At 35.9% G+C, this 57671-nt stretch carries 51 protein-coding genes and 1 tRNA gene (1 of these 52 running past the window's edge); 35 read left to right on the top strand and 17 right to left on the bottom strand.

All coding sequences use genetic code 11. The annotated features are described in order from the left end of the window. Positions 1-562: 562 nt before the first annotated feature. Entirely contained in the window at positions 563-2815 is a 2253-nt protein-coding gene (gene katG, locus G9H60_RS06210) for a catalase/peroxidase HPI (protein ID WP_223143216.1), read from the bottom strand. 113 nt (positions 2816-2928) lie between these two features. On the opposite strand from katG, the gene G9H60_RS06215 reads away from it, so the two are divergent. Further along, entirely contained in the window at positions 2929-3837 is a 909-nt protein-coding gene (locus tag G9H60_RS06215; RefSeq protein WP_223143217.1) for a hydrogen peroxide-inducible genes activator, read from the top strand. A 20-nt stretch (positions 3838-3857) separates the two neighbouring features. Then, entirely contained in the window at positions 3858-4544 is a 687-nt protein-coding gene (locus tag G9H60_RS06220; protein WP_223143218.1) for an alpha/beta family hydrolase, read from the top strand. Between the two features lie 47 nt (positions 4545-4591). Here G9H60_RS06220 and G9H60_RS06225 read toward each other — a convergent pair whose 3' ends face one another. Both G9H60_RS06225 and G9H60_RS06230 read right to left on the bottom strand, forming a co-directional pair. Then, positions 4592-5695: a helix-turn-helix domain-containing protein gene (locus G9H60_RS06225; RefSeq protein WP_223143219.1), complete on the bottom strand. Its 1104-nt coding sequence runs from the start codon at positions 5693-5695 to the stop codon at positions 4592-4594. Between the two features lie 612 nt (positions 5696-6307). Beyond that, positions 6308-7402: a helix-turn-helix domain-containing protein gene (locus tag G9H60_RS06230; RefSeq protein WP_223143220.1), complete on the bottom strand. Its 1095-nt coding sequence runs from the start codon at positions 7400-7402 to the stop codon at positions 6308-6310. A gap of 733 nt (positions 7403-8135) precedes the next feature. On the opposite strand from G9H60_RS06230, the gene G9H60_RS06235 reads away from it, so the two are divergent. The 5 genes from G9H60_RS06235 to G9H60_RS06255 all read left to right on the top strand — a co-directional run bounded on the left by G9H60_RS06235 (position 8136) and on the right by G9H60_RS06255 (position 13271). Continuing rightward, positions 8136-9587: an MBOAT family O-acyltransferase gene (locus tag G9H60_RS06235; RefSeq protein WP_223143221.1), complete on the top strand. Its 1452-nt coding sequence runs from the start codon at positions 8136-8138 to the stop codon at positions 9585-9587. Next, entirely contained in the window at positions 9587-10474 is an 888-nt protein-coding gene (locus tag G9H60_RS06240; protein ID WP_223143222.1) for a hypothetical protein, read from the top strand. Before G9H60_RS06235 ends, G9H60_RS06240 begins: the two co-directional genes overlap by 1 nt. 79 nt (positions 10475-10553) lie before the next feature. After that, entirely contained in the window at positions 10554-10877 is a 324-nt protein-coding gene (locus tag G9H60_RS06245) for an ArsR/SmtB family transcription factor (protein ID WP_223143223.1), read from the top strand. A gap of 6 nt (positions 10878-10883) precedes the next feature. Beyond that, positions 10884-11384, top strand: a complete 501-nt coding sequence (locus tag G9H60_RS06250; protein ID WP_223143224.1) for an SRPBCC family protein — start codon at positions 10884-10886, stop codon at positions 11382-11384. 270 nt (positions 11385-11654) lie between these two features. Then, positions 11655-13271 (top strand): hypothetical protein, encoded by a 1617-nt coding sequence (locus tag G9H60_RS06255; protein ID WP_223143225.1) that lies wholly within the window; start codon positions 11655-11657, stop codon positions 13269-13271. A 920-nt stretch (positions 13272-14191) separates the two neighbouring features. On the opposite strand, the gene G9H60_RS13430 is transcribed toward G9H60_RS06255, so the two are convergent. From G9H60_RS13430 to G9H60_RS06265, 3 genes are read right to left on the bottom strand one after another with little or no spacing between them, the layout of a single operon-like run. Then, a complete protein-coding gene (locus G9H60_RS13430; RefSeq protein WP_262899966.1) occupies positions 14192-14398 on the bottom strand; it encodes a GDCCVxC domain-containing (seleno)protein in 207 nt (68 codons plus the stop codon). A 2-nt stretch (positions 14399-14400) separates the two neighbouring features. After that, positions 14401-15000 carry a mercuric transport protein MerTP gene (merTP, locus tag G9H60_RS06260; RefSeq protein ID WP_223143226.1) on the bottom strand — a complete coding sequence of 200 codons (600 nt, stop codon included), beginning with the start codon at positions 14998-15000 and terminating at the stop codon, positions 14401-14403. Then, complete coding sequence (locus G9H60_RS06265) at positions 14997-15371, bottom strand: ArsR/SmtB family transcription factor (RefSeq protein ID WP_223143227.1); 375 nt, start codon at positions 15369-15371, stop codon at positions 14997-14999. Before G9H60_RS06265 ends, merTP begins: the two co-directional genes overlap by 4 nt. Before the next feature lie 1025 nt (positions 15372-16396). Between G9H60_RS06265 and G9H60_RS06270 the strand changes: the two genes are divergently transcribed. The 12 genes from G9H60_RS06270 (at position 16397) to G9H60_RS06320 (ending at position 31986) form a co-directional block, all read left to right on the top strand. After that, the gene (locus G9H60_RS06270) at positions 16397-16996 is read left to right on the top strand and encodes a DUF3347 domain-containing protein (protein ID WP_109323765.1); all 600 of its coding nucleotides are present in this window, start codon (positions 16397-16399) and stop codon (positions 16994-16996) included. A gap of 20 nt (positions 16997-17016) precedes the next feature. Further along, a complete protein-coding gene (locus G9H60_RS06275; protein ID WP_238944459.1) occupies positions 17017-17556 on the top strand; it encodes a helix-turn-helix domain-containing protein in 540 nt (179 codons plus the stop codon). Positions 17557-17665: 109 nt separating this feature from the next. Continuing rightward, positions 17666-18103, top strand: coding sequence for a hypothetical protein (locus tag G9H60_RS06280; RefSeq protein ID WP_223143228.1), 438 nt, complete (start codon positions 17666-17668; stop codon positions 18101-18103). A gap of 69 nt (positions 18104-18172) precedes the next feature. Next, the gene (locus G9H60_RS06285; protein ID WP_223143229.1) at positions 18173-18886 is read left to right on the top strand and encodes a heavy-metal-associated domain-containing protein; all 714 of its coding nucleotides are present in this window, start codon (positions 18173-18175) and stop codon (positions 18884-18886) included. A gap of 2 nt (positions 18887-18888) precedes the next feature. Then, the gene (locus G9H60_RS06290; RefSeq protein WP_223143230.1) at positions 18889-21144 is read left to right on the top strand and encodes a multicopper oxidase domain-containing protein; all 2256 of its coding nucleotides are present in this window, start codon (positions 18889-18891) and stop codon (positions 21142-21144) included. 64 nt (positions 21145-21208) lie between these two features. Next, on the top strand, positions 21209-21769 hold the full coding sequence (locus G9H60_RS06295) for a DUF2911 domain-containing protein (RefSeq protein WP_109323757.1): 561 nt from the start codon (positions 21209-21211) through the stop codon (positions 21767-21769). 358 nt (positions 21770-22127) lie between these two features. Further along, positions 22128-22595 carry a carboxypeptidase-like regulatory domain-containing protein gene (locus G9H60_RS06300; RefSeq protein WP_223143231.1) on the top strand — a complete coding sequence of 156 codons (468 nt, stop codon included), beginning with the start codon at positions 22128-22130 and terminating at the stop codon, positions 22593-22595. 18 nt (positions 22596-22613) lie between these two features. Then, positions 22614-22979, top strand: a complete 366-nt coding sequence (locus G9H60_RS06305; RefSeq protein WP_223143232.1) for a hypothetical protein — start codon at positions 22614-22616, stop codon at positions 22977-22979. Between the two features lie 470 nt (positions 22980-23449). Continuing rightward, positions 23450-23767 (top strand): DUF6660 family protein, encoded by a 318-nt coding sequence (locus G9H60_RS13625; RefSeq protein ID WP_377975375.1) that lies wholly within the window; start codon positions 23450-23452, stop codon positions 23765-23767. A gap of 233 nt (positions 23768-24000) precedes the next feature. Further along, on the top strand, positions 24001-28398 hold the full coding sequence (locus G9H60_RS06310) for a CusA/CzcA family heavy metal efflux RND transporter (RefSeq protein WP_109323756.1): 4398 nt from the start codon (positions 24001-24003) through the stop codon (positions 28396-28398). Between the two features lies 1 nt (position 28399). Continuing rightward, positions 28400-29641 carry an efflux RND transporter periplasmic adaptor subunit gene (locus tag G9H60_RS06315; protein ID WP_109323755.1) on the top strand — a complete coding sequence of 414 codons (1242 nt, stop codon included), beginning with the start codon at positions 28400-28402 and terminating at the stop codon, positions 29639-29641. Between the two features lie 311 nt (positions 29642-29952). Further along, the gene (locus tag G9H60_RS06320) at positions 29953-31986 is read left to right on the top strand and encodes a heavy metal translocating P-type ATPase (RefSeq protein WP_109323750.1); all 2034 of its coding nucleotides are present in this window, start codon (positions 29953-29955) and stop codon (positions 31984-31986) included. An 18-nt stretch (positions 31987-32004) separates the two neighbouring features. Here G9H60_RS06320 and G9H60_RS06325 read toward each other — a convergent pair whose 3' ends face one another. The 3 genes from G9H60_RS06325 to G9H60_RS06335 all read right to left on the bottom strand — a co-directional run bounded on the left by G9H60_RS06325 (position 32005) and on the right by G9H60_RS06335 (position 33799). Then, positions 32005-32418, bottom strand: a complete 414-nt coding sequence (locus G9H60_RS06325; protein WP_109323737.1) for a hypothetical protein — start codon at positions 32416-32418, stop codon at positions 32005-32007. A 432-nt stretch (positions 32419-32850) separates the two neighbouring features. Further along, the gene (locus G9H60_RS06330; RefSeq protein ID WP_223143233.1) at positions 32851-33468 is read right to left on the bottom strand and encodes a recombinase family protein; all 618 of its coding nucleotides are present in this window, start codon (positions 33466-33468) and stop codon (positions 32851-32853) included. A gap of 115 nt (positions 33469-33583) precedes the next feature. Continuing rightward, on the bottom strand, positions 33584-33799 hold the full coding sequence (locus G9H60_RS06335; protein WP_223143234.1) for a hypothetical protein: 216 nt from the start codon (positions 33797-33799) through the stop codon (positions 33584-33586). 376 nt (positions 33800-34175) lie between these two features. Between G9H60_RS06335 and G9H60_RS06340 the strand changes: the two genes are divergently transcribed. From G9H60_RS06340 to G9H60_RS06370, 7 genes are all read left to right on the top strand, one after another. Continuing rightward, on the top strand, positions 34176-35444 hold the full coding sequence (locus G9H60_RS06340) for a BT4734/BF3469 family protein (protein WP_223143235.1): 1269 nt from the start codon (positions 34176-34178) through the stop codon (positions 35442-35444). A 102-nt stretch (positions 35445-35546) separates the two neighbouring features. Further along, the gene (locus G9H60_RS06345; protein WP_223143236.1) at positions 35547-36296 is read left to right on the top strand and encodes a hypothetical protein; all 750 of its coding nucleotides are present in this window, start codon (positions 35547-35549) and stop codon (positions 36294-36296) included. Positions 36297-36399: 103 nt separating this feature from the next. Then, positions 36400-37923, top strand: coding sequence for a DNA methyltransferase (locus tag G9H60_RS06350; RefSeq protein WP_223143237.1), 1524 nt, complete (start codon positions 36400-36402; stop codon positions 37921-37923). Positions 37924-37986: 63 nt separating this feature from the next. Continuing rightward, complete coding sequence (locus tag G9H60_RS06355) at positions 37987-38214, top strand: hypothetical protein (RefSeq protein WP_223143238.1); 228 nt, start codon at positions 37987-37989, stop codon at positions 38212-38214. A 77-nt stretch (positions 38215-38291) separates the two neighbouring features. After that, a complete protein-coding gene (locus G9H60_RS06360; protein WP_223143239.1) occupies positions 38292-38549 on the top strand; it encodes a hypothetical protein in 258 nt (85 codons plus the stop codon). A 149-nt stretch (positions 38550-38698) separates the two neighbouring features. Further along, on the top strand, positions 38699-39067 hold the full coding sequence (locus G9H60_RS06365; RefSeq protein WP_223143240.1) for a hypothetical protein: 369 nt from the start codon (positions 38699-38701) through the stop codon (positions 39065-39067). Positions 39068-39072: 5 nt separating this feature from the next. Continuing rightward, positions 39073-40599 carry a tyrosine-type recombinase/integrase gene (locus G9H60_RS06370; protein ID WP_223143241.1) on the top strand — a complete coding sequence of 509 codons (1527 nt, stop codon included), beginning with the start codon at positions 39073-39075 and terminating at the stop codon, positions 40597-40599. A gap of 105 nt (positions 40600-40704) precedes the next feature. On the opposite strand, the gene G9H60_RS06375 is transcribed toward G9H60_RS06370, so the two are convergent. The 3 genes from G9H60_RS06375 to G9H60_RS06385 form a co-directional block, all read right to left on the bottom strand. Beyond that, a tRNA-Arg gene (locus G9H60_RS06375) sits at positions 40705-40776 on the bottom strand. Positions 40777-40788: 12 nt separating this feature from the next. Next, complete coding sequence (locus G9H60_RS06380; protein WP_223143242.1) at positions 40789-41505, bottom strand: RluA family pseudouridine synthase; 717 nt, start codon at positions 41503-41505, stop codon at positions 40789-40791. Positions 41506-41513: 8 nt separating this feature from the next. After that, complete coding sequence (locus tag G9H60_RS06385) at positions 41514-42710, bottom strand: anhydro-N-acetylmuramic acid kinase (RefSeq protein ID WP_223143243.1); 1197 nt, start codon at positions 42708-42710, stop codon at positions 41514-41516. A 403-nt stretch (positions 42711-43113) separates the two neighbouring features. On the opposite strand from G9H60_RS06385, the gene lhgO reads away from it, so the two are divergent. The 7 genes from lhgO (at position 43114) to G9H60_RS06420 (ending at position 53020) form a co-directional block, all read left to right on the top strand. Further along, on the top strand, positions 43114-44313 hold the full coding sequence (gene lhgO, locus G9H60_RS06390; RefSeq protein WP_223143244.1) for an L-2-hydroxyglutarate oxidase: 1200 nt from the start codon (positions 43114-43116) through the stop codon (positions 44311-44313). 77 nt (positions 44314-44390) lie between these two features. Further along, the gene (locus tag G9H60_RS06395) at positions 44391-46154 is read left to right on the top strand and encodes an ABC transporter ATP-binding protein (protein WP_223143245.1); all 1764 of its coding nucleotides are present in this window, start codon (positions 44391-44393) and stop codon (positions 46152-46154) included. Between the two features lie 119 nt (positions 46155-46273). After that, a complete protein-coding gene (gene ilvD, locus G9H60_RS06400) occupies positions 46274-47950 on the top strand; it encodes a dihydroxy-acid dehydratase (protein WP_223143246.1) in 1677 nt (558 codons plus the stop codon). An 89-nt stretch (positions 47951-48039) separates the two neighbouring features. Next, a complete protein-coding gene (gene ilvB, locus G9H60_RS06405; protein ID WP_223143247.1) occupies positions 48040-49782 on the top strand; it encodes a biosynthetic-type acetolactate synthase large subunit in 1743 nt (580 codons plus the stop codon). A gap of 7 nt (positions 49783-49789) precedes the next feature. Next, entirely contained in the window at positions 49790-50323 is a 534-nt protein-coding gene (gene ilvN, locus G9H60_RS06410; protein ID WP_109323693.1) for an acetolactate synthase small subunit, read from the top strand. Between the two features lie 47 nt (positions 50324-50370). Continuing rightward, positions 50371-51414, top strand: coding sequence for a ketol-acid reductoisomerase (gene ilvC / locus G9H60_RS06415; RefSeq protein WP_223143248.1), 1044 nt, complete (start codon positions 50371-50373; stop codon positions 51412-51414). Positions 51415-51880: 466 nt separating this feature from the next. Continuing rightward, positions 51881-53020, top strand: coding sequence for a 2-isopropylmalate synthase (locus G9H60_RS06420; protein WP_109325399.1), 1140 nt, complete (start codon positions 51881-51883; stop codon positions 53018-53020). Here G9H60_RS06420 and G9H60_RS06425 read toward each other — a convergent pair. After that, the gene (locus tag G9H60_RS06425; protein WP_223143249.1) at positions 53017-54105 is read right to left on the bottom strand and encodes a mechanosensitive ion channel family protein; all 1089 of its coding nucleotides are present in this window, start codon (positions 54103-54105) and stop codon (positions 53017-53019) included. The genes G9H60_RS06420 and G9H60_RS06425 overlap by 4 nt on opposite strands. Before the next feature lie 107 nt (positions 54106-54212). On the opposite strand from G9H60_RS06425, the gene G9H60_RS06430 reads away from it, so the two are divergent. Next, positions 54213-55532, top strand: a complete 1320-nt coding sequence (locus G9H60_RS06430; RefSeq protein ID WP_223143250.1) for an outer membrane protein transport protein — start codon at positions 54213-54215, stop codon at positions 55530-55532. A gap of 12 nt (positions 55533-55544) precedes the next feature. Beyond that, positions 55545-56093 (top strand): LPS export ABC transporter periplasmic protein LptC, encoded by a 549-nt coding sequence (gene lptC, locus G9H60_RS06435; protein WP_223143251.1) that lies wholly within the window; start codon positions 55545-55547, stop codon positions 56091-56093. On the opposite strand, the gene G9H60_RS06440 is transcribed toward lptC, so the two are convergent. The 4 genes in view from G9H60_RS06440 to recN are tightly spaced (at most 13 nt apart) and all read right to left on the bottom strand, a layout consistent with a single transcriptional unit that may run on beyond the window. Beyond that, complete coding sequence (locus G9H60_RS06440) at positions 56087-56518, bottom strand: c-type cytochrome (RefSeq protein WP_223143252.1); 432 nt, start codon at positions 56516-56518, stop codon at positions 56087-56089. The genes lptC and G9H60_RS06440 overlap by 7 nt on opposite strands. Further along, positions 56519-57130, bottom strand: coding sequence for an SCO family protein (locus tag G9H60_RS06445; RefSeq protein WP_262899967.1), 612 nt, complete (start codon positions 57128-57130; stop codon positions 56519-56521). It lies immediately after the preceding gene. A gap of 1 nt (position 57131) precedes the next feature. Further along, the gene (locus tag G9H60_RS06450) at positions 57132-57527 is read right to left on the bottom strand and encodes a hypothetical protein (RefSeq protein ID WP_223143254.1); all 396 of its coding nucleotides are present in this window, start codon (positions 57525-57527) and stop codon (positions 57132-57134) included. Positions 57528-57540: 13 nt separating this feature from the next. Continuing rightward, a protein-coding gene (gene recN, locus G9H60_RS06455; RefSeq protein WP_223143255.1) for a DNA repair protein RecN crosses the window boundary here: on the bottom strand, positions 57541-57671 show its final stretch. It continues 1534 nt past the right edge of the window; only the last 131 of its 1665 coding nucleotides appear in the window; its start codon lies off the right edge, out of view — the gene reads right to left on this strand; the stop codon is at positions 57541-57543.

A 57671-nucleotide genomic window follows, 5' to 3' on the forward strand; every position in this document is an offset into this window, starting at 1 on the left:
GTAGGAATAAAGTCGTTTTAGAGACATTTAGATTTTGCTTTCGCAGAAATAGGAGTGTGCTACTGACTGATTTTCTGTCCTTGGTTTAACAAAGGTAGGGATGAAAAATTGAACAATTTACTTATGGTCTAAAATTGTGTCCAATGGTTTAAATGAAATTTAAGGATTTGAATTTTTTATTTGAAATTTTTAAAATCCCTCTAATTTAGAATTATTGGTCGTTTTTGCGCCTAACCTTGTTTTGATTCGAATCATTGAGGTTTACATTTATCAATCATGCGTTTCATTCATTTGCTTACAAATAATAGGATATTATTTAGTGGGATTCGTTTGGTAATTCGTAGCTTAAAAGGCAGATTTCGTCGCATTTTACCAAAGCTTTAACAAGTCTTAACAATAAATTGTTGTTGGGTAAGAAAATACATTGCCTTTGAAAAGTGATAATTTTCTTTTCGCTATTTCAAATTTAATGTCCGTATTTATTGGTGCAAGTATCATGGATATAAATACAAAAACCGACCCCAAAGGAGTCGGCTTTTCCATTCAACCATTTCAATAAAACCTACTTTTTATATACTAAATCAAATCGATCCAAATTCATTACTTTGGTCCATGCTTTGACAAAATCATTCACAAATTTACTTTGAGCATCTTTGGTTGCATAAACCTCTGCTAGGGCTCTTAATTCTGAATTGGATCCAAAAATCAAATCAGCACGGGTTGCTGTAGCTTTGGTAGCTCCTGTTTGACTATCTGTTCCTATGAACTCTTCTTTGGTATCGGAATTGGGTTTCCAAGTAGTACCCATTTCCAGTAAATTAACAAAGAAGTCATTGGTCAAGGCATCTTTTTTGTTGGTAAATATACCGTGCTTAGATCCATTGTAATTGGTATTCAGTGCTCTCATTCCACCGACTAAAACGGTCATTTCTGGTGCAGTTAAAGTTAAAAGCTGTGCTTTATCAATCAACAATTCCTCCGTCGAAAGGGTATAGCGTGTTTTTAAATAATTGCGGAAGCCATCTGCCATAGGTTCTAGTACTGCAAATGAGTTTACATCTGTTTGTTCCTGACTTGCATCCATTCTACCCGGTGTAAAGGGAACTTGAATAGTCTGACCCGCATTTTTAGCTGCTTTTTCGATGGCGGCATTTCCTCCAAGAATAATCAAATCAGCCAAAGAAACTTTCTTTTTTCCAGAGCTAGCATTGAAATCCTGTTGGATTTTTTCTAAAACAGCTAATACTTTTTCTAATTGCTTTGGATTATTGACTTCCCAGTTTCTCTGAGGTAACAAACGAATGCGAGCTCCATTGGCACCACCTCGACGGTCAGAACCACGGAAAGTAGATGCTGAAGCCCAGGCCGTACTCACTAATTCACTAATGGATAGACCTGAATTCAACAATTTGGTCTTTAGATTGGCGATGTCTTGTTGGTTAATCAATGGATGATTCACTGCAGGAATAGGGTCTTGCCAAATTAAGGCTTCTTTTGGAGCTTCTGGTCCTAAATAAGTGGAACTAGGTCCCATATCACGATGCGTTAGTTTGAACCATGCTTTGGCAAATGCTTTGGCAAACTCCTCTGGATTTTCTAAATATCGCTTGGAAATTTTTTCATAGGCAGGATCCATGCGTAAGGAAAGGTCAGTGGTCAACATCGTTGGCAATTGCTTTTTATTGGGATCAAATGCATCAGGAATGATGGCTTTGCCATTTTTTGCCACCCATTGATTGGCTCCAGCCGGACTTTTAGTTAATTCCCACTCATTGTTGAAAAGGATTTTTAAGAAACCAATTCCCCATTTAATTGGAGTTGATGTCCAAGTAACTTCCAAGCCTGAAGTAATGGCATCTTTTCCTTTACCTGATTGATATGTGCTTTTCCAACCCAAACCTTGTTCTTCTATTCCCGCAGCCTCTGGGTCTGCACCTACATGAGTAGAAGGACCTTTTCCATGTGTTTTTCCAAACGTATGTCCACCGGCAATCAAAGCGACAGTTTCTTCATCGTTCATTCCCATTCTGCCAAAAGTCTCTCGAATATCTTTGGCAGCAGCTACTGGATCTGGAACGCCTTTTGGACCTTCTGGATTAACATATATTAGGCCCATTTGAACAGCAGCCAATGGATTCTCTAATTTCCTATCTCCTGAATAGCGGTTTTTATCATCTAGCCATTTCTTCTCAGAACCCCAATACACATTGCTTTCTGGTTCCCATACATCTGTTCTGCCACCGGCAAATCCGAATGTCTTGAATCCCATTTGTTCTAAGGAAACATTTCCTGTTAAAACCATTAAATCTGCCCACGAAATCTTATCTCCGTATTTTTGTTTGATGGGCCATAGTAATCGACGGGCCTTATCTAAATTGGCATTGTCAGGCCAACTGTTCAATGGAGCAAATCGTTGCTGACCTGCCCGAGAACCTCCACGGCCATCACCTGTACGGTACGTTCCTGCACTATGCCATGCCATGCGGATAAATAAAGGTCCGTAATTACCGAAGTCAGCAGGCCACCATTCTTGAGATTTAGTTAATACCTCTCCGATATCCTTTTTTAAGGCAAAGTAATCCAAGTTATTGAATGCTTTGATGTAGTTGAAGTTGGGCCCCATAGGGTTCGACTTTTCAGAATTTTGACGAAGCATACTTACATTAAGCAGACTAGGCCACCAATCTTTGTTGCTAGTACCCGCTTCTTTTGGGGCTGAAGGATGCGCTCCAGCTGCACTGTGGTGCGGATTATACTCTTGCGCCTGTAATACCGTGGAAAATAATAATCCACTCAATAAGAACAGTTTTTTCATGATAAATTGATTTTGTGATTTTATTTTAATTGCTGATAATGTGAAATTAGGCTTATTGGACCGATAGAGAAAACTGAATTTTTCTATATTTGTCATAGATAAAATCTATATTTATGAATATCCATCAATTAGAATACATATTGGCAGTTGACCAATTTAAAAGTTTTAGCAAAGCTGCAGATTATTGTCATGTTACTCAGGCGACCTTGAGTGCCATGGTAAAAAAACTGGAGGAGCAATTGGACATTGTTATATTTGATAGAAAGGCTAATCCCATTGTAGTTACAGAAAATGGGAAGGAGATTTTAGTTCAAGCCCTGCAGGTTGTTGCACATGCTCAAGCCTTATTGGCATCTTCTAAATCCATTAATAGCAAAATAGAAGGACGGCTAAAATTGGGTATTATCCCCACTATCGCTAATTCATTGATGCCCATTATCCTAAAGCCGATTTTAGAGAAATACCCTCAATTGGTATTGGAAATTTATGAAGTAACCACCCATCAGATGATGAAAAATTTGCGAGAAGGCAAGTTGGATATGGGAATTTTAAGTACACCCATAGCATCGAATGACTTGGAAACGACTTTATTATATGAAGAGCCGGTGCATGTATATGGCTATCTGGACCATGGAAAAAAGACTATTAAAAAGGAAGAATTATCCAAGCAACGTATATTTTTATTACAAGAAGGACATTGTTTGCGGGATCAAATTATTCAGTGGTGCGACCTGAAAAAAAATAAGCATTTGCCTCCTAACTTATTATTTGAGTCAAATACATTTGATACCTTATTGAATTTGGTGGATGAATTTCAGGGAATGACATTACTTCCTGAATTATATTTACGAAATTTGAGTGATCAACGGAAGTTACAGGTATTAGACATGGTAGGAGGAGAAATTACTCGTGAAGTAAGTTTGTGTTTTTACCGACCATATGCTAAGTGGAATATAATAAAACAGCTTTCCGTGGACATTGCCCAATTAGTTAATCAATTTATAAAGAAGGATACTGTTTAATCTACAGGATTCAATTGGAAATGAGTTCAAGAAGTAAAAAGAAATACCTATTAGTTTTAGGTAGAGAGGCGCTAGATCGGGATAGCTCTTTATACCAAGAGGTCTTAGGTAATTTGGAATTAAATGGATTTGAAATAGTGTTTGATCCCATGGATCGAATTCGTTTTGCCTTCATGCGAAAAATAGGACCGGGTAAATTTTTAGGAAAGCATTTATTACTACCTATTTGGCGATCTTTATATGTAGTATTTGTTCAAAGGCAGCTGATTGACTTCCTATTGTTTGTTTTTAATCGAATTTCGAGTTTGGAATTTCGTACTCGGGTAGCATCAGCATACATTAGAATCCTATCAAATCATACCTCGCATTTGGTGGTTTTGGCAAGGTCTGCCGGATCCATCGTCATCAGTAGTATCGCCAATCAGATTGAAGTAGAACATATTTTTTGTTTGGGATATCCATTCAAGCATCCAGAGGAAGGAGATGCCGAATTTCGAACAGCACATTTGGCGGAGATACAAAAACCCATGGTGATTTTTCAAGGAGAAAGAGATCCATATGGTGGAAGGGAAATACTCAGCCACTATCGCTTATCCTCGCAAATACACTTGTCATTTATAGATGTAGATCACGATTTTAATTTGAATGAAAAGGATTTGTTTTTGGTGACTTCGGAAATAGAAAAAGTATTATCAAAATGTACTTGATGAAATGTATTAAACGGTAGTTTCATATAGATTATACCGTTCATAATTCAATCCGTTAAAATTTGTGCCAAATACTCTTTTGGTAGTAAACCTGTTCTTTTTTTGACGGCTGCAACGAATGAGGTTCGGGAGGAGAAACCTAAAGAATTTCCGATATATTCAATGGAATATTTATCAAAATTCGGGTCTTTGTTTTTTAAAATATCGAGGTAATTGATACGCGCATCATTTACAAATTCATTGAAATTTTTGCCAAATTCTTGATTTAATACTGGTGAAATCAAATAGCTAGGTATTTTAGTTTCTTTAGACAAATCAGCTATGGTATATCCAACTTGTAAATAAGCATGTGTGTTTTCAAAATGCTCCAGAATGGTTAGAAGGATATTTCTCCCTTGGTGAATTCCAATGAAATTTTGCTCTACTTCATTTTCTTCAACCGACTTGGCCTCTTGGATTGAACGTAGCGGTTCCTGCACTTGAATCCAACCGATCATCCCATACAATATTTTGGGTTGGGTGAATAAATAAAAACTGATTAGTAGGATTTCAGATAGAATACATAGTAAAATCAGATTTCCTACAAATGCACCAGATTGTAATAAAAGTAGGGTATTGATGAAGGCTACTATACTTCCAAAGAACAAAAACGAGATGAGAATCCACAAAAACCGATAGATATGAATATTCCGCAAGATTTGAACTTGAGGATTTAAAATCTTTTTTCTCCAGGAAAGGAGTAATTGGATGGAAGCTATTATGTATCCAAGTAAAGTGCCTAATCGAAATACAGCAGCCAAACCAGGAGGGAATAAACCTTCTGGCTCTTTCAGGTATATTTTTACATTGGATAAATTGTATTTAACGATTTGATATTGTTCTTCAGGAGAGAGAAGAAAAAATGGAATACGATTAATCATGTAAATCAACATAGGTAGAAACAAAAGATAGTCTTTCCAAGCCAGTTTATAAGATTGTTTCAGTACTGATTTTACATATAAAAAGGCAAATGGTCCTATACAAAATGGCGCCCAAGAATATATCTTAAAAAATGAAGGGTATTTTAAATATAAATTAGTGGCAGGAAGACTATTGCCAAAGGTAGTGATCACAAAACTTAAGATTAATCCTGCTAAAATTTTGGAACTCATGGAGGGGACAGTCTGCCCAAAAAGCAATATCATACTGACAATCAAACCGATTGTTGAGATGGTTAAACTAATTACTAAAAGAGTAATATCTGTCACAGTGTTTCCTAGTTCAAATGAATTCTTTCAACCTCGCTAAACTTAGCGAAAATACATGTAGAATTAGAGAACTTACCCATTTGAAACAACTTGAATTGGGTAATTGTTTTGTTTTAACTGCAATGATTGGACAAATTACTAGTCCATATATTTATGTTGAAGATTAGAGAGAGAGCGGTGTAAAATTAGCGTAATTTCAATAAATAACAGGGTTTTTAGGGGGTATTTTGTGGTTTTAATGCTACAGAATTGTTCATATTAGACGATTATGAACATTGTAAATTCATTAGATACTTAGCTAATTGGTACATTTACTATGTTTTTTATGGGTTCAAAATCCTAAGAGAGTTTTGAATCGTATGATGAAAAATTTTAGTACACAGAGATTTAAAAAATCCTTTGACCCATAGTCAGAGGATTTTTTGTTTTTGCACTCATCATAACAAGCTAAACTTGAACATATTTCCGAAGTCACTACTTCTTATCAATCGATAACGCATAGCACTATATGTATATCTATAATTGAGTCAAATATTCTTTAGGTAACAAGCCTGTTCGTTTTTTTACTGCCGCGATGAACGATGTTCTGGAGGCAAAGCCTATGGCATTTCCAATGTGTTCCAAGGAGTAATTGTCGAAATAAGGGTCATTGTTTTTCAGTACTTTCAGGTATTTGAAACGGGCATCATTAACAAACTCATTGAAATTATGCCCAAACTCCTGGTTAATGACAGTAGATATTAAATAGGAGGGGATATTGATTTCTTTGGATAGGTCAGCGATGGTGTAACCCATTTGAGTAAATGGGGAATTGGTATTAAAATGATCCAAAATAGTTAGCAGAATGTTTCTACCATGATGAACACTAATGTGGGATATGTCATCATCATTTTCTTGTACTTCTTCAGATTCTGACAATGATCTGATGGGTTCATTCATCTGAATCCAACCCGTCATGCCGTATAGGATTTTTGGTTGGGTCAATAAATAAAAACAGATTAAAAGTATTTCAATCCAAATGAAAAAAAGGATAATCCTGCTGACCGGTATATCAAATTTTAGTTGAATGAATACCCCCAATACAGACGCGATTGCGCCTAATAAAAGAAAGGAGGTGTTAATCCAATGAAAGCGATAAATGTCCTTATTGGCCTCTATTTGCACTTTTAGGTCAAAAATCTTTCTTTTCCAAATGATTAATTCAAAAATAGTTCCAAAGATAAAACCGAGTAAAAGGATAAAACGAAAGATGGGAGCCCAACCAACAGGAAGTAATCCTTCGGGTTCTAAAATATATAAGGATACATCTCGGTTTGTGCTTTGAATGAATCGGATTTTTTCTTGGTTGGAAAGCAAATAGAATGGTATTCTATTCAACATGTATAGTACCATGGGTAGGAATAAAAGCCAGTCTAATCGTGTTAATCGAATGGATTGTCGGAGTACTGTTTTTACATATAAATAGGCAAATGGCCCAATGCAGAAAGGAGCCCAAGAATAAATCTTATAGGAATTTGGGAAATTCAAATACAGATTAGTTAATGGTAAAGCATTGCCAGTAGAAGTCAATGCAAGCGATAATAACAAACCGGCTAATAGCTTAGAGTTCAAAGAAGGGACCGTTTGTCCAAAGTATAAAATCAAACTAACAATAAGCCCTATTGTAGAAATGATTAATGTGGTTAGTAAAAATGTAAAATCACTCAATTTTATTCTATTTATATGTACGTTACAATTCACCCTCATCTAATGAAGAGGAGAAGCATAAAAAGTATCTATATAAGTAGAACCAGGTTATTAAAAGAATATGTTTATACGCTTTTTATGATACCTGATATGGTATAAGCTGAATCAATTTATTAGGAATATATTCTTCACAAATGATTGAGATTGATGCAAAAATACAACTTGTTTGACTATTTCAACACTGAAGTGCAAGTAAATTGAGAAAATCTATTGTCATGTGATTGTTCAAAATCGGCCAAAATGAACGACAAGCATTTTTTGACATCAATATTGAAGGCTAATTTTGAACTCACTTTTTTAGGTCTCTAAATAGAGAGATAGTTTTTGAGATTTATTAAAGGAACAGAATAGAACACAGTGATTTGAAAATCCTTTGACCACTCGTCAGAGGATTTTTTGTTAAACAAGGAGCTATGAAGTTTTATACTTGCTGATCTAAATCGATTGATTTTTTTCAATGCATGACAATAGTAGAATTGAGATAATGCTCAAAAAATGTCTATTCGAACTCCTTTTTTTAATTAATTTGGTATAAATTCACCAATGTTCAATTTTGACATCCCCCAAAAACATATCAATCAAATTTGTTTCTGTGTAAATGCTTTTCAACTCTTTTGAATTTTTACTATTTCTTCCCCTTGTATTTACGCTCTATTGGTTTGTATTTAATAAAGCCTTACGCAATCAAAATGTATTAATATTAGTAGCTAGTTATTTCTTTTATGGCTGGTGGAGTTGGGAATTCATGCTTCTTTTAGCATTAAGTACCCTTTTAGATTACCTGTATGGATTTTATGTAGCCTCGCCGAACAAAATCAAATCTAAAATTTTTCTTTGGCTAAGTATCATCAACAACTTAGGGATTTTAGGCGTTTTTAAATATTATAATTTTTTTGCCACTCAATTTCAACAAGGTTTTGAGCGTTTGGGCCTTCATACTAACCCCGTTTTACTTCAAATAGCCCTACCCGTAGGTATCTCATTTTATACCTTTCATGGTATGTCGTATGTATTTGACATTTATCGTGGACATCAAAAGCCGGTATCTAATCTAGTGGATTATGCAGTTTTTGTATCATTTTTTCCTTTGCTGGTGGCAGGGCCTATAGAAAGAGCGAATCATTTATTGCCTCAGGTACAAAGGAAAAGAAGCTTTAATGCGACCCAAGCCATAGAAGGGTGTCGATTGATTCTTTGGGGTATGTTCAAAAAAGTGGTGATTGCAGATAGCTTGTCTTTAATCGTCAATGAGATTATTCAAAATTACCAGTCATATCATGCTTTGACCTTACTTTGTGGTGTACTGGGTTTTAGTTTTCAAATTTATGGCGACTTCAGCGGTTATTCTGATATTGCCCTTGGTACAGCCAAACTTTTCGGTTTTGAGCTGTTGAATAATTTCAAGTTTCCTTATTTTTCTCGGGATATTGCAGAGTTTTGGAGAAGATGGCATATTTCTTTGTCTTCATGGTTCAGGGATTATTTATACATTCCACTGGGCGGTTCCAAATTGGGGAAAATAAAAGCTGTAAGAAATACCTTCATCATATTCCTAGTCAGTGGATTTTGGCATGGTGCTAGTTGGAATTTTATCATTTGGGGAGGAATTCACGCCATGGGATTTTTGCCATTATTATTATTAAATCGAAACCGTCAATATGTTTCGGATGGGGTTGCCCGGGACCGTTCTTGGCCCAGTGTAAAGGAATTAATTCAAATGTTAAGCACGTTTACTTTCGTTTCTTTTGCCTGGATATTTTTTAGAATACAGCAAGTAGATGTGGCCCTAGATTATATCAAGAATATGGCAATGGATGCATTGAATCATCCTGAGCAATTCACCCAAATCCCTCATGGAATACGCATTGTGATTTATATCCTTCCACTGATAGTATTGGATTGGTGGTTTAGGAAGGATGAACGAAAGTTGAAAATTACCCATTCTAGACTGATTAATTATGGTATGTATGTGATATTAGCCACTATCACTATCATTACTTATTTGAATTTAATTCATCAACCTTCGACATTCATCTATTTCCAATTCTAATGAAGTCATTTATCTACAAAGTGTTTTTTTTAGCATTGCTGTCCATGGTTTTGGTCACGGCTTTGAAGTTGGCTAAGCCTAAAAATTACAATTCCGCCATGGTAGATAAATTGCTGTTGTTGAAGAAATATCAGCACCAAAGAAAGATTGTTTTAATTGGAGGTTCATCGGTGGGGTGGGGAATTTCTGCCAAGCAAATCGAAGATACAACTCACTTACCGACTATCAATTTAGGACTTCATGCGGGATTTGGATTGATGGATTTTCAATCATTTGTTCAATCCATGATTCAACCAGATGATATCATCATTTTTTCTCCAGAATGGATTTTTTATGAAAATCCCAATTACCATGATCCTGCTACACTTCAGGATTTATACAGTAATTCGGCGTATTTAGACCTAACGGAGAAATCGACCTATACCAAGTTTAGTAGTCTATTTTTAAGGCGAGTGATGGTATTGAATTATGTTGAATTACATCCAGAAAAAAGTCCATATCGTTATGATTGCATGAATAAAAACGGGGACATCGTGAGTCACTGTGGTCTGAAACCTACGGGCCCTGAAGATTATGTAATTTCTTTTGAACGTTTCAATTTTGAGCAATTCAAGCAAGCTTTTCCTTTTGTTACTCGACCGAATACATTCATAGTATTTCCACCTACTCAGAAAAGGATTTATGTGAAATATGTGGCCAAATTAAATCAATTACAAGCCATTTTGTCAAAGCATAACTTGCATGTGGTAAATTCTGTAGAGGAGAATGTTCATGAAAGTTCCGATTTTTTTGACCTTCAATATCACTTAACTTGTGAGGTTCGAGAAAAGAGAACGGAAACGATTATTCAATACTTGAGGGCATTTTTGAAAACAACACCAAAGTAATATTCTCAGCTTATTTTGTGAAACCAAATGATTGCACATATATTTGCAACTGAATAGTTTCATAAGCTATGTATTTAATATGAGAAGAGATATTTTTCAAGCCATTGCAGATCCCACGAGAAGGGCAATTCTCACCCTTATTGCATGGCAAGCGATGACACCTAATGCCATTGCTGAGAATTTTAATTCCTCCAGACAAGCAGTTTCCAAGCATTTGCGCATATTATCCGAATGCGAATTAATTAAGCAAGAACATCAAGGAAGGGAAATATATTATTCACTTGAAGTTGATAAAATGAAGGAAGTTGATGTTTGGCTGGCACAATTTAGAGCCATTTGGGAAAGTAAGTTTAATCAATTGGATGAATTATTGGAAAAAATGAAAACACAAGCTGAAAAATAGAACAAGATGGAGACGAACTTATTATTTGAATTTACAGTCAATAAATCAGAAAAAACAGTATTCATCACTCGGGAATTTTCAGCTGAGCTCTCTTTGGTGTGGGATGCATTTACCCGAAAGGAACTTTTAGATCAATGGGTGGCCCCCAAACCTTGGTCGGCCAAGACTAAATATATGAATTTCGAAGTAGGGGGATGCAGGTTTTACGCAATGGTCAGTCCGGAGGGATTGGAACGTTGGTCTATGCAAGAATATACTTCAATTACTCCCAAAACGAATTTTAAAATGTACAATACTTTTGCCGATGCAGAGGGAAACAAAGAATTACCTGGGTCAGCTTGGGAGTATTATTTCAGTGAGCAAGATGGCAAGACTAGAGTCCATATCATTATAGTAAACGAATCACTTGCTCGTTTTGAAAAGATGATCGAGATGGGATTTGAACTAGGCTTTAAAATGAGTATTGATAATTTGGAGCAATTGTTAGTGACTTTAACGCATAAATGATCTTATTTTATAACCTTTATTACATTAGGTTGTAGTGTTTATTTAATTCTACATTTTTGCTTACTGTAGAGTTATTAGAAATGCTTTTTTCTAAGTTTGGAATTCTAAACTCATTATTTGTCTTTCATATAAAGTTGCGATAACTCAATTTTTAATTAAAAGGAGGTATATACCTTTGTATCAAGTTTTTTGAGGTGATAAGTCTCGATTAACAATTAATAAATAGGATGGAAATCATCCCCTCCTATTGCCACTAAAATTTGATAATACATGTGTTCTATTAAAAAAATAGGAATATATAGCTTATTCCTATCACCACTAATTGTGCTAATTATTTTTTGGTACATTTTCAGTATCGATATTCCTTGGTATGATGATGTCATGGTCTTGGCATTTACTAGGAATTGGGCAATTAGAGGCTTTGATTTTTGGATAATCAAGCAGTTGTTTGCTCATTATAATGAGCATATTATAGTTATTACCAAATTGTTCTTTTGGCTAAATTTCAAATTGTCAGGTTACGTCAACCTGTCCTATTTGGTATTGCAAGGGATGATGCTTTATATAGCATTTATTTTACTTTTTATTAAATATACATCTAGTAGAGGTGTATATTTAAAACTTATGACTGTTTTTATGTTGGCAAATCTTACATATGATGAAGGATATTTGTGGGCAATGAGCAGTATTCAAAATTTTGCTTCCTTATTATTTACCTTTGTTGCCATTATCTATATGGCTAAAAGTAAAATTAGTTATAGCTTTCTTTTTCTTTGTTTGGGATTATTATCCTCCGCGCAGACGCTAGTGTTTATTCCAGTATGGGTTTTAGGAGTTCAATATAGAGGAAAGATTACTTGGAAAATTGTAGGTCTAATACTTGCTGTGTTAACTTTTTATTTTTCAGGATATCAGAAAACAGGTATTCAGCCTGATATGAATTCTATTTTAGTTTCATTTGATAAAGAAAGAATTATTTCAATTCTTACTTTTTTTACACCACCTTTTGGGAGTATCGGAAAGACTTTTACCCTCATATACTTTTGTTTTGAATGCCTGTTATTATTAATAGTGTATTACCGAATAATTATTGATTTCAAGAGCCAACAATTCACTGAACGAAAAATCATTATTGCTTCGGTATTAATTTGGTCATCGTTGATTATGTTAGTGACTGTCATTGTCCGCGTTGAAATTGAATCAAGGTATCTGATTTACCCTATTTTAAAAACAACTTGTATTTACTTGTATCTTAATGAAATGAGTCCCTCTGTTAAATTGAATAAAGTAATGTTCACTATGTCCATCTTTTTTTACCTAAGCTCTTTCTTTCCATCCATTGTAAAGGCAAAGAACACCCATTTAGCAATGGCAACCTTGAAATTTAACTTACTTAAAAACCAAGCGACATTTTATTATGGTACAGATGATGTTGACTCAAGAAAAGTTAATCCATATGTTAGTGAATTGAAAGCAACAAAGCTAGTAGAAATACCGAATCGACTAAATGGTAGAATTTTTAGCCACTTATTACTTTTCAATCAAATTTCAAATGAACAAATTAAGTCAGTTAAATTCACTAGAGAACTGAGTTCGTCTATAAGTCAAAGTTTAAGCAAGTCCAATTTAATTGTGAAAAATTTTCAGGTAGATTCAATGAGTCCTTTTATTGTATATCAAAAAGAACTAAGGACAAAAAATTGGTTTGAAACCAATTTCATTCTATTGAAATCTAGAAATAAGTCTTTGCTTTTTAATTTTAAACGCAATGTTCCATCTATTATTCAGTTTGCTCAGGACCCCCAATATATAAATCAACTTATAATTTATAAAAACATGGTACCATATGGCCAATATGATATGTATTTGCTCGGCAATTCAAATTAGTTTCATGATTTGAATAACTTCAAGTGAAACTTCTAGTTTTTTGAGTTAGTATATTTTTCAGAACTTTATTGGTCATCCATTATATGCTATTTAATAAGGAACCCATCAGGTTCCTTTCATTTAGTTCACCCTTAAGGATTCGATTCGAACGCGACCCCGGCCTTATATTAGGTACCGGAAACCAAGAATAGATTAATTACTCAATAACCTGTGACTCTTGGATTGAACTAATTATTTGATGTGTATCAAATATCTATTTGTTTGATTTTGCTACACAAATCTTCTTCACAGGTATAAAAAATAGAGAGAGTTTCATTGAAAAGCCCTCTCTATTTATTTTGTGACCCCGGAAGGAATCGAGTCGAACGCGACCCCGGCCTCATATTAGGTACCGGAAACCAAGAATAGATTAATTACTCAATAACCTGTGCCTCTTGGATTGAACTAATTATTTGATGTGAATCAAATCTCTATTTATTTGATTTTGCTACACAAATCTTCTTCACAGGTATGAAAAATAGAGAGAGTTTCATTGAAAAGCCCTCTCTATTTATTTTGTGACCCCGGAAGGAATCGAACCTTCATATTAGGTACCGGAAACCTACATTATCACAAAACAGGTCTTTATTTGGTTTAAAGACCATATTTAGGTCTTTTTGTGCAGCAAAATGTTAGTTTTTATGTGTTTTGCTACACAAGTGCTGCACAAATATTAAAGTTTAAAACTTCGTTTAAATTGAAGGAAGTAAACTATTACCTCTTTTTGATTTGTGCTCCCCTTACAGACGAAAGATGCAGCTTCGGGGAACTTTATAAGTTCATAACCATTAGAAAACTAATGAGTTACGTTTAAGTCTCAATACAAAGATAACACTTTTTGAAAAATTAACCATTTTCTAATTTTTCTTAATTGGATTCGATTAGCAACATTTTTTGTCCTGTTGTATTGGTGGACATGGTACGCTTCCATAACTACAATAAACACAACAATCACCTTGTAAAGGTTTTAATTTTGTTTTACAGCTTTCACATTCATAAAAATACTGACATGCATCTGTTGGCATTGTTTCCTCTTTTTGGTGTCCACAGTTTGGGCAAGTTATTACTGATTGTAATTTAATATCCATTATTATTTAATTTTACTTTTTAGTGATTTATACCCTGTGGAATTGATAGCTTTTTCGATTTCTGTTATACTCGTTTGTTTATTGTCAAACTTAACAATTGCGTTGCCGTTCTCATAGGAAACCAAAACTTCAGCAATTCCTTTTAGTTTACTAATCTCTGTTTTGACATGATGTTCGCAACTTGAACAAGTCATCCCTTTAATTGTAAACTCAACTTTTTGAGTTTTATACTCCTGTGTAATAATTGAACTATTATTAACTTTTGGGAAAAAAACACTAGCATAAATTGGAAATGATAAGAGCAGAATTGCAATAACTGAAACAATTCCTAAAAATGATTTTGTTTGCATAAAATTTTGTTTTTCGTCTATTTCACATTTACAATCAATTTGCTTTTTCGGTTTTAGTTTTTGATACCAAGCAAATCCTAACACAAAAATTGTTAAACCAATTAAATATGGTCTAAATGGTTCAACCCAAGAAAAGGTTGAAGCTAGTCCGCTAGTTCCTGCGATGAGAGCCAATACAGGGGTGATACAACATAATGAAGCCGCAAACGCTGTCAAAAGACCTGTACCAATTAGTTTTTTGTCGGTTTTCATATTGTTTCTAAAATTTTGTTATCGTAGATTATTTTAAAAAATGGTTTAAAGAAAAGGTCATATTCTTTAGTCATTGAGTAATAAATCGTTTGTGCTTCTCTTTCGGTTTTAATAAGATTCTTGTCTTTGAGTTTTCGCAAGTGTTGAGAAACTGCCGAAATAGTCATCCCTAAAATATCACTTAAATCACATACACAAAGTCGATTTTCTTCATAAAGTAGAAACAAGATTTTAAATCTTACACTATTCCCAGCCAATTCAAGTCCGTTGGACAAATAATCAAACGACCCTTGGAGTTCTGAAACACGTTCTTTACAGCGAAGAATTTGTCTAATGTCTGCTTGTTGTCTTATACAAGAAGGTTTATCCATAATGCGAATATAGTGAACATTTCTTATTTAAGTAATTGCTAAAATAAGCAAAAATAGGTCTGAAATAAAAATTCTTATTGAAAGTGGTTAAACAAATCACTAAACCTGCTACTTGACTTGAAACAAAAAAATCGATGAATAGATGAAATAGAGGTGGATTTTAAAAAAAATAAGTCACCATTTCTGATGACTTTTCTGTTTGCTCCCCTTAGATACGAAAGATGCAACTGTAATGCGATGATTGAGTATGTGACAATCAGGAAATTGAAGGGTTGAAATTTGTGTAATTCCGTAAATTGGAGGAAGTTTATGACCCCTTCCAACGATGAAAATTAACAATTTATCCCGCAAAGAACTCTATGACATTGTGTGGTCAAAACCGTAATTAAATTATCATTAAGTTTGAGTAAATCAGAGTCGGATACCACAATCCTTCTCTTCTTTCATAAATATTACTAATTAATAGGAAATCCAAATCTGTAATAATTTGACGATTGAATCAAAATAATATTGAATAATTAAACAAATTCGTACTTTTAAGTGTTTTTAATTTTATGACAAGTAAAGTGTACATATTGCTAATGATTTCATTTTTCGTGTGTCTTATGGCACCTAAAAATGGGTATGCATGTGGAACTAATTCAAAAAAAACGGATAAATCTTGCTGTATTCAGGATAAATCAAACAATAGTAAGAAAAATAATTGTTGTGAAAGTCATAAAATGACAAGAGAAAGTAAAGATAAAAGTTGTGGCGGAAACTGTAATAATCCAAAATGTAGTTGTCCAACTTCAATTGGCCTCTTTGCCTTACAGAATAGGGTTGAATTAAATAGAGAAAACAGATTCTCTGAGATTAATAGATTAAAATCTTATTACAATGAAACCTATAGTTCTTCGGGTTTCGGCTACATTTGGATTCCTCCCAATATAGTATAATTCAATACTTTGTAGGGATAGGTATGTCCCATCGAAAGCAATCCTTGCTTAATTGTAAAGTATTTTTAAAATCTAAATTTTTGAAAAATGAAATCAATAAAATTATTGATGGCAATGTCATTATTGCTGTCTATCACATCGTGTTATGCGAAAATAGGAAATGTTAGACTACCTGAATTTAATTCGTTTATCAATGTTGGGTCTCCGCAATTGGTTTATCAGGAGATGTCATCGCTAATTGATAAATCAAGTGAAGTGTCACAACTCAAAGCCCTTCTTGACAATTATTTTGAATTAAAAGATGCATTGGTTAAAACCGATGGAAACACGGCATCCCTAAAAGCTGAAGCATTGCTAAAAGCTATTAACTCCATTAACAAGGAATCATTAGCAAAAAACGAATATGATGAATGGATAAAGGTTATGAAAGAATTAGCATTTGATGCTGAGCATATTTCAGAAACTAAGGATGCAGGACATCAAAGGGACCATTTTATTAGTCTCTCTAAAAACATGTACTCTATAGCAAAGGTTACTAAACAGGAAGAACCGGTATATTATCAATTTTGCCCAATGGCGAATAAAGGAAAGGGTGCAAATTGGTTAAGTAAGGAAAGCTCAGTTAAGAATCCATATTATGGAGCTAAAATGTTAGGATGCGGTAAAACGGTTGAAACAATTAAATGATGAAGCTATATATTAAAAATATGGTTTGTCGACGCTGTGAAATAGTGGTGAAGTCTGAGCTGGAGAAGCTTGGGCTACACCCTCTTTCGGTAAATTTGGGAGAAGTGGAGTTGGAAGAAGACAATATAAAATATCTAAAAAATGAATTAAATGCAGTTTTAAATTCATTTGGCTTTGAGTTAATTGATGACAAAAATAGTCGATTAATTGAACGGGTTAAGACCCTAATAATTGATTTGATTCATCAGAAAAACAATGACCTACATATCAATCTTTCAAGTTACCTATCTCAAAATCTAAAGCATGATTACAATTCATTAAGTAGTCTTTTTTCTTCTTTTGAGCAAATAACAATTGAGCATTTTTTTATAAAACAGAAAATAGAAAAAGTGAAAGAATTGTTGATGTACGAAGAAATGACATTAAGTCAAATTGCCGACCAACTTAATTACAGTAGTGTCGCATATTTAAGCAATCAATTTAAAAAGGAAACGGGTTTTACACCCTCAAACTTTAAAAGATTAAAAACAATTAAACGGAATGGGATAGATAGGATTTGAAATCCAAAATTTTACAATTTTTCCTTAAAATAAAGTAATACGATAATGGTTTTTAAAGTAGAACTTTCCATTACAAATAATTCAGTTAAACTATTTAAACAATATAAAGTTGAAAAATTTATTAATTGCCTTGATGCTATTTACTTCGTTTTGTTCCTTAGCACAAACTAAAGTGCCTTATGTTGATTACAAGGGGCATATTTATTATCAAAATAAACAAATTGGTAATTTAACAAAAGAGGGCAGCCTTGATAATAATGGAAAGGTTGTTACGAAAGTTAATGGTAATGGAGAGATTATCGATTCAAATGGAAAACAGCTTGGCAAACTGGCTAAAGGTAGTTCATTTGTGTATTATTTTAATGATAAAACCGAAAAGTATACAATCGGCAAGCCTTCTCATAATGGCATGTGTGAAGTAAAAAATAGTGATGGGCAAACAGTTATGCTTCTACACAATAATTATAAACAACAAGTCGCGTGTGCGATACATTGTTTACATGAAAATCATTGTATGCCTTCGGATGCCGAGCATAAGCATAAATAATTTTTTTGATGCATGTCTATTAAATGAGCGTAACCATTTTCGGTTACGCTTATTTCAATTTTTTAAATAATGAAACACACATATCAAATAACAGGTATGACCTGTAGTAGTTGTGAAACTAAAGTGAAATCAGCGCTGCAAATGATTGAAAATGTGACTGAGGTAGTAGTTACTAAGGCTGATAATTCAGCCACAATTACGATGAATAAACACATTCCATTATCAGATTTACAGCAAGCATTAGACCCCAAGTATACGATTTCTGCCATTCAATTTAATGAAACAGAGGAACTAGCAAAATCATGGTTTGAGACCTATAAACCTATTTTGTTGATTTTCTTTTATATAAGTTTGGTTGTTGTATTGGTACAAATTAATAGTGAACGATTTAATATTATGATGGCTATGCAATATTTCATGGCAGGCTTCTTTTTGGTTTTCTCGTTCTTTAAATTTTTGAATCTTAAAGGATTCGCAGAAAGTTATGTGATGTACGATGTATTAGCAAAGCGAATACCAATTTGGGCTTATTTGTATGCTTTTATAGAAGTTAGTTTAGGGATGGCTTATCTAATTAATTTTAATCCGCTAGTGACTAACATATTCACCTTTACTGTGATGAGTTTAAGTATCATTGGAGTTTTGCAGTCAGTTTTTAATAAAAGGAAAATACAATGTGCTTGTTTGGGAGCAGTTTTTAATCTGCCAATGAGTACAATTACAATAATCGAGGATGCATTGATGATAGTCATGAGTGGCTACATAATTATTAATATATTTTAAACATGAAATGGAACCCATTATTCGTTTTTTATAAATCGAATTCAATAGTTATCATATTACTTTTATTTTCATTAAATCTTTATTCTCAAAAAACGGTTCGCTACGACCTATACGTAAAAGACACGTTAGTCAATTTTGCAGGTAAAGAAAAAAGAGCGATTGCAGTTAATGGTCAAATACCAATGCCTACTTTAACATTTACCGAAGGTGATACGGCTGAAATACACGTTCATAACCTACTTAAGGAGGAAACCTCATTGCACTGGCACGGGCTTTTTTTACCAAATAAGGAAGATGGAGTTCCCAATCTTACACAAATGCCCATTCGGCCTAATACAACTCATATCTATCGTTTTCCAATTATCCAAAATGGCACACATTGGTACCATTCGCATTCAGGATTACAGGAACAAATAGGAATGTATGGCAATTTTGTCATGTTAAAAAGACCGAATGACCCAACGTTTAGAAAAGGGATAGACGATTTACCTACCCTGCCAATTGTTTTGAGTGAGTGGACCAATCTCAAACCCGAGAACATTCACAGGATGCTACATAATGCAAACGATTATCCTGCATTGAAAAAAAATTCCGTTCAAAGTTATGGCGAAGCTATCTCCGCTGGACATTTTAAGACCAAGTTGCAAAATGAATGGAAGCGGATGTTAGCGATGGACGTGAGTGACGTCTATTATGAAAAAATATTCATGAATGGTAAACCAAGTTCTGAACTTAAAAGTATCTCAGGAAAAGAATTAAAAGCAGGAGATAAGGTTAGGTTAAGGATTTCAAATGGGGGCGCATCATCCTATTTTTGGCTGACTTATGCCGGTGGCAAAATTACAGTTGTCGCAAACGATGGCAACGATGTAGAACCTGTAGAGGTCGACAGATTGATTATTGCAGTTTCTGAAACGTATGACATTTTGGTCGATATTCCTTCAGAAAACAAAGCTTTTGAGTTTTTAGCAACTACTGAAGACCGCACAAATTCTGCTTCTATTTTTATTGGGAACGGAGTAAAACAATTAAAATCACCTTTACCTCGATTAAAATATTTTGAAGGTATGAAGATGATGAATGACATGATGAAGATGAATGGCGAACTTGATGATATGGGTATGGCTATGAGTTTAAATCAAATGGATATGAATGTGGTGATGTATCCCGAAATAACAGGTGATGCTGATGCTAAACAAGATGATAATAACCCAAATCGTTATAATGCTAATGCGCTAGGAGATATTATTACTTTGAATTATGCGATGTTGAAGTCTCCGATTATCACAGCTTTACCCAAGGAAGCTCCAGTCAAAGAATTGTACTTTAAACTATCCGGTAATATGAATCGATATGTTTGGAGTATAGATAATAAAGTCGTTTCAGAAGCAGATAAAATCTTAATTAAAAAAGGAGAAAATGTTAGAATTATTCTCTACAATGGTTCAATGATGCGTCATCCGATGCACCTACATGGGCATGATTTTAGATTACTCAATGGTCAAGGAGAAAATGCTCCTTTGAAAAACATCGTAGATGTAATGCCCATGGAGACAGATACATTAGAATTTAATGCCAATGTTGAAGGAGATTGGTTTTTCCATTGCCATATTTTATACCATATGATGAGCGGAATGGGAAGAGTATTAAGTTATGAAAATCAAAAGCCAAATCCTTTGATTCCCAATCCTAAACTTGCCCAACGTAAATTATTTATAGACGACCGTAAATTTCATTTTATGGTAGAAAATGATGTTGCCACCAGTGGGAATGATGGAATGGCAATGTTACAAAGTACTCGTTGGAGTATTGGGTCAGAATGGCGATTAGGCTATCATGATTTTCATGGATATGAAGTAGAAACACATATCGGTCGATACATTGGTAAAATGCAATGGTTAATGCCATTTATTGGTTTTGATTGGCGTTATAGAAAGTTTGGAATAGATGAACATGAAACAAATCTATTTGGTCAGTCAAATAGTAAGGACCAAAGAAGTCTTTTTACTGTCGGTGTGAATTACACGCTGCCATTGCTTATAATTGGTCAAGCTGAAATCTATCAAGATGGAAATGTTCGTTTTCAACTTATGAGGGAAGATATGCCTATTACGAAACGACTTAGAATGAGTTTTATGCTTAACACCGATAAGGAATACATGGCAGGATTTCGTTACATCGTAAACAAAAACATGGGCATTTCATCTCATTATGATAGCGATATGGGATTTGGTGCTGGAATAACTTTTTCTTACTAAAATTTAATAAAAGTCTGTTGAGAGAATTCAAAATGAAAGTTTAAATTAAACGAAAAACAAAATCATGAAAAAAATCATCGTTTTAACGCTTTTGGGGGCACTACCAACGGGTGTTTTTGCCCAACACGAAAACCACCAACCCAAAGTCGATACTAGTATGACAGCAGTAAAACCCAAAAGTCCTAAAATGACAGCAATGGCTATGATTGGGACAAATCACATACATATAGAATATGGTTCACCGAGTGTGAGAGGACGGAATATTTGGAATGGATTAGTTGCCTACAATCAAGTGTGGTCATCGGGAGCGCACAAAGCTACATGGATAGATTTTGGTCAGGATATAATGGTTGAAGGTAAAGTTATTCCAAAAGGCAAATATGGATTTTTTACTATTCCTGATAAAGAAACGTGGACTTTGATTTTGAGTAAAGCATGGGATATGCATCTGGCTGATGATTATAAACAAGAAAATGACATCATTCGAATTAAGGTAAAACCCATCAAAAGCGATAAGTTAGTTGAAGCACTTATGTATGAAGTATTGCCGACCATGGCAAACGAAGGCAAGATAAAATTGAGCTGGGAGTTTTTGAGCGTTGAGTTTCCGTTTAAGAATAGGTAATTGAATTTATGGAAAAAAATGACGAAAATTTAAATGTTTTCGTCATTAAAAATACTTTCTTAACTATAAGGACTATTAAATAAATAGAGAATATTAATACTTAAATAATAAAGGCATCGCGTTCAAGAAAAGTCTTTGGGGAGTGAATATGAGTCGAACATTTGACTCAGGCATCTAACCTTTATTAAAATACATTTGTTAATTTGATTTAAAGAGAGTTAAAGGGCTTTTTTGTTCATTAAATTGAAAGAAAAGTGTTCTTTGCTAAACAAATGATATAAACTCCATTGAGGATTAACTTTTCTTAACTTAAACGCTTTGCAATAAATAAATTAACTTTGAAAAAATACTTTTATGTATGCCTAAGAACTTCTTTTTTATCATTTGCTTGTATTTAGTTAGTCATTCATTGTTTTCTCAAAATGAAATTCGATTCAAAGTATTAGACAAGGGGACTAACCTTCCTTTAAGTGGTGCTACTTTATATTGTAATCAACTAAAATCTGGCAAAATTACCGACAGTTTAGGTATTGCTTTATTTAAAGACGCTAAGAGTATATGTACATTTTTCTCAATTAGAAATATAGGTTATCAGGAAATAGAATTTGTCATTGATAGTACAAGCCATGATAAGATAAATTATGTCTATTTAAGTCAGGCTAACGAAGAATTAGAAGAAATCTTCGTTAATTCCACTCGGTCAAGCAGAACTATTGATGATATACCAACGCGTATTGAATTCGTGGGTTTGGAATACTTAAACTTTACACAGGATTTTCAAAGCCTATTAAAAAAGTTGCAACTGGACTTAGTTTTACTATTCTAATCACCTTTTTCCCCATATATGATTACATCTTATGAATTAATTTATCTGCCTTTTGGATTAGAACCTACAATAAATGAACAAAATCAAATAAATACCCCCATCGGTGCTGCTACTAATAATTGCTGTGATTTATGTAATGGGACAGGAGGAACTGGTGTTATTGTATCGATTGGTAATGATTATTTTACTTTGGAGCGTAGAGATGGTAAAAGAGAAATAATAAAACTTACTACACAAACTACCATTAAAAATTCGGCCGGCCCAGCAACCAATACAGATTTAAAAGTTGGAGATAGGGTTACCATAGTTACAGATGATACCGAAACAGCATCACTTGTATTAGTTTGTGGAATAATAAATAAACCATCAGTGTTATTAAAGTAACATCCAAAATAAAATACAAAAAACCCTCTAGTGACCTCGAACTACAAAATCCAACAGTATCACTAATCTTTTGTTTAGTTAATTCAAAGACCATATTTGGGTCTTTTTGTGTAGCAAAACGGTAGTTTTTTGGTGTTTTGCTACACAATTGCTGCACAAGTTTTAAAGTTTGAAACTTCGTTTAAATTTAAATGAAGCTAACCAAAATGTTAATCCAATCGAATTTTAGGAAAAGTGTTTAAAGGTCGATATGTGCTGTTTTCCTTTTCTGAAAAAGGGGGTACTTACAATATTGAATACAATATAATTTAATAATTATTGATATTTGTGGTGAAGTATGAAATCATGCGAAAAATTTGAATGATTTTTATTTCGAGGATAATATCACTTATAAAACAATCTTGGAAATTTAAATTCATATTAAATATGATATTGTTGGTTTTTCCATTTAAAAGTTTAATATTGCCATAATGAAAATTTCTACATTAGCATTAAGTTTTTATCTATTGACGTTGTCATGTTTCGCATGCAACGAGTTAAATCTGTCTTTTTATAGTAGTTTTCAGGTAGTGAGTGCGGAAAATAATCATAACCATAATGAACAAAATTCAGAGGCATGTACGCCATTTTGTAACTGTTCATGCTGCCCGTCATCGGCATTTTATCAACCCATACAGCACTTCAATTGGGTTATAATATCATTTCAGTCGGTAAAATACCCTATTTACAATTCCTCTTTTCATATAGAGGTTTTCTATTCAATTTGGCAACCGCCTAAATTAGCTTAATTACTCCTTTTATTGAAATTGTAGAATAGCCATAGAAATGTCATGTATGGCATTTTTAATTAATCTTTTTCCATTATATAATGGCAAAAAGAAAAAAATCCAATAGGCAAAACGGTCGTTGGGTTTAAGAGTATTTAAGTACAATTTTATAACCCTTTTATTGTATCATTTTTTTAGCAGCTTTTGCCAAAAGGAGTATGCATAAATACAGTCATATTACTAAATAGAAAAAAATGTTTCAAAATATAATTCAGTTTTCAATAAAGAACAAACTTATAATTGGTGCATTCACGTTGGTACTCATTATTTGGGGCGTTATATCCGCTATGCTGTTGCCAATTGATGCTGTGCCTGACATCACAAATAATCAGGTACAGATAATTACACAAGCCCCAACATTAGGCGCAGAGGAAGTAGAACAGTTCATAACTACTCCTATTGAGCTCGCGATGGCCAACATTCCCAATGTAATTGAAAAGCGGAGTATTAGTCGTAGTGGTATTTCGGTAATCACTATTGTGTTTAAAGACAATGCCGACATCTATTGGGCAAGACAGCAGATAAGCGAACGCCTCAAAGAAGCAGAAGCACAAATTCCACAGGGATTGGGTGAACCCACCTTAGCACCCATCACAACAGGTTTAGGCGAGATTTATCAATATATCATTCATGCTAAAAAAGGTTATGAAAACAAATATACTGCTACCGATTTGCGTACTATGCAGGATTGGATTGTCCGCAGGCAGTTAGCTGGTACAGAGGGTTTAGCAGAAGTGAGCGGCTGGGGTGGCTATGTAAAGCAGTATGAAATTGCTTTGGATAACGAAAAGCTCAATGCAATGAATATTACCATTCCTGAAATTTATAAAGCCTTAGAAAGCAACAACGAAAACACCGGAGGCAGCTATATAGAGCAACGAAGCAATTCCTACTTTATTCGTGGTTTAGGCTTAGTAAAATCGTTGAGTGATATTGAAAAAATTATTGTGAAGACTATAAACGGAATACCCGTTTTAATCCGTGATGTAGCAACAGTACAGTTTGGTACTGCCACCCGTTACGGAGCAGTTACAAGAAACGGTGAGGGCGAAGTAGTGGCAGGAATTACACTCATGCTCAAAGGTGAAAACTTTGCACAGGTAATCGCCAACGTTAAACAGCGAATGGTACAAATACAAAAATCATTGCCTGAAGGTGTAGTAATAGAACCATTCATTGATAGAACCGAATTAGTGAACAGGGCAATGGGTACAGTAGAAAAAAATCTAATTGAAGGTGGTTTAATTGTAATATTCCTATTGGTTTTGCTCTTAGGTAATTTAAGGGCGGGTCTTATTGTAGCTTCTGTAATTCCTTTAGCGATGCTCTTCGCCATAATACTGATGAACCTGTTTGGCGTAAGCGGCAACCTGATGAGTTTAGGAGCTATTGACTTCGGGCTTATTGTAGATGGTGCGGTAATCATAGTAGAAGCAATTGTACACAGAATTTACATGAGCAAGCATCATCATATTGGTTTGAATAAACTTTCACAATCACAAATGGATGATGAAGTGTTTCAAGCTGCGTCAAAAATCAGGAGCAGTGCAGCATTTGGCGAAATCATCATCTTAATTGTTTACCTGCCGCTTTTTGCGTTAGTAGGCATCGAAGGGAAAATGTTTAAGCCAATGGCTCAAACTGTGGCTTTTGCAATATTGGGTGCCTTCATACTTTCATTAACCTATGTGCCAATGATGAGTGCTCTTTTTCTAAGTAAAAAAACTACGCATAAAAAGAATATTTCCGATAGAATAATTGGCTTTTGTCAAAAACTTTATGAACCTATACTGAGTTGGGCTTTACGCTGGAAAAAAACCGTTGTGTTTACAATGGCAGTATTGTTTACTGGCAGCATAATATTGTTCAACAGCTTAGGTGGTGAGTTTATCCCTACACTGGAAGAAGGCGACCTCACAGTTGAAATAAGGATGGAACAAGGCACATCATTAACACAGGTGGTAGAAACATTCAGCAAGGCAGAAAAAATATTAAAAGATAAATTCCCCGAAATAAGACAGGCGGTAACAAGAATAGGCAGTGCTGAAATACCTACCGACCCTATGCCCATCGAAAGAGGCGATATGATGCTTTCCATGAAGCCGAAAGAAGAATGGACATCGGCAAATACCCGTGAAGCCATGATGGAAAAAATGGAAGAGGCACTAAGTATTTTACCCGGTGTAAGTTTTGAAATTACACAACCCATGCAGATGCGGTTTAATGAACTCATTACAGGCATCAAACAGGATGTGGCAATAAAAATTTATGGTTCCGATTTGGAAATCCTGAATGCACAGGCAAATAAAGTGGCAGAGCTTATCAAAAATGTAAAAGGAGTAAGTGAGCCCTTCGTAGAAAAAGTAAGTGGACTGCCTCAAATACAGGTGGTATACAACCGTGATAAAATTGCCCAATACGGGTTAACCATCAGTGACGTAAACATGGTGCTGAAAACTGCTTTTGCAGGTAATGTTGCAGGTGTGGTGTTTGAAGGGGATAAACGGTTTGACATGGTGGTGCGGTTACAAAAAGATTTGCGTAAAGATTTCAGTAACATTGAAAATCTATATGTGCCATTACCATCTGGAAATAAGGTGCCTATTAACCAGGTAGCGGATATTTCATTTAAAACAGCACCCGCACAAATTAGTCATGAAGATGGCCAACGCAGAATTTTTGTAGGCTTTAATGTGCATGGTCGTGATGTGGAAAGCACGGTGGAAGAAATACAACCCATTTTAGATGCAAATCTTAAACTTCCGGCTGGTTATTATTACACCTATGGCGGTCAGTTTCAAAACCTTCAAGAAGCAAAGGCAAGATTAGGAATTGCAGTTCCTGTAGCGTTATTGCTCATTATAATATTGCTTTACATCACCTTCAAAAGTCTAAAACAATCCTTTCTCATATTTACTGCCGTACCGTTATCAGCCATTGGAGGCATCATCGCATTATGGTTAAGAGGTATGCCATTCAGCATTTCGGCAGGTGTAGGTTTCATTGCCTTGTTTGGTGTAGCAGTATTAAATGGTATTGTATTGATAGGTTATTTCAACCAGTTAAAAGACGAAGGCATTACCGACATATATGAGAGAGTTAGAAAAGGAACAGCAGTAAGATTAAGACCCGTAATAATGACAGCTATGGTAGCATCATTAGGTTTTCTGCCAATGGCACTTTCTACAGGTGCAGGTGGTGAAGTACAAAAACCATTAGCAACCGTTGTGATCGGTGGTTTAATTACCGCTACCATATTAACCCTGCTGGTGCTTCCGGCACTTTATATTTTATTCAACACTAAAATCAATTTCAAACCAAATAAAATGAATAAAGCAAAGCCACCTGTCAATACTACGGTTGTGTTAGTGCTGTTTACATTTATCGGTTTATTTGCAGGAAAAACTTATGCACAAAGCAATCAAAAAACGTTGCAGGAGTGCATTGATATAGCACTTAAAAATAATCTGCAACTGAAAGTAGCAGACTTAAACATTCAGCAATCGCAGGTAATGCAAAAGACCGGCTTTAGTCCTGATAAAACAAACATACAACTCACCCAGGACCCTACCAGTGGCGGAAATATTGATAACAGTATTGGTATTACTCAAACGTTTTCTTTTCCAACAGTGTATGCCAATCAAAATAAACTATTGAAACAGGAAACTATGCTGGCTCAAAAATCAAAGCTGCTATCGCAAAATGAAATTATCAAAGAAGTAACCACAGCCTATTACAATTTGTTGTATGGCTTGCAAAGAGTAAAACTTTTGCAGCAGCAGGATAGCATATACAGCAATTTTCTAAAAAGGGCTACCCTTCGTTATAATACAGGTGAAACTAATCAGTTGGAGAAAATGCAAGCCGAAAGCAAATACAAAGAAAACCTTTTACAATTGAAACAGGCAAATACTACTGTAAGCAGTTATCAGTTGGCTTTGCAAAAGTGGTTGAACTCAGCCGAGCCAATTATGCCAAAAGAAAATGAGTTGGCAAAATTGCCCGATATTTTTATGGCTGATACTGCATCTATACAATCAAACCCATTAATTCAGTATTACAATCAAAAGTTGAATGTAAATACAGCACAGGTAAAGGTTGAAAAAAGCAAATTGTTACCGGATTTGAATGCAGGCTACTACCATCAAATGGTTGTTAGTGGTTTTGATCCTGCAAAAACTAACCGTAATTATTTCCCTGGCACAAGGATAGCAGGTTTACAGGTAGGCATAGGTATTCCTTTATTTTTCGGCTCACAAAAAGCAAAAATTAAGGCTGCTCAAATAAATACTACTTTAATTGAAACAGAGAAGCAGCAAACACTGCTATTTCTGCAAAGCAGTTATCTTCTTCAGTACAACGAATACCTGAAAGCAAAGGAAGGTTTACAATACTACGAAACCACAGGTTTAAAACAGGCGGATGATATTATCCGTATTTCAAACACGGCATATACCAAAGGTGAAATTGGTTACATGGAGTATATCCAAAATCTGCAAACCGCTATCAATACAAAACTGCAATATACCGATGCAGTAAACCAGTTCAATCAGTCCATTATATTGTTAAACTATTTAAAAGGGAACAAATAAAATGAAGTCAATTAATATAAAGTCAATCGCTGCAATTACATTTTTTGCAAGTGCAATTATTTTTTCTTCCTGCAAGCAAAGCAATAAAACGGAAACAAAAGAAGTGCCTAAAGCAAAAGAAGAAAATACAGCAGCAATAGAAGTGTCCGCAGAACAAATGAAGGCCGTGGGCATTGAGTTAGGTACAATAGAAATGAAAAACCTCAACAGTGTGGTAAAATCAAGCGGTCAGCTGGAAGTTCCCCCTCAAAACAAAGCCGATGTAAATTCACTGGTTTCCGGCATTATTAAAAAAGTGCTGGTATTAGAAGGCAGTTTTGTTCACCAGGGCCAAACAGTAGCGATTTTAGAAAATACAGACATAGTGAAGCTGCAGCAGGATTACCTGATGCTCAAAAAGGAATTAGTTTATACCGGCCAGGAGTACCAACGACAAAAGGAACTCAATACCGAAAGTGCAGGAACGGGCAAGATATTTCAACAAGCAGCAGCAAAATACGAAACAGATAAAGCAAGGATGCAGGGAATGGAAACACAATTACAGCAGTTAAATATCAGCCCTGCATCCGTAGCCAATGGTAAATTTGTAAGCCAAATTCCAATTATTGCACCCATCAGCGGTGTCATAGGGCATATACGAATTAAGACCGGCAGCTATGTAGATATGCAAACATCCCTGATGGATATTGTAGATAATTCGCAGGTGCATTGCGATTTGCAGGTGTACGAGAAAGATTTGTTCAAGGTGAAGAGCGGGCAAAAAGTGGTGTTCATTCTTACCAATCAAAACAATAAGCAAATCACTGGTACAATTTTCGGCATCAATCAGTCCTTCGAAAATGAAAACAAATCCGTAATTGTTCATGCCAAAATAAACAATACAGGTAGCATCAGGTTATTGCCTGGTATGTATGTATCTGCATTGATTAATGTAGGCAATCAAACGGTGCAGGCTGTTCCTGTTGATGCAGTCGTAAATGCAGAAGGGAAAACGTTCATTTTTATAGTAAGTGGGGAGGAAGAAAACACAGAAGAAAAAGGGCCTAAAGAAAAGAGTGAAAAAGCTATCGGTGCCAATCCTGAAAAAAGTATCCGGTTTAAAAAGGTTGAAGTAATTACAGGCGTAACAGAATTAGGCTATGTAGAAATAACACCGCTTGAAGAAATGCCTAAAGATGCGATGATAGTTACCAAAGGTGCTTTCTATGTTCTATCAAAAGCAGCAGGGGGCGAAGAAGAATAATAAAAGTATATTATGACAAACACAACACAATTCTCCGATGTTCAAAGAATACCGAAAAATGAAGTTTTAAACATGAAAAAATAAAAATCAATGAAAAATGTAAATCAACTTATGCAAGAAATAATCTCAATCTCTTCAACGATTGAATCAGATTATCCTGAACTATACAAATATTTGGATGAAACTCCCTTCAAGATTTGTGAAACCAATAAAAATGAAATCTGTATCTTATATTTAGAAGAATACCTTAAAACCCTGAAGGAACAACTTAAGGATTACATTTCCTCGCATAATAAATTAAACGGAAAAAAATGATAAATACAGATCCAAATCACGTTCATACCTACGATGCAGAAGGAAAGATTAGTTGCTGTACTTTAGAAGATAGAGTGTACGGTAAAGCTGGTGCAGATAATTTGCTACATGACATAAAAGCAAATGACAGTAAGCCTGTTCAAAAAACGGAAATAGCTGAAAGTAGTATACTCAAACAATATCTTCCGGCTATCATCAGTTTTAGTATGCTGCTTATTGGCATTGCCGCAGATAATTATTTTAAGCCTGCTTTTTTTACACAATATATTCGCTTTGCATGGTATGCAATGGCCTACCTGCCAGTTGGCTTTCCTGTAATAAAAGAAGGTTGGGAAGCTATTCTTAAAAAGGAGTTCTTTACAGAGTTCACATTAATGGTTTTGGCAACTTCAGGGGCCTTTGCCATAGGGCAATATCCAGAAGGCGTAGCCGTGATGTTATTCTATGCCATAGGAGAATTGTTTCAAAGTGCAGCAGTCAGTAAAGCAAAGAATAACATTAAAGCCTTATTGGATGTTCGTCCATCCTCTGCCAGTGTTTTTAGAAATAATAGGTACGAAGATGTAAAACCCGAAGAAGTTCAAATAAACGAAACTATTCAAATAAAGGCGGGTGAAAAAGTGCCGCTGGATGGCGAAATGCTAAGTGATGGCAGTAGCTTCAATACAGCAGCCCTTACAGGCGAAAGCAAACCAAAATCAATTTACAAAGGAGGCCCGGTATTGGCGGGTATGCTAAACCTTGATAAAGTAATTGAACTAAAAGTAACCAAAAAATTTGCCGACAGTTCACTGGCACGCATTTTAGACATGGTGCAAAATGCAACAGCCCGCAAAGCAAAAACAGAATTATTGATAAGAAAGTTTGCAAAAATCTATACACCCATTGTATTCTTTTTAGCCGTTGCGTTGGTTGTAATTCCCTACTTCGTTGTAAGCGATTATGTATTTGCACAATGGCTGTACAGGGCATTAATTTTCTTGGTTATCAGTTGTCCTTGTGCCTTGGTCATTTCCATTCCTTTAGGCTATTTTGGCGGCATTGGTGCAGCCAGCAAAAACGGTATTCTTTTCAAAGGCTCAAATTACCTGGAGCTTATAACCAAACTAAATACCGTGGTGATGGATAAAACAGGAACATTAACAGCAGGTGTTTTTAAAGTACAGGAAATTGTAACCAATGGAATGGACAAAAGTGAGTTCATCAAAACATTGGCAGCATTGGAAGCAAAATCAACACACCCTATTGCCAAAGCCATAGCCGAATATGAAAAGAACCAAACAAAGATGTATCAGGCAGAGGAGGTAGTAGAAATTCCCGGGCATGGTTTAAAAGGAAAAGTAAATGGCAACGATGTGTTGGCCGGCAATACCAGGCTGTTAAATAAATTCGGTATTAGGTACGATACGAAATTGGATGAAATTATAGAAAGCATAGTGGTAGTCGCCATAAATAATCAATATACAGGTTATGTGCTCATTGCCGATGAAGTAAAAGAAGATGCACAGGAAGCCATTAAGCAATTGCACCAAAATGGTATTACTCAAATTGTAATGCTTAGTGGCGACAAAAATTCTATTACGCAAAAAGTAGCAAAGCACATAGGTATAGAGTCTGCCTTTGGTGATTTATTGCCCGAAAGCAAAGTACAAAAGGTAGAAGAATTAAAACAAGACAAATCCAAAATAATTGCCTTCGTTGGTGATGGGATTAATGATGCCCCTGTTTTAGCATTAAGTGATGTTGGTATTTCAATGGGGGCAATGGGAAGTGATGCAGCAATAGAAACAGCAAATGTAGTAATACAGACAGATCAGCCTTCAAAAATTGTAACTGCTATAAAAATAGGAAGAGCAACCCATCGTATTGTTATTCAGAATATTGTATTGGCATTTGCTGTAAAAATTATTGTAATGTCACTTGGCGCAGGTGGTTTAGCTACTATGTGGGAGGCAGTATTTGCTGATGTTGGAGTTGCACTATTGGCAATACTAAATGCAGTTAGAATTCAAAGAATGAAGTTTTACTGAATTAAAGCACAAATTAATTTACCTATTCAAGTGTCGACTTTCATCCAAATTGTCTAAGTCGTAGTCCTCGAGATTGAATTCGAAGTCTTCATCACTTAAATGAATATTCCTTCTGAGTGGACCGGTATAGAACATGTTTTCATTAACAAATTCAATGTGTTGATTTTGGATTGCTGAAATTATCGATAGATTAAAAATAAGTTCTTTCAACGAGGTACTTGTAATTGCTACCAAGTCATTTTCTTCCAGTTTTAGTTCTTCCAATACTTTGTAGAATAACGCTTCATAGAACTTAACCTCCTTTAGAAGTCCAAGGTTTCCAATTGTATGCGAGGCATCAGGGTTAGTAAATGTTATATTCAAGACCTTTAATTTTGACAAATTCTCGCTATCAAAATTGTCTTCTATCTGAGTAAATCCTTGTAATCTCATTTTCGTGTATTCTTTACTTTCAATTCGTTTATTATGTTCTGAGATAAACGCTCAAATTGGGATTCTGAGAGAATGATTTTCTTCGAAATAGTCTTATTCTTGATGGTATTTTTCATAAATGTTCTTTACTATAAATACCGGAAAAAATGCCAAAATTTTTAAAATGGGTTTTCACCTTAAAAGGTGTTTGTAAGGTTTTAGCGGGTAGACATTTCCAATTTCCACTAAAATTTGGGCCGGATTTTAAACGGGGAATTGACCGGGGTCTAAAAACGAAGGTATTTCATATATAAGGGAGGGCCGGTTTAGGGACTTCCTCCAGGACCTCCAGCAGGGACTCCGTATGGGCACCCCTTTTATAGTTCATGTTACCAGGATAGGTACAAATATCCTTTGGGTCTCGGCAACCACACCACATATGATTCATTTCATTTACATTACCAACATCAATTTTTTGACCTTTGTAATCGTATTGATATGAAGACCAGTAATCTTTGATATTTCAACAGATTTGTAGTTCTTCTTAAGTAATTCCATTGCACGTCTATTTTTTGACTTGGATAAGAATTTTAGCGGGTCTTCGCTGGTACCATGTTTTCTTCCTAAAAATACGTTGCCTTTCAGTTTTGCCAATTCAATTCCTTCTTTCTGTGCCGACTTAATCATGTTACGATTCATTTCCGCTATTACAGACATCATGGCAATACACATCTTTGAAATTGGATTCTCAGTTCCATCATGGTTAAGAGTTGATAGACCTTGCTCAATAAAATGAACTGGTATTTTCCTCTCGACCATAAAATGAAGAAAATCAACAATTCCCTTCAGGTCACGACCGCAGCGGTCGATTTGCCAAAAGGATACAGAACCTACCAAATCCATTGAGATTAGTTTGAATAGTTCCTTTCCACCGGGTCTTTCAAATAATGCAACCGCTCCTGAGATTTTGTCCTCTATTACCTTATCGTAGTTGGCCTCTTGAACTCGTTGTCTATCTAAGTTTTGGTCAATCGAACTGGTACGAACATATAGAATACTTAGTTTTTTCATAATATTAGACTTATGGTGTTATAACCCTAAAATTATGCCTTAATACGCTAGAATGCTGCATTTTTTGTTCAATTTCTACATGTGAGAGCTTCACATTTCAAGGTATACTCTAATATTATGTTTTTGAGTTATGATTGAAGAAGTCGTTAAGGGATTGGTAAGACTTCATCATGTAATCGAACTCCTTCTTTGCATAATCCCGGTATTTCTTTGCCGATGGATGTTTGCCTGTCATCAATTCATGAAACTGCTCTTTGGTTAGTTGGGATAATGAAGTAATTGTACCTTTTGCCGGTGAATATTCATCTGAGGAAATGTCATTTTTTGTCATTTTTTTTAAAATGGATTGAGCTTCGAACATGGGTCAATTCCCACCTAGCCAATTTACGGTGAAATCCTTTCTTTTAGTGTACTAAAATTGTGGATGATGATACAAATATCCCAAGTATTATATTTTTTGTCTATTAGAAGTTACACCTACATCCTGTACGACAAAAACCTCCTTTAAATTACAGGAAGTGGGGTTAGATTTCTTAGCAATTCCTTAGCATTGAAGCCTTCCCTTTTTTATCCATTTTCGATATATTTATTAAAACGGTAAGAATTAGTTTGTAGTGGAGCTGATTGATACCATAAAGATTTAGAGTACTCCCCCTCATTAAAGTAACCGTCCACTACCGGTGAAATAATGGGGGATTTTTATTTACATGTTTTCTTATTTCAATGGTGGTATTAAAAACATTTACCCAAAAAGACACATCGACTTACCTACACTGGTAAGATTGATAAAGAATAATCCTGAGAAACTTAAAATCGAAAAGGTTCGAGAACTTAGAAGGACCGGAATGGATTATTCAACCCCTAAGAGTTATTTACCTTACATTACACCCAATTGTTTGGTAAGGATTCGGAATCTAAAAGAATCGGACTATAATCTAATTGCACCATCATCATATATCTACTTTGATATTGATGATTATCCCAATTCTCAAAAACTTAAAGACCGGTTCATTGAAGAATATGGTCATATCGCTTCTCTTATTTGTATATCATGTAGTGGAGGTGGGATTTCTATCTTCTTCAAGGTGACCAATATTCTCAAAAACGAGAATGACTTCCTTATTGCTCGACAATACATAATTGATAACATATTGGTTAATGAGAAGATAGATACCAATGCTGGCGGTATTGCACGTGCTATGTTTATATCTTCAGACCCTGATTTATTCTATAACTATGAGAATGAATTAGACATACCGGTGGAATTATTTAAAAAGGGCAGGAATAAGGAAGATAAGTGCCGGTTGGAAGAAAAAAAACCTAAAACTACAATGATACGTATCCATTGTGCACCTCAAGAACCATTTATACCTATTCCAATCAAGGAAGTTTTAGAGCAATTGATACTGGAAACACCAGTAAATGTAAAGAATCCAGTAGTAGATTATAATGAAGTTAATTACGTTGAGATACGTTTTCAATATCTAATTAAAGATACTTTAAAACATAAGACGTTTACCAGTATGATTCACAAGCTACTATTCCTTAACCCAGTTGCCGATAAACATTTGCTCTTGTCATATCTATATCATGTGAATGAGGAATATACCGGTAATAAGAAGATGGAGCTGCGTGAACTGATGGGTTTATTTGATACCGTATTTAATGGTGCAACATTCCTTGGAAACTCAAAGGTCAAGCCGGTCTTAAAACGTATCCATTACAACAAGGATTGCGATGCGACATTTAACAAACGTAAGGTTTCTGGTAAGATTCGAGGTATCCTAAAAGAGAACGAAAGCAAGCTGAAAATTAGGGCCACAATTGAGGAGATGGAAGCCAAAGGTATCCCCATTTCCAAGTCAAGTATATCCAAATATTCAGGAATTCACCGGGGAACTATCATAAAACACATGGATACGGACCTTCATGACATAAAAAAAATTATAGACGAAATCAACGATTCAATTGAATAGTGGCACATTTGGCCTTCGTTTAAATTACAAGAAGAAAAAAGTTGACAAAATAATTTGTATGAAAATAAAACTTCATATACATTTGTAAAAAATTACAAGGGAATGAAAAATAAGGATTCGGATAATAAGGAGCTAAAGAATAAAAACCTTAAGATGTTGACAGAGGATTTGGCAACATTAGACTTCATTAATGGGAAGTCATTCATGGCATTTCCCGCTGATGAAATTGAAGGTATGACATTACCTCAAATGATTTCTGCATACGAGTCAGGTAAGTTCTCCGCTAATATTTTAGATGGGTTCAGAAAGAAGGTGTTTGCTGAACGTGATAGACTGGTTCAAGATGTTTTGAATTTTTACACATCGAAACTTGAATTCAAGGATGCTGAGTCTTCGATGTCACCGGAAGAAATATTTCAAGTAATTGAAGAAAAGAAGATTCGCGTAAGACGACTAACAATGGTTCTTAAACCTGATTGCTATCAAACGATTACCAAAAAGGCTAACGGTGATGAATATGACTTGGTTAAACTAAACTGGATTGATGATGACGGTAACAAGTTCATCAAGGTCTCGAAGACATTTGGCCTGAAAGGAAAATTGGGTTTAGAGTTTTCCATGAAAAAAGTACTTAAAGACTACTTTATGACTGAAGCTGAACAAGTAACGGATTGGAAACAATTACAAAAGTTTGCCAGAGCAGTTAGAGCTGACCATGTTGCATCAATTGATGGTAAGACGTGGGTTTTTGAGTTCAAACTTAGTGACAAGAACGAGTTCATCAAAACAGCGTTAAGGTTTGAGTTGTGGGATAACTACTATCAAACATATCTTAACACAGGAAAGAATTAAAAAAAACGAGACGGATGAAAGTCCGTTTTTTAAGACCCAAATATGGTTGACAAAATATTTTACCAACTTTTAATCAGATTTATTAACAATTAAATTTTAACGCATGAAAAATGTAATTAATGTTGAAGTTATCGAAGTCGATAATATCAAAATTCACCCTTTGCTTGAGCAATTTGTGAAACCAAAAAAGAAGGACCACATCGAATACACCATGAATCGATTGGGTCAGTTTACACCACTACTTGGTAATCTTGTTGGAGATACCTTTTATGTTACAGACGGAATCGTCAGATTGGAAGTTGCGAAATCCTTAGGATTGAAAACTTTGCAATGTCTGCACATTAACATTCCTGATGAGGATGTGGTAAAAATCAGATTAACCAGTAATCAGCGAACCAAAATGTCATACAGTGAGATGATGCATTATGGAGAGCATATGTTAGGACTTATCGGGAAATCTCAAGGTAAGAAAAGAGATTTAATGGGTTTTGATTTTATCGACAAGGATGAACATTATGGACTTATTGGTAAAGGGAGATGGGAGTTGGTTTGCCACTTGCTAGACCTTTCAATTTGTGCATCAACATTAAGAAAGTTAATGGAAATCAAATGGTTTGAAGATGAGAATCCAGGGAATAAGGTAGGAATTATGGCTGGATTGGAAAATGGACTATTTACCATCTCAAAAGCACATGATTTACTTGAAGATAAGATTAAGAAAGAATCTAAAATCGAGGAGAGAAAACGTAGAGACTATGAAGGAAAAGTAAATGACGTCAGCTTTCATTTGTTCAACACTTCGTCATTTGACCTATCAAATATCCCTGATGGAAGTATGAGAATGTTCATCCAATCACCACCATATTTTCAGCTTCGTGAATACAGAAATCAACCTGATTATTTTATCCATGGTCAGGAAGAAACCTTGGCTGATTACATTAAGAACGAGGTTAAGTTTTATCAAGGAGCTAAAAGAAAGTTGCTTCCAAATGGAGTGATTGTGATTATCATTGGTGAGACTTACAGAGATGGTTATCAAGGTGTTTGTACCAAATTAGAAACTGCACTTGCTGAGGATGGGTGGTATATCCATGATGTAAACACATTTGTGAAGACAAATCAAAAGGCTACACCTCACGTGGCAAGATTTCTGAATTCAAAAGAAACCATCATCGTAGCAGGTTTAAAACCTGCAAATGAAACGCTATTCAATGACGTTACAAGACCCTCTTCAATCGGAGAATTCAAAGTGATTCCTGGTTCTTCAAGAACTACGGGAGGTAAAGGTTATTCAATGGCTTCTCCTGAGTCATCAATTACTAATGTCTTTATTGAGTCTGTATTTCAAAAGTCAGAATACGCGGATGTGGAAGATGAATTTTATCACCAGGCCCCAACATCTGTTAACATTTATGAGAAATTCATCCTTGGGTATAGTAATCCGGGTGAAAATGTAGGGGATTTATTCGTAGGCAGTGGTTCGGGACTGGAATCGGCAATTTTAAATGGTAGAAATGGGTTCGGCTGGGACGTTGACCATGAGTCAATTGATTTTTGTAATAAACGTCTTACAAAGCGTCTTGAAGAAAGAGAACAAGCGAAAATCGAATTATCGATTGCCGCATAAAGATAGTGCCAACCTTGGAGTGTATAAATTTCAAACTCCGCTAAACAATTTAAATTTTAAATTATGAAAAAAGTTACCGCTGTGTGCTCATTTTCCATTTTTTGTTACACACAAGTTGATGTATCGGATGATTTTGAGTTTGAATCTTCTGACCCCTCTGAGAGAATTGATGAATTGGAGTCTCTTTTGGGTGTAAGATTTGATGAACTTATTCCTGAGCCTCAAGTGAAAGCACATGAATCTATTAATGATTTGACTTTTGATATGTGGTATGATGTCTCCGTGGACTAATTATTAACGGCAGATAAAAGAGAAAAATTGGGATTTACAGGTGTTTAATCTCTCATTAAAGTTTCAAAAAATAGTATATGAAATCACAAAATTTTAACAAAGACAAACGATTAGTCAAAGAACAACTTGAGAAGAGAGGATTTGATTTTAAGTTAAAAATCTTTTTAGAAACAAATAGAGGATTTTTGGAGAAACGAGGTCGATTCTTTAGTGATGAAGATTGGGAGAAACAAATGAAATTATATGATAGGATGGTACTTGAATACAGAAATCACCCTTTGTACTATGTTATCAAAAAATCTCCCAAAATGGTACATCACAAAAATGTTAAATGACAATTTGAAGTACCAATATGAAATTAAAGGGACTTGGAATGTAATAGTTATTTATTGAGTTTTAATTAAGAAAAGCTGGTAAAAGCCAATGCAGTTGAAAATACAGAAAAGGCTTATCATTGCATTGAATGTCCTTTTTGTATTAAATATTGCCTCCAATTAAAGGACATAAAGTGAAAACAAATAATGAAGTTTTAGTGGATTTGAAGGAGGCCATCCAACCAGGTGGTCTCCAGTCAAACCTTGGTTACAATCAAGGTACTTCAAGAATTTCTATTAAAGAGCTTCACATTAAAAAAGGACACCATTGTAAACTGAATGACATCCTATTTTTCTGTCAAAAAATAGAAAATGGGGAAGTATTAGAACCAATAGAAGTCAATCAAAATAACCTGATTGTAGATGGGGTAAAACGATACTTTGCCTACAAGAGGTTGAAGTACAGCTTCGTTCAAGTTAAGGTAAGTAATGTATTCATTGAGGAGTTCATAGGCGATGGATTTAAAATAATTAAGTAAGAGTCATGTACCAGTTTTTTTCATTAAGAAAGTCTCAAAAAGACAAGAACACAGGAACCATCATTGAAAGTATTTTCGATGATAGAACACCCGTATCAAGAAAGTCAATTGGTTATAAAATACCGGTTAAACTTTGGGATGGGAACAATGAAAAAGTTAAGGTGAACGAAGAGGTGGATTACATTCTAATCAACAGTAGGATTCAAATGTTAAAAAACCAATTCAGTCAAAAAATTAAAACGCAGAAGAAATTTGACTACCAAACACCAACGTTAGTTGCTGAGAAAGAGATATGTTTTATTGAGTTCTGCAGGGAGATACTGGTAAAGGATTACGATTCTATCGCAACCCAAAACAAGTACACCACCATCGTCAATTCTATGGTTCTCTTCATCAAGGACCGCTACAACTTAGATAGACTTCCAATTGAAATTTTGCGTCGGTTTGACTTTATCTATGAGTATGCAATATTCATTGCAAAGCAAACCAATCGAATTAAGGACCCAACCGCTACAAAGAAAAACAACACGAGGTTCAACTACATTGTGGTAATCCAAACTCTTGTCAGGAAGTTTAATCAACATCATCCGCACCTTGAGACGATAAAGACGGACCATTACATTATCCAAGTACCAAAAAAGAACCTGGAGAAGATAAAGTCTCGCATGTTGAAAAAGGATGAAATAGATAAGATTATCAACTATCAGGAGATGGATGGTAAAAAGAGAATTAAGACAATGGAAGGGAAGTATCAGTTCCTATTTCAATTTTTTACCTCAGGTCTTCGTGTATCAGATATTCTGCTAATGAACTTTAAACATTTCGTAGATGGACGACTTGAATTGATTATTCAAAAGAACGATGATTTGTTATCTGTTCCTTTCTCCTTCAAATCTGCGAAGTTACTCTCTTACTTTTACCCAAAGGAATTTCAACAAGCCTTGGAATTAAATCCAATTGGTCAGTTAAATCTAAGCGTGATAGAATTAGAAACATTACTCAATATCCATACCGACAAGGATTTCGGTTCTTTGACGGTCTTGGACGTTGTCAATCTTAACAACCATCTTAAAAGAAACAAGTTTGGTGATTACTGTGAGGAGGTAATGATTATAGATGGTTTAATCCGTAGAATGGAGTCAATGGTTGCCTACTCAATGTGTGAAATCATGGGGGAGAAAGAACCAGGACATGTATTTGATTATCTCCCTTATGAGGAATTTAAAGATTTGAAGATTTTTGACAAGAAAAGGTTGAACCGAGACCAAATAAAACTACTGACAAGAGGTCGTTCCCGGTATAACTCAAAATTGCGAAGAATCGGAAGAGATTTGGGTATTAAGGAACTTTCAAGTCATGTTAGTCGCCATTCATTTGCTTACCACATGTTAGAGAGTGGTGCTTCAATTGAAGAGATTTCTTTTGCCCTTGGTCATGCAACGGTTCAACAAACACAAGGGTATTTGAAGCAGTTTCCACAGAAATTTGCTGACAAGGCAATCAAGGTCTTCGAGGACAGCTTTGAACTTTAGATTCATTTGCTACACAAATCTGCTTCACAAGTTCCCTTTTCACCTAAAATACAAAAGGACATCTCATTGCGAAATGTCCTTTTTGGTTGACCAGAGGTCATTTTGTAGCCCCGGCAGGAATCGAACCTGCATCTTAGGTACCGGAAACCTACATTCTATCCATTGAACTACGGAGCCAAGGGGTTAAAATTACGAAAACTTCTCCAACTGTTTAACAAGCACTCCGAAATCTTTCGGGTAAGGGGCTTCCACCGCAATAGGGCTACCATCCAATAAATTGAAACTCAAACTATGAGCATGCAGCGCTACGCGACGAATTAAAGGGAGTTCTTCTGTGTCTTGTTTGAGATGAAACTTCTTCTTCAATTCCGATAAAAAGATATCCTTACCGCCGTACATGGAATCAGCCACAATCGGTGCTTTCAAGCAGGCCAAGTGAATTCGAATTTGGTGCATACGTCCTGTAATTGGCATACATTCCACCAAAGTATAATTTTTATAAACTTTCAAAGTTTGAAACCAAGTTTCGGCATGTTTTCCTTTTGCACGATCTATGACCACAATTCCGTCTTTCAAAGGTAGAATGGGTAAATTGACCAGCATTCCATCCCAATCATGCATACCTTCTACCACGGCGTGATAGCGTTTGGCCGTTTCCCGATGTTCAAATTGCATGGAAATATGTCGGTATGCCTCTGGATTTTTGGCAATCACCAATGCCCCCGAAGTCTCTTTATCAAGACGGTGTCCCACTTGTGCATCATCGGAATAGGCCTTGGCCAATCGTAAAATGTTAGGAGCAAACACATCCTTGCGTTCATCCAAGGTGGAGATTCCAGAAGGTTTATTGATGACAAAAAAATCGCTGTTTTCGAAAAGGATAGCGTCCTCTATTTTCCATTTCATAGACAAATTTAGTTCGGTAGGCTAATTTTTCCTAAACTTAACCAAGGTGAATCGCCTAATCGTCTGTTTGAAGTTACTTGATCGTCCATCAATGTTTCGTTCGCCAACAAAGCAAATAACACAGCTTCTTTAGCTTCAGAAGCGATACCCAGTTGGTCGGATTCACTCACTTTCATGTTGGGATTAATCTTGGTTAAACGCTCCATCAATAGTGGATTTTTACTTCCGCCTCCACTGACAATTAATTGACATTCTAGAGAATGAAAATTGGGAATATAACTTTGCATAGCTTTGGAAATGCTTTGGGCAGTTAATTCTGTCAAGGTTCTTAAAGTATCTACTGGAGTTAAGGAATATCCATTTTCTTGAATGACTTGATTCAATAAAGCTAAATTGAAATATTCAGGCCCAGTGCTTTTAGGGAAGGCCTCTTGGAAAAAGGGTAAATTCAATAATGAGTCCAATAACGGAATATGCAATATTCCTTGACGGGCTAGCCGTGCATCTTTGTCGTAATGAAATCCAGGAAAATGTTGACGGACAAATGCGTCCAACAACGTATTTCCGGGTCCGGTATCAGTAACTAAAATATCTTTGGGATCTTGGCTACCAGACAAAAAAGTAAAGTTTCCAATTCCTCCAATATTCAATAAAATACGGTTTGCCCCTTTTTTAGAAAATAAAAAATAATCACCATAAACGGCTAATGGGGCGCCTTCTCCACCTCCTGCAATGTGTTTTTGTCTAAAATCTGACAAAGTAATAATACCTGTTAAATGGGCAATATGATCTCCATCACCAATCTGTAAAGTTGAGTCTGGCAAATTTCCGGAACGAATCGGACGGTGCATGACTGTTTGACCGTGGGAGGCAATGGCATCGACTTCTTGAGGAGTAATTCCCCAGTTTTGTAAACTATCTAAAATATATTGAGCATGAAGACGTCCAATTTGTGCATTCAGCGTAGATAAGCTAGGAAAATGAATCTGTTCTTTAGCAAATACCTCCCGTATCGATTGCTTGAATTCCTCTGAATAAAGTATCGTTTTATGTTGAACTAATTCCACTTGGGTATTGAGTCCAAATCCAGTGAATCGACAAAGTGCTAAGTCCAACCCATCCAAAGAAGTCCCAGACATCAAGCCTAGAATCAGCCGACTTGGCTTTTGAGCAATTTGAAATAATTGGGCTATTTGTGGATTCAATTTCTAGATGGTTTAAAAATGTTAACAGGTATGGGTAATTGGGTGTTTTAATCCTTTTGGAATTGAAGCTTGATTAATTAGGTATTTCACTACTTTTAGATTTGACAACTTTTTAAAAGTTGTCAAATCTCTTGGGAACCCTAGGAACCCAAGGATCCTTAAGACCTCTAGGAACCTTAGGACCTCTAGTACCCTTAGAAACCATATGAACCTTGTGTACCATATGAATTCTAACAGGAATTCTAATTGAAATTCAAATAGTAATTCAACTTCAATTCTTCAGCAAAGTTACAAAAAATGCATCTCTAAAGATGACATTAATTATCAAGCAAGTGATAATTAATTGATAATTCCACAAGCCGATTCTGTATATTTGTATCATTTTTTAAACAATTTGACATTCATGGCTTTAGATGTAATTATTGTCGGAGGTGGTATCGTTGGTTTAGCAACAGCTCAACGATTATTGGAAGCAAAACCCGATTTGCAAATCGCCTTATTTGAAAAAGAAAATATGGTTTCCCTGCATCAAACAGGGAATAATTCTGGCGTCATCCACTCGGGATTGTATTATAAACCAGACTCCTTAAAAGCCAAAAATTGCATTGAAGGTTACCATCAATTGATTGATTTCTGCGATCGTGAATCCATTCCCTATGAGTTGACGGGGAAGATTGTCGTGGCAAGTACCCACGAACAAAGAAGTCAATTGGAAAATTTGTATCAACGTGGCCAAGAAAACGGGTTGGAGGGATTAAAGAAACTTTCTTTGGCAGAAATGCAAGAACACGAACCTTATGTGACTGGAGTTGAAGGGATGTGGGTTCCACAAACGGGTATCGTGGATTATCGAGTAGTTGCGGCTAAATTAGCTGAAAAAATCCAACAAGCAGGATGTAGAATTCACTTGAATGAACAAGTAATAGGTATTACCAAAGGTATCAGCTATTCCATCGTAGAAACGGTGAAAGGTGTATATGAAACGAAATTAGTAATCAATTGTGCCGGATTATATTCCGACGAAGTAGCTCAATTATCGCAAAGAGAACCTTTGGATGTACGAATAGTGCCATTTAGAGGAGAGTATTTTAAATTAAGAAAAGAGAAAGAATATTTAGTTAAAAACCTTATTTATCCTGTGCCAGACCCTAACTTCCCATTTTTAGGAGTACACTTTACCCGAATGATGCGGGGTGGAGTGGAAGCTGGACCCAATGCTGTATTGGCCTTTAAAAAAGAAGGATATAAGAAATTAGGGGTCGACTTTAAAGAACTTTGGAATACCTTAACCTGGCCAGGTTTTCAAAAAGTGGCTGCCAAATATTGGGAAACTGGATTGGGTGAAATGTATCGTAGCTTCTCTAAAGATGCGTTTACGAAAGCCTTACAAGTGTTAATTCCTGAAATTCAAGAGCAAGATTTAGTGGAAGGGGGTGCTGGTGTGCGCGCCCAAGCTTGTGATCGTAATGGAGGTTTATTGGATGATTTCTCTATTATTGAAGATGCCAAAATCATCAATATTCTAAATGCACCTAGTCCAGCAGCTACTTCTTCCTTATCCATTGGTAAGACCGTAGCAAGCATGGCCTTAACTCGATTTTAATAGTTTTAGGGGCTAGGGGAACCCAAATTCACTTGGACACGTTCAAGAATATTACCTTCACCATTAGACCATTCTCAATGAAATTATTATTTACTTATTTAAGTCATTACCGCTGGCGTGTTGTAGGAGCCTTAGCTCTAGCTGCAACAAACCAGATTTTTTCATTGATGGATCCTTATATTTTTAGGAAAATCATTGATGATGTAGCCGCCGTGTATCGTTCGAATACACATACCATGGATCAATTCATCCAAGCAATTTGGCCTTTAGCCTTAGCTTCTGTGGGTGTTGCTTTCGTCTCTCGGGTGGCTAAAAATTTCCAAGATTACGTCATCAATACAGTTACCCAAAAGGTAGGAGCAAATCTCTATTCGGATGGTATTCGCCATTCTTTGGAATTACCTTATGAAACTTTTGAAGACCAGCGATCAGGCGAAACATTAGGTAAGTTACAAAAGGTACGTATCGATGTAGAAAAATTAATTACAGTCGGTATCAACATCCTATTTCAATCAGTCATAGCCTTGATTTTCATCTCCGTATATGCATTTTCTGTTCATTGGATGATATTACCGCTGTTTTTGTTGACAGGTCCGCTTATCGCTTTTGTTTCATCCGTGCTTAGTCGGAAAATTAAGACAATACAAATTCAAATTGTCAAAGAATCCACCGCCTTGGCAGGTTCTACAACAGAATCATTACGAAATATCGAGTTAGTTAAATCCCTAGGTTTGGCAGATCAGGAAATTCGTCATTTGAATGCGACTACTGAAAAAATCTTATTGCTTGAGTTGAAGAAGGTGCGTTATGTGCGTTCTATGGCATTTGTTCAAGGTACCTGCGTGAATTTATTACGTATGCTCATGGTCGTGGTTTTGATTTATTTAATTTACCAAGGTCAAATTACTATCGGTCAGTTTTACTCTTTAAATATTTATTCCTTCTTCCTATTCAATCCCTTGCAAGAGATTGGAAATGTCGTGAATACTTATCGTGAAGCGGAAGTGTCTTTACAGAATTTCGAACAAATTTTGAATATTCCAATAGAAAAGAAACCAGAGAATCCCAAAGCCATTTCTTCCATTCAAACCCTACAATTTGATCAGGTTAGTTTCCAGCATCAATCGGCCAATTCCGAAGCCTTGAATAATATTAGTTTTGATGTCAAAGGAGGAGAGACCATAGCCTTTGTTGGCCCGTCGGGTGCTGGAAAATCCACCTTGGTGAAATTATTGGTGGGTTTGTATCGTCCCAAAAAAGGAAAAGTATTTTATAATGGCGAGGAAGGGGAGCGTATCGATTTCGACCAACTGAGAAAGAAAATTGGTTTTGTGACTCAGGATACCCAATTGTTTTCAGGTTCAATTCGTGAAAATTTATTGTTTGTTAATCCCAATGCAACAGATGCCCATTGTTTGGAAGTTTTGGAAAAAGCAGCTTGTCAAACCTTATTGGCACGGGCCGACAAAGGTTTGGATACCTTGATCGGAGAGGGTGGAGTCAAAGTTTCTGGTGGTGAAAAGCAGCGTTTGAGCATTGCTCGGGCATTATTGCGTGACCCCAATCTATTGGTTTTCGATGAAGCCACTTCGGCTCTCGACTCTTTAACCGAGGAGGAGATCTCAGAGACCATTCGTGCGATCTCTCAAGAAGCAGAACATTTAACGATATTGATAGCACACCGTTTATCAACGATTATGCATGCCACACGAATTTATGTGTTAGAAAAGGGGCGTATTGTTGAGCAAGGTTCGCATGAACAGCTTATTGAGAGTAAAGGTTTGTATTATGCTATGTGGCGTCAACAAGTTGGAGAAAATAAATCCAGCGAAAGCTTGTAAGATACCTTTAAAAAATTTTGCAATTCCTTGATTACCCATACATTATTTGGGAATCTTTTGTTTCGAACAAATAGGATTGTGTATATTTGTTGTTTGAAAAAATTTCATACCAAAAGACTATGTCATTAAATAAATTCTCTAAAACTCTTACTCAAGAGATTACAAACCCTGCAGCTAAGGCGATGTTGTATGGAATCGGATTGACTTCTGAGGACATGCAAAAAGCACAAATTGGAATTGCAAGTACAGGTTATGAAGGTAACCCATGTAATATGCACTTAAATGGTTTGTCAGTCCATGTGAAAAAAGGGATACAGGAGAACGGCATGGTAGGTTTAATTTTTCACACAATTGGTGTATCGGATGGAATGACCAACGGAAACGACGGCATGAGCTATTCCTTGCCATCTCGTGATATCATTGCGGATTCCATTGAAAACGTAGTGGGAGCACAGTGGTATGACGGTGTCATTGCGGTAGTAGGTTGCGATAAGAATATGCCAGGAGCAATGATGGCTTTAGCTCGTTTGAACCGTCCAGGTATGCTTGTTTATGGAGGAACCATCAAATCAGGTTTATATAAAGGAGAGAAATTAGATATAGTTTCGGCTTTCGAAGCATTAGGTAAAAAATTCGCTGGTAACATTTCTGAAGAAGATTACGAAGGAGTTATTCGTAATTCCATTCCTGGCCCAGGGGCTTGCGGCGGGATGTATACAGCTAACACAATGGCTTCTTCTATGGAGGCTATGGGTTTAGTATTACCCAATTCATCTACCTATCCTGCAACCCACGAAGGTAAAAAAGAAGAATGTTTGGCAATCGGTGCAGCCATGAAAGTCTTGTTGGAGAAAAATATTTGTCCCCGTGATATCATGACTCGCCATGCTTTTGAAAATGCTATGACTGTCGTGATGGCCTTAGGAGGGTCGACCAATGCCGTTTTACATTATTTGGCCATTGCTCATTCCGCAGGAATCAAATTTACTTTGAAGGATATTCAAGATATCTCAGATCGTACTCCATTATTAGCTGATTTGAAACCTTCTGGTAAATATTACATGGAAGATGTCCTAGCGATTGGTGGTATGCCTGCCATTTTGAAATACCTGTGGAAAGAAGGTTTCTTACATGGGGAATGTTTAACCGTAACAGGTAAAACCATGGCGGAGAATTTAGCTGACGCTCCAGATTTGAATTTTGAAACACAAAAAATTATTTATCCAGTAGCTACACCTATCAAAGCTACAGGTCACTTGCAAATATTGTACGGCAACTTAGCCACGGAAGGTGCCGTTGCTAAAATTACCGGAAAAGAAGGAGAGCGTTTTGAAGGTACAGCTAAAGTGTGTGAGAGAGAGGAAGAAGTGATTGAGTTTATTTCAAAAGGTGAAATTAAACCTGGTCATGTGGTTGTTATCCGCAATGAAGGTCCAAAAGGAGGACCTGGGATGCCAGAAATGTTAAAACCAACCTCCGCTTTGATGGGAGCTGGTTTAGGAAATAGTGTGGCAATGATTACCGATGGACGTTTCTCTGGAGGAACGCACGGATTCGTTGTAGGTCACGTGACACCAGAGGCGCAAGAAGGAGGAAATATTGGATTGGTTAAGGACGGTGATAAAATTACCATTGATGCGGTAGATAATCAGATTATATTACACGTATCGGACGAAGAATTGGCAGAACGTCGTAAGCTATGGAAACCATTGGTTTCGGAGCATACTTCTGGCGTTTTGAGAAAATACATCAAAAATGTGTCATCTGCCAGTCTTGGTTGTGTCACAGATTTGTAAAAAATGACCATTTCAATTTTTTTCTAGATGTGTATGACTTAAATTAGTCGAACCATTTAACTGAAACAAAATAAAGACCAATTGTTACCATGGGAAAAACCCAAATAGAAGCTACTCAACCCACATCAACTCAATCCTCAAATTTTAAAACTGGGGCTCAAGCGGTTATGCAATCGTTGGTTGAGCAGGGGGTGAGTACCATTTTCGGATATCCAGGTGGGGCTATTATGCCTACCTACGATGCTTTGTTTGATTATCGTGATCAATTGAAGCACATTTTAGTTCGCCACGAACAAGGTGCTGGTCATGCCGCTCAAGGTTATGCCCGTATGTTGAATAAGGCCGGTGTTTGTTTAGTTACTTCAGGTCCTGGAGCAACTAATTTAATTACCCCTATCGCTGATGCCATGTTGGATTCAACGCCTATGGTATGTATTGTTGGTCAAGTGAGAGCTAATTTATTAGGTACTGACGCTTTTCAAGAATGTGATGTAATTGGTATGTCCATGCCAATCACCAAATGGAATTATCAGATTGTTGATCCAAATGAAATTCCTGAAATTATTGCTAAAGCATTTTATATTGCGGAAACGGGGAGACCTGGTCCCGTTTTAATTGAAATAACTCGTTCTGCTCAAGCAGAAATGATGTCGATTCCTTTTCAATACAAAAAATGTGAATCAATTATTTCCTACAAACCAAGATTAGAGCCTAAAGAAGAGCATGTGGAGGCGGCAGCTAAGTTGATTAATGGCGCTAAGCGACCATACATTTTGGCTGGTCACGGTGTGTTAATCTCTCAAGCAGAAAATGAATTAAAGGAATTTGTTGAGAAGACAGGTATCCCTGTTGCAACAACCCTCTTGGGAATGTCGGCCATGGATGCCGATCATCCACTTTTTGTAGGTTGGCCAGGCATGCATGGAAACTATGGAGCCAATGTTTTGACTAATTCTTGCGATGTATTGATTGCCATTGGTATGCGTTTTGATGACCGTATCACAGGTGATTTAAGTACCTACGCGAAACAAGCAAAAGTAGTACACATTGAGGTAGATCCAAGTGAAATTGATAAAAATGTGAAAGCAGATGCTCCTGTAGTGGGTGATGCCAAAGCAGCTTTAAAAGCATTATTACCTCTTGTTAAAAAGGCCGATCATAGTGAGTGGAGAGCGGAGTTTCAGAAATATGACGACGAGGAGTATGAAAAGATTACCAAGAAAGATTTATATCACGAAGGTAATCAAATCAAAATGGGAGAGGCCGTAGCCTTATTGTCTGACAAGACGAAAGGAGAAGCGGTAGTAGTTACAGACGTTGGTCAACATCAAATGATTACCAACCGTTACTATCGATTTAAAAAGCATAATTCCATCGTAACAAGTGGAGGAGCAGGAACCATGGGTTTTGCTTTGCCAGCTTCTTTTGGAGCCAAAGTTGCTGTTCCGGAACGTGAAGTAATTGCAGTAATTGGTGACGGTGGTTTCCAAATGACTTTGCAAGAATTGGGTACAATTGCTCAGAGTGGTTTACCCGTAAAGATCATTATTTTAAATAATAATTTCTTAGGTATGGTTCGCCAATGGCAATCCATGTTTTTTGATAATCGTTATTCTTTTGTGGAGTTACAAAACCCTGATTTCATTACCATTGCCAAAGGCTTTGGTATAGATGGGCATACGGTGAGCGACCGAAATAATTTAGGAGAATCTCTAGATACCTTATTGAACTCAAATAAGCCTTATTTATTGGAGATTATCTGTGAAAAAGAAGAGAATGTATTCCCTATGGTGCCTGCAGGTGCTTGTGTGACTAAAGTAATGCTTGAGTAGAAATTATATGTTAACAACTTACACTATATCGGTATTTACCACCAACACGATTGGTTTATTGAATCGTATCACGATTATATTTACGCGCAGAAGGCTGAATATTGAGTGTTTAACCGTTTCAGAAACAGAGCGTAAAGGGGTGTCTCGTTTTACGATTGTGATTCGCAATGAGAATCGAGAGATTGTGGAAAAATTGGTGCGTCAAATTCGTAAGATAACGGATGTACTGGCGGTATTTGGTTATTTAGACGATGAAATTGTGTTTAATGAAATCGCCTTATTTAAAATAGCCACACCTTTAGGCTCTCCGGCGCTGGATGTAAAAACCATTAATTTAGATTGGAATGCCAAAGTGGTTCATTGGGGTTTAGATTATGTAGTGGTTGAAAAAAATGGTTCTGAAGAGGAAATCAACGAATTCTATGCTTATTTAAAGCAATGGGAAATATTGGAATATATCAAATCAGGCCGAGTAGCTGTTGGTAAAACAGAAAAGGGTTTAGTGGAGTATTTACCAGAAGGTAATTGGGAAATTGTATAAAAATTGAAAGTATAATAGATAAGAATATAAATTAAACAAAAACGAAAATGGCAAAGATTAATTTCGGTGGGGTTGTTGAAGATGTAGTAACAAGAGAAGAGTTTCCATTAGAGAAAGCTAGACAAGTATTGGCTGATCAAACAATCGCAGTTATTGGTTATGGAGTTCAAGGTCCAGGTCAAGCATTGAACATGAAAGACAATGGTTTGAATGTGATTGTGGGTCAACGTAAAGGAAAAACCTATGACAAAGCTGTTGCTGATGGCTGGGTTCCAGGTGTAAACTTATTTGAAATTGAAGAAGCGCTTCAAAAAGGAACGATTATCTGTTATTTACTTTCAGATGCGGCTCAAATTGAAATGTGGCCAACAGTGAAGAAATATTTGACTGCTGGTAAGTCATTGTACTTCTCTCACGGATTCGGTATTACTTACAAAGAGAAAACAGGAATTATCCCTCCAGCGGATGTGGATGTATTCTTAGCAGCTCCTAAAGGTTCAGGTACTTCACTTCGTCGTTTGTTCGTAGAAGGAAAAGGATTGAACTCTTCATTTGCTGTATATCAAGATGCTACTGGTAAAGCTCGTGAAAAATGTATCGCTATGGCTATCGGTGTTGGTTCTGGTTATTTGTTTGAGACAGATTTCTATAAAGAAGTTACTTCTGACTTAACAGGTGAGCGTGGAACATTGATGGGAGCTATCCAAGGAATTTTTGCAGCACAGTATGAAGTATTGCGTGAAAACGGTCACTCTCCATCTGAAGCTTTCAATGAGACAGTGGAAGAATTGACTCAATCATTGATGCCATTAGTAGCTGAAAATGGAATGGATTGGATGTATGCCAACTGTTCTACTACCGCTCAACGTGGAGCATTAGATTGGTGGAGACCATTCAAAGAGGCTACTAAGCCAGTATTTGAGAAATTATACAATTCAGTAAAAACTCAAGCGGAGGCGGCTCGTTCAATTGATTTGAACTCTCAGCCAGATTACCGAGTGAAATTAGAAGCTGAATTAGCTGAGTTACGTGAATCAGAAATGTGGAGAGCTGGTGCTGCGGTACGTAGCCTTCGTCCTGAGCGTAGCTAGTTTATACGAGTTAAATAAAAAAGGGGCAATTCATTGCCCCTTTTTTTATGTAAAAAATCAAATAACGCTCCCCTTTTCCTAACGCTGGCAAGGTTTGAAACCTTGACAGCGTTGAGCGTTAAACGATTTTCAAAACTTTTTTATTGTCATTTCTCTATCATGTTCTTGATAATTCAATTTGCCTAAAGACTCAGAAGGCTGATAAACAATTTCAAAGGAAGAAAATGGATACATTTTTAGTAGATAAAATTGATTTTATTTAATAAAATTTTATTCTATACTTAGCTGCGTTAAAAGGTAATTTCACTTTATTTTTAATATAATTTAGATTTTTAATCTTTATAATAACTTATTATTCATTTTTTGTGGATTTTTAATCTAAATTTTAATCATTCCTAAAATGTTGATTTTTGGTTAATAATGTAATTAAAGGTAGTTTTGCTAACTAATTAACAGAAACAAACCTATGAATAATCGCATTCAAATATTTGATACCACTTTACGCGATGGTGAACAAGTACCCGGTTGTCAATTGAACCGTGAGGAAAAAATTGAAGTGGCGAAAGAACTCGAAAAATTAGGTGTCGATATCATTGAAGCAGGTTTTCCTATTTCTTCTCCTGGTGACTTTGCTTCGGTGAAGGCCATTGCTGAAGTAATTACAGAAGCGACTGTCTGTGGTTTGACGCGCGCAAGAAAAGAAGATATTGACGCAGCAGCTGAGGCTTTAAAACCAGCTCGTAAGCCTCGTATTCACACAGGTATAGGGGCTTCAGACGTCCATATCAAGCATAAATTTAATTCAACTCGTGAAAAAATAATTGAGCAAGCTATTTGGGCAGTAGAATATGCAAAATCCTACGTGGAAGATGTAGAGTTTTTTGCAGAAGATGCTGGTCGTGCTGATTTACCTTTTTTAGCCCAATTAACCCAAGCCGTCATTAAGGCTGGTGCTACCGTGGTTAATTTACCCGATACTACGGGTTATTTGTTGCCTCATCAAATGCACCACCGTATATCATATCTTTTTGAGCATGTAGACAATATCCATCAGGCTACTATTTCCATGCACAATCACAATGATTTGGGTTTAGCAACTGCCAATACCATTGCTGGGATTCAAGCTGGTGCTCGTCAAGTAGAGGTAACTATAAACGGTATTGGAGAAAGAGCCGGAAATACTTCTTTGGAAGAAGTAGCTATGATTTTAAATGTCCATAAAGATTTAGGATTTACTACGGGCATTAATCCCAAGCATTTATTTCCTATCTCAAATTTAGTTTCCAATTTGATGGGCATGCCTGTTCAAGCTAATAAAGCAGTAGTTGGTGCTAATGCCTTTGCCCATTCGTCCGGTATACACCAAGACGGATTCTTGAAACATGCTCAGAACTATGAGATCATGAATCCAGAAGATGTTGGAGTGCCTTCTTCCGCAATCCTGTTAACTTCTCGTTCGGGTCGTGCCGCCCTACGTCACCGCTTGCAATTACTAGGTTTTGAACTAGAAAAGCCAGAATTGGATAAATTATATACTCGTTTCCTATTGATGGCAGACGAGCGTAAGATGATTCACGATGAGGATTTAAAAGAGCTAGTAGGTTAGTTCATATTAGGTGCAGTTGCACTACTTACCAAGCTTATACCAGCTTGTTGTAAGCAAGTTAAAATACCTAAATTAATCTCTTGCTTAACGTTTTGGAATTTGGCAAAATCACTTGTTTGAACAAAAAATGTAACAGAGATATCTAATGAATATGTACCAAAGCCCTCAAATATAATTTTGGGGGCTTTTTTCTTGCAAAGTGGCTCCGCTAGAATAAGTTGTTCTATTTGAGGTATTACCGTTTGTATTTGTTCAGGTTTGCTTTGCAGTGAGCATGACAAAGTATATTTTGCCCTACGGAAATTTCGCTCACTCATGTTTTCCAAAGACTGTGAAGTTAATAATCGATTTGGAATCATAATCAAATTCCCATCCAATGCCCTCAATCTGGTACTTCTAAAACCAATTTTTTCTACATCTCCGGATATGCTTCCTACCTGAATGCTGTCTCCCACCACAAAAGGCAAATCCAAGAAAATTGTAAAGGAAGCAAATAGATTTTCCAAAGTTTCTCTAGCAGCCAAAGCTAAAGCCAATCCTCCTAAACCTAATCCTGTAATTAGCGCCATCACATCTACTTGAAACACCCTGCCAAGCAAGACAAATCCCGAGCCTGCAATAATAAAAACCATACCTAGGTCGTTCAGGAAAGGAATGAATTGTTGTTTAGACTTCTGCTCAACCCCCTGCCATTTTTGTTGGGCTATTAGAATAATCACCTTTAACATCCGAACCACTAACCAAGTAAAAGTGATGATGACAGCTGTTTCAAATGCTTTTTGCAATAAATATAATAAACCAAATTTTTCAACTGGATTGAAATGCCATGCACTGGGAACATGCAAATATTGAATACTGAAATAAAGAAAGATCCAAAACAACAAAAGCTCGACAGGCTTTCTCAATAATTGAATACAATCTTGGACTTGAATGAACTGATTGGGTAGAAAACGGAAGATGATTTTAGAAAAGGAATTAGAAAAGAACCTTCTCAGTACTAGGCCAATAATCAAGATACCTACAAAAAATAATATATCCTCCGCCGAATTTTCCAATAAATACCAATTAGCCAATGCTTCTCTCATCTGAATTATCAATTTTGACCCCAAATATAGAGAATAACTTAGTCGAATGTGAAAAAAAAGTACGACCTTTGCAGACTTACAGGCTAAGCTGTATGGTAAATTATTTTATGATTCTTCGTCCTTTGATTATCCAAAATTCTAAATTAAAAACAAGCCGTGCCTTGTTTTTAGCACTTAGCTTATTCATTAGTGCCGCTGTTAGCTTTACATCTTCTGCTCAAACCATTTTGAATTCGCCTCTTTCTTACATTGGTATGGGGGAATTGGATGAAGGTGGTAGCCCGAGTAATGCCATGATGGGCGGTTTAGGTGTCTCCAATTCCAATGGAATTTACACCAACATGATTAACCCTGCCTTATTGGCAAGAAACAGATATACCGTTTTTGAAGTAGGGGCCAAAACTGAACTGAAAGACTTACAGGATACTCGTCAACGCCAACAAATTTTTGGTGGAAATTACCATTCATTAAATTTAACTTTACCCATTTCGAGTCGTTGGACAGCTTCTATTGGTATTCGTCCTCACTCTTCCGTAGAATATGCTACCCGTTCATTCCGCCGTTTGAACCTGTTGGGTGTAGATAGTTTAATTTACAGTTATGATGGAAAGGGTGGAGTGACCAAATTAACATTAAACAATGGTGTACGAATTGGTAAAGAATTTTACTTAGGTTTCGGCATTGATTATTTATTTGGTACCGTGAATCGTAATGTGTCTACTCAGAATTTGTCTGATGGTCAATACTACAAAATACAATTAGAAAATCGAATTGATTATTCTGACTTCCTATTTAGAGGTGGCTTGGCATATCGTAAACAATTGAAAAGTGATCTTTATGTCAACTTAGGTACTTCATTTGACCTTAGTTCAACATTAAGTTCGAAACAATTGAAGCGATTCGCTATCATGGATCTTTCTGGTATTACTGCTATTAATGCAGATACCTTAAATAAGTCAACTCCATTTACACAGAATCTTCCTGTTACCCAGCACTTTGGTGCTAGTTTGGAGAAATTAGCCAAATGGATGATTGGGATTGATTATTCTAGAACAGATTGGACCAAAGTGGATAATAATTTAGGTCGCTCAACCAAACTTCCTGTAAGTACTCGCTGGTCTGTGGGTGGTGAATATACCCCTGATTTTGAAGCAATCTCCAATTATTTTAAAAGAGCAACTTACCGTGCAGGTTTCAGTTATTCTACTACTCCCTATGATTACATGGGAAATGGGAAATATGCCGTGGATAAATATGTTAGTCTAGGTGTGGCTTTACCTTTGAGAAATCTTTCTTACCTGAATATTGCCTACCAAATTGGGAAGCGCGGTGTATTGGCAGACAATGGTCTTGAGGAACAATACCAAAGAATTACCATAGGATTAACACTTAGTGACCTTTGGTTCCAAAAGGTGAAACTCAACTAACACGATCAACCCATGCGCGATTTGAGAAATCTCTTTTTGCTGCTTGTATTGTCAATTGTTTCTCTGGCTTGTCGAGAAGAAAAAACAGCTAAACACTTAATTTATGTGGGTCCGAAATCCGAATTGACGGATATCGATATGGTGTATTCTGATTCAGCCAGAACCGTAGTCCGTATGGTCACACCTTCCCAAATTACTTTGTATTCGGAAGATCGGGTATATCCCAAAGAAGTAAAACTATGGTTTTATGATAAAATGGGTAATGTTACTTCCCAAATTAGGGGTGATTCCGCACATTTTTTCAAGCAAAAGAATTCCTATAAATTGATGGGCAATGTCCAGATTTTTAACGTTCAACAAGAGGAAACTTTGAAAACGGATGAATTTACTTGGCTACCTGAGGAAAAGAGAGTGTTTACGGAGAAACCTGTTCAAATACGAACCAAAAAAGAAATCATTTACGGTGTGGGAATGGATGCCGCTCAAGACTTTACCCATTATTCCTTACGCCATGTCACAAATTCTGTTTTGACAGTAGAGAGTTTACCGACAGACTATTGACAGTTTTTAAGTGCCAAACGAGCACTATCTAAAGAAAATATTCGAGGATCATTTCCCCATTTATCTCGTAGGTAAGTAACAATTTCGGCGACATCTAGGGCCTCCAATTTGCTATTTCCTGGCATGTAATTTTGATACGATTTTTGGTTCACAAGGATGGCTGTTTTTTGGCCATTCTTAATAATACAAGCAATTTGACTCGCGTTTAATCTTTCCCAAAGATCTGTTTTAGCCAAAGGAGGATATAAATCTTTTAATCCAGAACCATCCTTTTGATGGCAATTTTCACAGTGCTTCTCGTATTGCATCATACCTTCCACCACATATTGTTGCCTAAAAATCTCTTCTTTACTCTGACAAGAAGATTGAATGGTGAGTATTGTTCCTGCTACTAATAGGCCAAGTATGGCTTGCTTGATTTTCATTTATTTTTCTTTCAATAATAGTTCTATGTCTTCCATCAAATGGTTGACTTCTTGTTCTTTTGTCCCATCATATATACCCCGAACATGACGCTGTTTATCCACTAAAATAAAAGCCCCACTGTGAACAAATCCACCTGCCTCATTTTTGTCCTCTTGGGCAGTAACCATGAAACTTTTTTGCCCCAGTTCGTAAATTTTGGATTTTTCGCCAGTGACCATATTCCATTTAGGAGATTTTACCTGTAATCTTGCAGCATAAGCTTTCAAGATGTGCGGTTTGTCAAAGTCTGGGTCTATACTAAACGATAATAAGCCCAATTGGTTTTCATTAGCATAGCGTTCGTACAAGCGCAACATCTGCGTTTTCATCTTAGGACAAATAGTAGGGCAGGAGGTGAAGAAAAAATCGGCCACGTAAATTTTTCCCTCATAATTCTTGTCACTAACCCAAGAAGAATCCTGATTTAGAAATTGAAAGGATGGTATCTGGTGATAAACGGTGTCCACTTTTCCCCCTTTTACCACAGTATCTTTGTGCCCCAGAATAGGTAAAGTTTTTTTCTCCTGACAAGCAGAAAATAGTAAGATAGAGAAGAATAAAAGTCTCCCCAACTTATTTTTTATATTGATTGGCGGCATGTAAGGTGGAATCTGTAAGTGTTTCTACTGTCTTTAATTTTTTTAATTGCTCATGTAAGTAAGTGAGCTTCGCTTTGAATTCCATGTTGGACAATGAATCAATGGAAAATTGGTGCATCCAATTCATCATTTCAGCATCAGCTTTATCCAAAGACTGAATTAGCTTTTTTACATGGACAGAATCAGGCCCTTTACTCAAGCTATCTAAACTCGTTTTTAACTGAATTATTTGTTCAGTTTTTGGCATTAACTCATCATGTAAGTTCATGACTGAATCATTTAGTTCTTTTACTGCCACATCCTCAGATTGACTACAAGATACTAAAGCTATACTTACAAGGAGAAAGTGGAATATTTTAAATGATTTCATATTGGGTATTTATCTATGATGCATTAGACTTCATTAGTTTGCGTACGTTTTCTTTCAAATCAACATAACCAGATTGTCCACCAATCATTTTAGCAATTTCATCAATTCTTTCTTCACCCACCAAGGTTTTTATACTAGAAACAG

This window comes from Aquirufa aurantiipilula, from assembly GCF_019923745.1.
Taxonomy (GTDB): Bacteria; Bacteroidota; Bacteroidia; order Cytophagales; family Spirosomataceae; genus Aquirufa; species Aquirufa aurantiipilula.

What these genes read in the sequence shown, in the direction of transcription:
- katG (WP_223143216.1), bottom strand. Translation starts at nt 2,815, where the DNA reads ATGAAAAAACTGTTCTTATTGAGTGGATTATTATTTTCCACGGTATTA.
- G9H60_RS06215 (WP_223143217.1), top strand. Translation starts at nt 2,929, where the DNA reads ATGAATATCCATCAATTAGAATACATATTGGCAGTTGACCAATTTAAA.
- G9H60_RS06220 (WP_223143218.1), top strand. Translation starts at nt 3,858, where the DNA reads ATGAGTTCAAGAAGTAAAAAGAAATACCTATTAGTTTTAGGTAGAGAG.
- G9H60_RS06225 (WP_223143219.1), bottom strand. Translation starts at nt 5,695, where the DNA reads ATGAGTTCCAAAATTTTAGCAGGATTAATCTTAAGTTTTGTGATCACT.
- G9H60_RS06235 (WP_223143221.1), top strand. Translation starts at nt 8,136, where the DNA reads ATGCTTTTCAACTCTTTTGAATTTTTACTATTTCTTCCCCTTGTATTT.
- G9H60_RS06240 (WP_223143222.1), top strand. Translation starts at nt 9,587, where the DNA reads ATGAAGTCATTTATCTACAAAGTGTTTTTTTTAGCATTGCTGTCCATG.
- G9H60_RS06245 (WP_223143223.1), top strand. Translation starts at nt 10,554, where the DNA reads ATGAGAAGAGATATTTTTCAAGCCATTGCAGATCCCACGAGAAGGGCA.
- G9H60_RS06250 (WP_223143224.1), top strand. Translation starts at nt 10,884, where the DNA reads ATGGAGACGAACTTATTATTTGAATTTACAGTCAATAAATCAGAAAAA.
- G9H60_RS06255 (WP_223143225.1), top strand. Translation starts at nt 11,655, where the DNA reads ATGTGTTCTATTAAAAAAATAGGAATATATAGCTTATTCCTATCACCA.
- G9H60_RS13430 (WP_262899966.1), bottom strand. Translation starts at nt 14,398, where the DNA reads ATGGATATTAAATTACAATCAGTAATAACTTGCCCAAACTGTGGACAC.
- merTP (WP_223143226.1), bottom strand. Translation starts at nt 15,000, where the DNA reads ATGAAAACCGACAAAAAACTAATTGGTACAGGTCTTTTGACAGCGTTT.
- G9H60_RS06265 (WP_223143227.1), bottom strand. Translation starts at nt 15,371, where the DNA reads ATGGATAAACCTTCTTGTATAAGACAACAAGCAGACATTAGACAAATT.
- G9H60_RS06270 (WP_109323765.1), top strand. Translation starts at nt 16,397, where the DNA reads ATGAAATCAATAAAATTATTGATGGCAATGTCATTATTGCTGTCTATC.
- G9H60_RS06275 (WP_238944459.1), top strand. Translation starts at nt 17,017, where the DNA reads ATGGTTTGTCGACGCTGTGAAATAGTGGTGAAGTCTGAGCTGGAGAAG.
- G9H60_RS06285 (WP_223143229.1), top strand. Translation starts at nt 18,173, where the DNA reads ATGAAACACACATATCAAATAACAGGTATGACCTGTAGTAGTTGTGAA.
- G9H60_RS06290 (WP_223143230.1), top strand. Translation starts at nt 18,889, where the DNA reads ATGAAATGGAACCCATTATTCGTTTTTTATAAATCGAATTCAATAGTT.
- G9H60_RS06295 (WP_109323757.1), top strand. Translation starts at nt 21,209, where the DNA reads ATGAAAAAAATCATCGTTTTAACGCTTTTGGGGGCACTACCAACGGGT.
- G9H60_RS06300 (WP_223143231.1), top strand. Translation starts at nt 22,128, where the DNA reads ATGCCTAAGAACTTCTTTTTTATCATTTGCTTGTATTTAGTTAGTCAT.
- G9H60_RS06305 (WP_223143232.1), top strand. Translation starts at nt 22,614, where the DNA reads ATGATTACATCTTATGAATTAATTTATCTGCCTTTTGGATTAGAACCT.
- G9H60_RS13625 (WP_377975375.1), top strand. Translation starts at nt 23,450, where the DNA reads ATGAAAATTTCTACATTAGCATTAAGTTTTTATCTATTGACGTTGTCA.
- G9H60_RS06310 (WP_109323756.1), top strand. Translation starts at nt 24,001, where the DNA reads ATGTTTCAAAATATAATTCAGTTTTCAATAAAGAACAAACTTATAATT.
- G9H60_RS06315 (WP_109323755.1), top strand. Translation starts at nt 28,400, where the DNA reads ATGAAGTCAATTAATATAAAGTCAATCGCTGCAATTACATTTTTTGCA.
- G9H60_RS06320 (WP_109323750.1), top strand. Translation starts at nt 29,953, where the DNA reads ATGATAAATACAGATCCAAATCACGTTCATACCTACGATGCAGAAGGA.
- G9H60_RS06325 (WP_109323737.1), bottom strand. Translation starts at nt 32,418, where the DNA reads ATGAGATTACAAGGATTTACTCAGATAGAAGACAATTTTGATAGCGAG.
- G9H60_RS06330 (WP_223143233.1), bottom strand. Translation starts at nt 33,468, where the DNA reads ATGAAAAAACTAAGTATTCTATATGTTCGTACCAGTTCGATTGACCAA.
- G9H60_RS06335 (WP_223143234.1), bottom strand. Translation starts at nt 33,799, where the DNA reads ATGACAAAAAATGACATTTCCTCAGATGAATATTCACCGGCAAAAGGT.
- G9H60_RS06340 (WP_223143235.1), top strand. Translation starts at nt 34,176, where the DNA reads ATGTTTTCTTATTTCAATGGTGGTATTAAAAACATTTACCCAAAAAGA.
- G9H60_RS06345 (WP_223143236.1), top strand. Translation starts at nt 35,547, where the DNA reads ATGAAAAATAAGGATTCGGATAATAAGGAGCTAAAGAATAAAAACCTT.
- G9H60_RS06350 (WP_223143237.1), top strand. Translation starts at nt 36,400, where the DNA reads ATGAAAAATGTAATTAATGTTGAAGTTATCGAAGTCGATAATATCAAA.
- G9H60_RS06355 (WP_223143238.1), top strand. Translation starts at nt 37,987, where the DNA reads ATGAAAAAAGTTACCGCTGTGTGCTCATTTTCCATTTTTTGTTACACA.
- G9H60_RS06360 (WP_223143239.1), top strand. Translation starts at nt 38,292, where the DNA reads ATGAAATCACAAAATTTTAACAAAGACAAACGATTAGTCAAAGAACAA.
- G9H60_RS06370 (WP_223143241.1), top strand. Translation starts at nt 39,073, where the DNA reads ATGTACCAGTTTTTTTCATTAAGAAAGTCTCAAAAAGACAAGAACACA.
- G9H60_RS06380 (WP_223143242.1), bottom strand. Translation starts at nt 41,505, where the DNA reads ATGAAATGGAAAATAGAGGACGCTATCCTTTTCGAAAACAGCGATTTT.
- lhgO (WP_223143244.1), top strand. Translation starts at nt 43,114, where the DNA reads ATGGCTTTAGATGTAATTATTGTCGGAGGTGGTATCGTTGGTTTAGCA.
- G9H60_RS06395 (WP_223143245.1), top strand. Translation starts at nt 44,391, where the DNA reads ATGAAATTATTATTTACTTATTTAAGTCATTACCGCTGGCGTGTTGTA.
- ilvD (WP_223143246.1), top strand. Translation starts at nt 46,274, where the DNA reads ATGTCATTAAATAAATTCTCTAAAACTCTTACTCAAGAGATTACAAAC.
- ilvB (WP_223143247.1), top strand. Translation starts at nt 48,040, where the DNA reads ATGGGAAAAACCCAAATAGAAGCTACTCAACCCACATCAACTCAATCC.
- ilvN (WP_109323693.1), top strand. Translation starts at nt 49,790, where the DNA reads ATGTTAACAACTTACACTATATCGGTATTTACCACCAACACGATTGGT.
- ilvC (WP_223143248.1), top strand. Translation starts at nt 50,371, where the DNA reads ATGGCAAAGATTAATTTCGGTGGGGTTGTTGAAGATGTAGTAACAAGA.
- G9H60_RS06420 (WP_109325399.1), top strand. Translation starts at nt 51,881, where the DNA reads ATGAATAATCGCATTCAAATATTTGATACCACTTTACGCGATGGTGAA.
- G9H60_RS06425 (WP_223143249.1), bottom strand. Translation starts at nt 54,105, where the DNA reads ATGAGAGAAGCATTGGCTAATTGGTATTTATTGGAAAATTCGGCGGAG.
- G9H60_RS06430 (WP_223143250.1), top strand. Translation starts at nt 54,213, where the DNA reads ATGATTCTTCGTCCTTTGATTATCCAAAATTCTAAATTAAAAACAAGC.
- lptC (WP_223143251.1), top strand. Translation starts at nt 55,545, where the DNA reads ATGCGCGATTTGAGAAATCTCTTTTTGCTGCTTGTATTGTCAATTGTT.
- G9H60_RS06440 (WP_223143252.1), bottom strand. Translation starts at nt 56,518, where the DNA reads ATGAAAATCAAGCAAGCCATACTTGGCCTATTAGTAGCAGGAACAATA.
- G9H60_RS06450 (WP_223143254.1), bottom strand. Translation starts at nt 57,527, where the DNA reads ATGAAATCATTTAAAATATTCCACTTTCTCCTTGTAAGTATAGCTTTA.